The 54,365-nt window shown below is 73.6% G+C and carries 55 protein-coding genes and 4 pseudogenes (1 of these 59 only partly in view); 33 read left to right on the top strand and 26 right to left on the bottom strand.

The window, feature by feature from the left end; all coding sequences use genetic code 11:
• Positions 1–48: 48 nt before the first annotated feature.
• The 3 genes and pseudogenes from GEV43_RS55090 to GEV43_RS56255 form a co-directional block, all read right to left on the bottom strand.
• Positions 49–114 (bottom strand): annotated as a pseudogene (locus GEV43_RS55090) (hypothetical protein); the annotation flags it as partial.
• A gap of 198 nt (positions 115–312) precedes the next feature.
• The gene (locus GEV43_RS24550; protein ID WP_160822709.1) at positions 313–498 is read right to left on the bottom strand and encodes a DUF397 domain-containing protein; all 186 of its coding nucleotides are present in this window, start codon (positions 496–498) and stop codon (positions 313–315) included.
• Positions 467–1,269 (bottom strand): annotated as a pseudogene (locus GEV43_RS56255) (helix-turn-helix domain-containing protein). Before GEV43_RS56255 ends, GEV43_RS24550 begins: the two are co-directional and overlap by 32 nt.
• A 139-nt stretch (positions 1,270–1,408) precedes the next feature.
• Here GEV43_RS56255 and GEV43_RS24540 point away from each other — a divergent pair.
• From GEV43_RS24540 to GEV43_RS50920, 3 genes are all read left to right on the top strand, one after another.
• Complete coding sequence (locus GEV43_RS24540; protein WP_160822707.1) at positions 1,409–1,837, top strand: ATP-binding protein; 429 nt, start codon at positions 1,409–1,411, stop codon at positions 1,835–1,837.
• Between the two features lie 209 nt (positions 1,838–2,046).
• The gene (locus tag GEV43_RS24535; protein ID WP_160822706.1) at positions 2,047–2,448 is read left to right on the top strand and encodes a hypothetical protein; all 402 of its coding nucleotides are present in this window, start codon (positions 2,047–2,049) and stop codon (positions 2,446–2,448) included.
• Between the two features lie 254 nt (positions 2,449–2,702).
• Complete coding sequence (locus GEV43_RS50920; RefSeq protein WP_160822705.1) at positions 2,703–3,293, top strand: restriction endonuclease; 591 nt, start codon at positions 2,703–2,705, stop codon at positions 3,291–3,293.
• Positions 3,294–3,353: 60 nt separating this feature from the next.
• Here the strand turns inward: GEV43_RS50920 and GEV43_RS24525 are convergent, their stop codons facing one another.
• The 4 genes from GEV43_RS24525 to GEV43_RS24510 all read right to left on the bottom strand — a co-directional run bounded on the left by GEV43_RS24525 (position 3,354) and on the right by GEV43_RS24510 (position 6,055).
• On the bottom strand, positions 3,354–4,844 hold the full coding sequence (locus GEV43_RS24525; protein WP_160822704.1) for an alpha/beta fold hydrolase: 1,491 nt from the start codon (positions 4,842–4,844) through the stop codon (positions 3,354–3,356).
• A 117-nt stretch (positions 4,845–4,961) separates the two neighbouring features.
• Positions 4,962–5,132 (bottom strand): hypothetical protein, encoded by a 171-nt coding sequence (locus GEV43_RS24520; RefSeq protein ID WP_160822703.1) that lies wholly within the window; start codon positions 5,130–5,132, stop codon positions 4,962–4,964.
• Positions 5,122–5,646: an RNA polymerase sigma factor gene (locus GEV43_RS24515; protein WP_160822702.1), complete on the bottom strand. Its 525-nt coding sequence runs from the start codon at positions 5,644–5,646 to the stop codon at positions 5,122–5,124. The genes GEV43_RS24520 and GEV43_RS24515 overlap by 11 nt, the downstream gene beginning before the upstream one ends.
• Before the next feature lie 217 nt (positions 5,647–5,863).
• Positions 5,864–6,055 (bottom strand): hypothetical protein, encoded by a 192-nt coding sequence (locus GEV43_RS24510; protein WP_160822701.1) that lies wholly within the window; start codon positions 6,053–6,055, stop codon positions 5,864–5,866.
• Between the two features lie 251 nt (positions 6,056–6,306).
• Here GEV43_RS24510 and GEV43_RS24505 point away from each other — a divergent pair, with 251 nt between their 5' ends.
• The gene (locus GEV43_RS24505) at positions 6,307–7,923 is read left to right on the top strand and encodes an MFS transporter (protein WP_160822700.1); all 1,617 of its coding nucleotides are present in this window, start codon (positions 6,307–6,309) and stop codon (positions 7,921–7,923) included.
• Between the two features lie 113 nt (positions 7,924–8,036).
• Positions 8,037–9,542: a DUF885 family protein gene (locus GEV43_RS24500; protein WP_160822699.1), complete on the top strand. Its 1,506-nt coding sequence runs from the start codon at positions 8,037–8,039 to the stop codon at positions 9,540–9,542.
• A 39-nt stretch (positions 9,543–9,581) separates the two neighbouring features.
• On the opposite strand, the gene GEV43_RS24495 is transcribed toward GEV43_RS24500, so the two are convergent.
• The gene (locus GEV43_RS24495) at positions 9,582–10,610 is read right to left on the bottom strand and encodes a hypothetical protein (protein WP_160822698.1); all 1,029 of its coding nucleotides are present in this window, start codon (positions 10,608–10,610) and stop codon (positions 9,582–9,584) included.
• On the bottom strand, positions 10,607–11,254 hold the full coding sequence (locus GEV43_RS24490) for a hypothetical protein (RefSeq protein ID WP_160822697.1): 648 nt from the start codon (positions 11,252–11,254) through the stop codon (positions 10,607–10,609). The genes GEV43_RS24495 and GEV43_RS24490 overlap by 4 nt, the downstream gene beginning before the upstream one ends.
• A 254-nt stretch (positions 11,255–11,508) precedes the next feature.
• On the opposite strand from GEV43_RS24490, the gene GEV43_RS24485 reads away from it, so the two are divergent.
• The 4 genes and pseudogenes from GEV43_RS24485 (at position 11,509) to GEV43_RS50910 (ending at position 13,636) form a co-directional block, all read left to right on the top strand.
• Positions 11,509–11,961 carry a hypothetical protein gene (locus tag GEV43_RS24485; protein WP_160822696.1) on the top strand — a complete coding sequence of 151 codons (453 nt, stop codon included), beginning with the start codon at positions 11,509–11,511 and terminating at the stop codon, positions 11,959–11,961.
• A 6-nt stretch (positions 11,962–11,967) separates the two neighbouring features.
• Positions 11,968–12,465, top strand: a pseudogene (locus GEV43_RS56250) (serine/threonine-protein kinase); the annotation flags it as partial.
• Positions 12,466–12,515: 50 nt separating this feature from the next.
• Complete coding sequence (locus GEV43_RS50915; RefSeq protein WP_241683025.1) at positions 12,516–13,229, top strand: hypothetical protein; 714 nt, start codon at positions 12,516–12,518, stop codon at positions 13,227–13,229.
• A complete protein-coding gene (locus GEV43_RS50910) occupies positions 13,226–13,636 on the top strand; it encodes a hypothetical protein (protein ID WP_241683024.1) in 411 nt (136 codons plus the stop codon). Before GEV43_RS50915 ends, GEV43_RS50910 begins: the two co-directional genes overlap by 4 nt.
• Before the next feature lie 58 nt (positions 13,637–13,694).
• Here the strand turns inward: GEV43_RS50910 and GEV43_RS55085 are convergent, their stop codons facing one another.
• The 5 genes from GEV43_RS55085 to GEV43_RS24455 all read right to left on the bottom strand — a co-directional run bounded on the left by GEV43_RS55085 (position 13,695) and on the right by GEV43_RS24455 (position 20,068).
• A complete protein-coding gene (locus tag GEV43_RS55085; protein WP_309239817.1) occupies positions 13,695–16,646 on the bottom strand; it encodes an amino acid adenylation domain-containing protein in 2,952 nt (983 codons plus the stop codon).
• A 213-nt stretch (positions 16,647–16,859) separates the two neighbouring features.
• On the bottom strand, positions 16,860–17,537 hold the full coding sequence (locus GEV43_RS24470; protein ID WP_160822694.1) for a hypothetical protein: 678 nt from the start codon (positions 17,535–17,537) through the stop codon (positions 16,860–16,862).
• Positions 17,534–18,211, bottom strand: coding sequence for a hypothetical protein (locus GEV43_RS24465; protein ID WP_160822693.1), 678 nt, complete (start codon positions 18,209–18,211; stop codon positions 17,534–17,536). The genes GEV43_RS24470 and GEV43_RS24465 overlap by 4 nt, the downstream gene beginning before the upstream one ends.
• Before the next feature lie 173 nt (positions 18,212–18,384).
• On the bottom strand, positions 18,385–19,353 hold the full coding sequence (locus GEV43_RS24460) for a zinc-dependent alcohol dehydrogenase family protein (protein ID WP_160822692.1): 969 nt from the start codon (positions 19,351–19,353) through the stop codon (positions 18,385–18,387).
• A gap of 46 nt (positions 19,354–19,399) precedes the next feature.
• Positions 19,400–20,068 (bottom strand): hypothetical protein, encoded by a 669-nt coding sequence (locus tag GEV43_RS24455; protein ID WP_160822691.1) that lies wholly within the window; start codon positions 20,066–20,068, stop codon positions 19,400–19,402.
• Between the two features lie 198 nt (positions 20,069–20,266).
• On the opposite strand from GEV43_RS24455, the gene GEV43_RS55080 reads away from it, so the two are divergent.
• On the top strand, positions 20,267–21,520 hold the full coding sequence (locus GEV43_RS55080; RefSeq protein ID WP_160822690.1) for an FAD-dependent oxidoreductase: 1,254 nt from the start codon (positions 20,267–20,269) through the stop codon (positions 21,518–21,520).
• Between the two features lie 11 nt (positions 21,521–21,531).
• Here GEV43_RS55080 and GEV43_RS24445 read toward each other — a convergent pair whose 3' ends face one another.
• The gene (locus GEV43_RS24445) at positions 21,532–22,314 is read right to left on the bottom strand and encodes an AfsR/SARP family transcriptional regulator (protein ID WP_160822689.1); all 783 of its coding nucleotides are present in this window, start codon (positions 22,312–22,314) and stop codon (positions 21,532–21,534) included.
• Positions 22,315–22,638: 324 nt separating this feature from the next.
• On the opposite strand from GEV43_RS24445, the gene GEV43_RS24440 reads away from it, so the two are divergent.
• Complete coding sequence (locus tag GEV43_RS24440) at positions 22,639–23,415, top strand: HisA/HisF-related TIM barrel protein (protein WP_160822688.1); 777 nt, start codon at positions 22,639–22,641, stop codon at positions 23,413–23,415.
• Positions 23,416–23,432: 17 nt separating this feature from the next.
• Complete coding sequence (locus GEV43_RS56245; RefSeq protein WP_160822687.1) at positions 23,433–23,861, top strand: LuxR C-terminal-related transcriptional regulator; 429 nt, start codon at positions 23,433–23,435, stop codon at positions 23,859–23,861.
• Between the two features lie 275 nt (positions 23,862–24,136).
• Here GEV43_RS56245 and GEV43_RS56240 read toward each other — a convergent pair.
• Positions 24,137–24,742, bottom strand: a pseudogene (locus GEV43_RS56240) (histidine kinase dimerization/phospho-acceptor domain-containing protein); the annotation flags it as partial.
• A gap of 353 nt (positions 24,743–25,095) precedes the next feature.
• Positions 25,096–25,761, bottom strand: coding sequence for a response regulator transcription factor (locus GEV43_RS24425; RefSeq protein ID WP_160822686.1), 666 nt, complete (start codon positions 25,759–25,761; stop codon positions 25,096–25,098).
• 142 nt (positions 25,762–25,903) lie between these two features.
• Between GEV43_RS24425 and GEV43_RS24420 the strand changes: the two genes are divergently transcribed.
• From GEV43_RS24420 to GEV43_RS24405, 4 genes are read left to right on the top strand one after another with little or no spacing between them, the layout of a single operon-like run.
• On the top strand, positions 25,904–26,431 hold the full coding sequence (locus tag GEV43_RS24420) for a hypothetical protein (RefSeq protein ID WP_160822685.1): 528 nt from the start codon (positions 25,904–25,906) through the stop codon (positions 26,429–26,431).
• Positions 26,428–27,501 (top strand): efflux RND transporter periplasmic adaptor subunit, encoded by a 1,074-nt coding sequence (locus GEV43_RS24415; protein WP_160822684.1) that lies wholly within the window; start codon positions 26,428–26,430, stop codon positions 27,499–27,501. The genes GEV43_RS24420 and GEV43_RS24415 overlap by 4 nt, the downstream gene beginning before the upstream one ends.
• Positions 27,498–28,205: an ABC transporter ATP-binding protein gene (locus tag GEV43_RS24410; protein WP_160822683.1), complete on the top strand. Its 708-nt coding sequence runs from the start codon at positions 27,498–27,500 to the stop codon at positions 28,203–28,205. The genes GEV43_RS24415 and GEV43_RS24410 overlap by 4 nt, the downstream gene beginning before the upstream one ends.
• Positions 28,202–29,401 (top strand): ABC transporter permease, encoded by a 1,200-nt coding sequence (locus tag GEV43_RS24405; RefSeq protein WP_160822682.1) that lies wholly within the window; start codon positions 28,202–28,204, stop codon positions 29,399–29,401. The genes GEV43_RS24410 and GEV43_RS24405 overlap by 4 nt, the downstream gene beginning before the upstream one ends.
• Before the next feature lie 20 nt (positions 29,402–29,421).
• Here GEV43_RS24405 and GEV43_RS24400 read toward each other — a convergent pair whose 3' ends face one another.
• The 4 genes from GEV43_RS24400 to GEV43_RS24385 form a co-directional block, all read right to left on the bottom strand.
• A complete protein-coding gene (locus tag GEV43_RS24400; RefSeq protein WP_160822681.1) occupies positions 29,422–30,093 on the bottom strand; it encodes a TetR/AcrR family transcriptional regulator in 672 nt (223 codons plus the stop codon).
• Positions 30,094–30,215: 122 nt separating this feature from the next.
• Positions 30,216–30,776 (bottom strand): hypothetical protein, encoded by a 561-nt coding sequence (locus GEV43_RS24395; protein ID WP_160822680.1) that lies wholly within the window; start codon positions 30,774–30,776, stop codon positions 30,216–30,218.
• Positions 30,773–32,290: a sensor histidine kinase gene (locus GEV43_RS24390; RefSeq protein ID WP_160822679.1), complete on the bottom strand. Its 1,518-nt coding sequence runs from the start codon at positions 32,288–32,290 to the stop codon at positions 30,773–30,775. The genes GEV43_RS24395 and GEV43_RS24390 overlap by 4 nt, the downstream gene beginning before the upstream one ends.
• Positions 32,287–32,991, bottom strand: coding sequence for a response regulator transcription factor (locus GEV43_RS24385; RefSeq protein WP_160822678.1), 705 nt, complete (start codon positions 32,989–32,991; stop codon positions 32,287–32,289). The genes GEV43_RS24390 and GEV43_RS24385 overlap by 4 nt, the downstream gene beginning before the upstream one ends.
• Positions 32,992–33,271: 280 nt before the next feature.
• Here GEV43_RS24385 and GEV43_RS24380 point away from each other — a divergent pair, with 280 nt between their 5' ends.
• The 7 genes from GEV43_RS24380 to speB all read left to right on the top strand — a co-directional run bounded on the left by GEV43_RS24380 (position 33,272) and on the right by speB (position 40,170).
• Complete coding sequence (locus GEV43_RS24380; protein ID WP_160822677.1) at positions 33,272–34,084, top strand: SGNH/GDSL hydrolase family protein; 813 nt, start codon at positions 33,272–33,274, stop codon at positions 34,082–34,084.
• A gap of 75 nt (positions 34,085–34,159) precedes the next feature.
• Positions 34,160–35,410: an acyltransferase gene (locus GEV43_RS24375; RefSeq protein WP_160822676.1), complete on the top strand. Its 1,251-nt coding sequence runs from the start codon at positions 34,160–34,162 to the stop codon at positions 35,408–35,410.
• Between the two features lie 82 nt (positions 35,411–35,492).
• Complete coding sequence (locus GEV43_RS24370) at positions 35,493–36,689, top strand: low temperature requirement protein A (protein ID WP_160822675.1); 1,197 nt, start codon at positions 35,493–35,495, stop codon at positions 36,687–36,689.
• A gap of 132 nt (positions 36,690–36,821) precedes the next feature.
• Complete coding sequence (locus GEV43_RS46960) at positions 36,822–37,187, top strand: hypothetical protein (RefSeq protein WP_164717148.1); 366 nt, start codon at positions 36,822–36,824, stop codon at positions 37,185–37,187.
• A gap of 212 nt (positions 37,188–37,399) precedes the next feature.
• Positions 37,400–38,029 carry an RNA polymerase sigma factor gene (locus GEV43_RS24365; RefSeq protein WP_160822674.1) on the top strand — a complete coding sequence of 210 codons (630 nt, stop codon included), beginning with the start codon at positions 37,400–37,402 and terminating at the stop codon, positions 38,027–38,029.
• Complete coding sequence (locus tag GEV43_RS24360) at positions 38,022–39,020, top strand: CU044_5270 family protein (protein ID WP_160822673.1); 999 nt, start codon at positions 38,022–38,024, stop codon at positions 39,018–39,020. The genes GEV43_RS24365 and GEV43_RS24360 overlap by 8 nt, the downstream gene beginning before the upstream one ends.
• 124 nt (positions 39,021–39,144) lie before the next feature.
• Entirely contained in the window at positions 39,145–40,170 is a 1,026-nt protein-coding gene (speB, locus tag GEV43_RS24355; protein ID WP_160822672.1) for an agmatinase, read from the top strand.
• Positions 40,171–40,180: 10 nt separating this feature from the next.
• On the opposite strand, the gene GEV43_RS24350 is transcribed toward speB, so the two are convergent.
• Entirely contained in the window at positions 40,181–40,732 is a 552-nt protein-coding gene (locus GEV43_RS24350) for an RNA polymerase sigma factor (protein ID WP_160822671.1), read from the bottom strand.
• A gap of 46 nt (positions 40,733–40,778) precedes the next feature.
• Here GEV43_RS24350 and GEV43_RS24345 point away from each other — a divergent pair, with 46 nt between their 5' ends.
• The 7 genes from GEV43_RS24345 (at position 40,779) to GEV43_RS24315 (ending at position 47,148) form a co-directional block, all read left to right on the top strand.
• Positions 40,779–42,125, top strand: a complete 1,347-nt coding sequence (locus tag GEV43_RS24345) for a serine/threonine-protein kinase (RefSeq protein WP_175250126.1) — start codon at positions 40,779–40,781, stop codon at positions 42,123–42,125.
• 85 nt (positions 42,126–42,210) lie between these two features.
• Positions 42,211–42,891: a DUF4232 domain-containing protein gene (locus GEV43_RS24340; RefSeq protein ID WP_160822670.1), complete on the top strand. Its 681-nt coding sequence runs from the start codon at positions 42,211–42,213 to the stop codon at positions 42,889–42,891.
• 97 nt (positions 42,892–42,988) lie between these two features.
• Complete coding sequence (locus GEV43_RS24335; protein ID WP_160822669.1) at positions 42,989–43,648, top strand: hypothetical protein; 660 nt, start codon at positions 42,989–42,991, stop codon at positions 43,646–43,648.
• Positions 43,649–43,731: 83 nt separating this feature from the next.
• Positions 43,732–44,007: a hypothetical protein gene (locus GEV43_RS55075; protein WP_160822668.1), complete on the top strand. Its 276-nt coding sequence runs from the start codon at positions 43,732–43,734 to the stop codon at positions 44,005–44,007.
• Between the two features lie 206 nt (positions 44,008–44,213).
• Positions 44,214–44,606 carry a nuclear transport factor 2 family protein gene (locus GEV43_RS55070; protein WP_160822667.1) on the top strand — a complete coding sequence of 131 codons (393 nt, stop codon included), beginning with the start codon at positions 44,214–44,216 and terminating at the stop codon, positions 44,604–44,606.
• A gap of 9 nt (positions 44,607–44,615) precedes the next feature.
• Positions 44,616–45,575: a helix-turn-helix domain-containing protein gene (locus GEV43_RS24320; protein WP_160822666.1), complete on the top strand. Its 960-nt coding sequence runs from the start codon at positions 44,616–44,618 to the stop codon at positions 45,573–45,575.
• A gap of 124 nt (positions 45,576–45,699) precedes the next feature.
• Positions 45,700–47,148: an aldehyde dehydrogenase gene (locus GEV43_RS24315; protein WP_160822665.1), complete on the top strand. Its 1,449-nt coding sequence runs from the start codon at positions 45,700–45,702 to the stop codon at positions 47,146–47,148.
• A 61-nt stretch (positions 47,149–47,209) separates the two neighbouring features.
• On the opposite strand, the gene GEV43_RS24310 is transcribed toward GEV43_RS24315, so the two are convergent.
• Positions 47,210–48,511: a hypothetical protein gene (locus GEV43_RS24310; RefSeq protein WP_160822664.1), complete on the bottom strand. Its 1,302-nt coding sequence runs from the start codon at positions 48,509–48,511 to the stop codon at positions 47,210–47,212.
• A 116-nt stretch (positions 48,512–48,627) separates the two neighbouring features.
• On the opposite strand from GEV43_RS24310, the gene GEV43_RS24305 reads away from it, so the two are divergent.
• Positions 48,628–49,221 (top strand): hypothetical protein, encoded by a 594-nt coding sequence (locus GEV43_RS24305; RefSeq protein WP_160822663.1) that lies wholly within the window; start codon positions 48,628–48,630, stop codon positions 49,219–49,221.
• Between the two features lie 40 nt (positions 49,222–49,261).
• On the opposite strand, the gene GEV43_RS50905 is transcribed toward GEV43_RS24305, so the two are convergent.
• Entirely contained in the window at positions 49,262–49,915 is a 654-nt protein-coding gene (locus GEV43_RS50905) for a TetR/AcrR family transcriptional regulator (RefSeq protein ID WP_160822662.1), read from the bottom strand.
• Between the two features lie 71 nt (positions 49,916–49,986).
• Between GEV43_RS50905 and GEV43_RS24295 the strand changes: the two genes are divergently transcribed.
• Positions 49,987–50,646: a CatB-related O-acetyltransferase gene (locus GEV43_RS24295; RefSeq protein ID WP_375539054.1), complete on the top strand. Its 660-nt coding sequence runs from the start codon at positions 49,987–49,989 to the stop codon at positions 50,644–50,646.
• Positions 50,647–50,857: 211 nt separating this feature from the next.
• Positions 50,858–51,802 (top strand): triacylglycerol lipase, encoded by a 945-nt coding sequence (locus tag GEV43_RS24290; protein WP_160822660.1) that lies wholly within the window; start codon positions 50,858–50,860, stop codon positions 51,800–51,802.
• Between the two features lie 24 nt (positions 51,803–51,826).
• Here GEV43_RS24290 and GEV43_RS24285 read toward each other — a convergent pair whose 3' ends face one another.
• Positions 51,827–52,798, bottom strand: a complete 972-nt coding sequence (locus tag GEV43_RS24285) for a nitronate monooxygenase family protein (protein WP_160822659.1) — start codon at positions 52,796–52,798, stop codon at positions 51,827–51,829.
• Positions 52,795–54,365, bottom strand: the 3' portion of a protein-coding gene (locus tag GEV43_RS24280) for an AMP-binding protein (protein WP_160822658.1). Its footprint extends 43 nt past the window's final position; only the last 1,571 of its 1,614 coding nucleotides appear in the window; its start codon lies off the right edge, out of view — the gene reads right to left on this strand; the stop codon is at positions 52,795–52,797. The genes GEV43_RS24285 and GEV43_RS24280 overlap by 4 nt, the downstream gene beginning before the upstream one ends.

The following is a 54,365-nucleotide window of genomic DNA, read 5'->3' as shown; positions in this document are numbered from 1 at the left end:
CGCGAGAGCCGTCAACGGACGCGGCGTTCACACCTTCCGTTAGGACGGCTACCGCTGCCCGTCCTTGATCTGCCTAAGGAGCGCACCGAGCTGCGCGACGCTCAAAGCAAGGTGCCCACCCTCCGGATCCTTGGAATCCCGAACCCCAACCCCCGCGCAAGACGCCCCAGCTCAACACAGTGCTCGTCGTCCGCGCCACCGCTAAGAGAGCTTTTGCGCCACTGCATGATCATGAGAACCTCGCCACGTACTGCTTGATGATCTCGCGAGAAGCCTCGGGAGAGGCGGCGTTCACACCTTCCGTTAGGACGGCTACCGCTGCCCGTCCTTGATCTGCCCAAGGAGCACACCGAGCTGAGCGACGGTCAAAGCGAGGTGGCCGCCATCCGGATCCTTGGAATCCCGAACCCCGACCCCCCGCGCAAGACGCCCCAGCTCAACGCAGTGTTCGTCGTTCACTCCGCCGCTAAAAGAACTCTTGCGCCACTGCACGGTCATGCCAGTCTCTCCAAGTACGCCTTGATGATCTCCCGCGAGGCTTCCTCGGGGCGGCCTTCACGCCGATACGATCGAACATAACCGACAGCTCGCGGACCTCGCCAGGCGATTCGATCAAGCGTCCTCCGTTCTGCGCCCCGGAGTAAGCGATATCCCGGTCCTCCAAGCCGATGATCTGGAGCGAGCCGTCAGCCCCCATGTGCGCCCCAGACGAGAACGGGACCACACGGAGGCTCACATGCGGGAGCTCCGACATCACGAGCAGGTGCTCCAACTGCCCCTTCATCACCTCGGGCCCCCGACCAGGCGAGCCAGTACGGCCTCATCGATCACCGCCCAGGTCAACACCGCGTCTCCCCTATCTAGGTACGCCGTCTTTCGTGCCGTTCGCCGAGCCATCGTGCCGTCCAGGTCCTTGAACTTGCTCGCTCGGACGCAGGCTCGGGTGTAGTCCTCGGTCTGCAAGGCGAGCGGCACGACCTGGGCATGGAAGGACTTGGTCGAAATTGCCTCCTCTTCGTATTTGAGAAGTTGACGCCCCCAGTCGGGATCATGGGCCATGCGAGCGAACCAGAGCAACACTTGCAAAAGTTGGCCCGTATCATACTTTTTGTCCAACTTCACCATCCAGTCATCATGCGGTCGCTGCCGTCCGGCCTCCATATTGGAAACAGTCGACCGCGCTATGCCGATGACCGACCCGCATTGGGTCAATGACAACCCCGCGCGCTCACGAAGAAACCGCAGGTAGAAGGCCAGGAAGTACCACATCGAGGTCTTGGGGTCCAAGGGGTCGCGGACGGTCGGCATGAGGCACTCCTGTTTCGGGTTGTTCTGAGAACTCCCAAACCATAAGGCGAGCGCGTGATCCTTGGCGCAGGAAAACGGAAACCGAGCCGAGGACGGGACGATGGTGACGACGATGACGGGAGAGCTGATCATTCCCATGTTGGGAACGCCGGCCGCCGTCGGCCTGGCGCGCACACTCTCCGACGCACGGCTGCACAAGTGGGACTATCTACATATCCGGGACGATGCGCTGCTCGTCGTGGCCGAACTGGTCGGCAACGCGGCCGAAGAGACTCCCAACAAGCAGATCGTCTTTCAGTTCACTCGTGACTCAAGCGAGATCACGATCGCGGTCTGGGATTCCAGTCCCCGGCTACCCGAACGCAAGCCCACGGTCGAACTCACCCTCGATGACCTCGACCTGTCCGAGGAGAACTTCGACAACAACGGCGGTTGGGGCCTCTCACTCGTTCATTCACTTTCCGCCGCGTGCGGCGTCACCTGCCTCCCCGGCGGCGGTAAATGGGTCTGGGCACGGATGCGTCCGTAGACCCTTGGCCTCAGCCGCGCCTCGTCCGTCCGTAACGCGGCAGGGCCCAACTCCCATTGGTTGATAGCTGTCGGCGTCTTTGTGCTTCTTTCCACAGGGCGGTGAGGGGCGTGATGGGAGGTGGGGGGTGGGGCGGTCTGGACGGTGGGGGGTGGTTGTTGGCAGCGTCAGAGGGGCACGATCATCGTTCGACAGAAGGTGGGACGACCTTGCTGCCCGTCACCTTGGACACCGTTCGCGTCTTCCTGCATGTTCTGGCCGCCACCGTGTGGGTGGGCGGGCAGATCACGCTCGCCGCGCTGGTTCCCGTGCTGCGCGCTACCGCGCCGGATGCGATCGGGCCTTCGGCGCGTCGTTTCAATCAGGTGGCTTGGGGGGCCTTCGCCGTCCTGGTGGCCACGGGGATCTGGAACGTCGTCGATGTCGGGGACGCCTTTCAGGGCAGTTACGGGACGACTCTCGTTGTGAAGCTCGTGGTGGTCGCGGTGTCGGGGGTCAGTGCTCTGGCGCACGCGAGGGCGAAGTCGACGGTGGGGCTGGCCGTTTTCGGGGCGCTCACCGCGCTTTCCGCGCTGGCGGCTCTGCTCCTGGGGGTCGTTCTGCGGGGATGACGGACACGGCCGTGGCCCGATGCGGACGTTTCGTCTGTTCTGTGTCTTGGGGCGGCTGAAAGTGTCACAGGGTCGTGTTTCCATCACCGTGTGAGAGCCCCCTCGGAGCGGGGGCGAGCGCGGATCGGAGGTTCGATGGCTCACGATCGGCCGGAGCCCTACGACGCTGACCGGCACCGGTGGATACTCCCCGACTGGGTCTACAGGCTCGATCCGCCTCGGGGGCTCAGGGGTGGTTCATCACGTTCCTCGGTGTGGTGGTGGCCGTCGCCGTCGCGGCGACCGCCTGGAGGTTCGCGGTCGCGTACTGGTACGTCGCGTTGCCCGTTCTCGGGACGGTCTGGTGGCTCGCCGACCGGTGGTGGCGCAGGCGGTGGGCGGTCGAGAAGCAGCGGCGCGAACGGCTCGCGGAGCTGTGGTTCCCGATCGAGACGCTGGACGAGATGACGTGGCTGGAGTTCGAGTTCGCCGTCCGCGACCTGATGCGCCGTGACGGCGTCGCCGCCGAGCACGTCGGCAAGCCGGGCGACTTCTCTGGCGACGTCATCGGTTATGACGCCGTTCTGGACGGGACGTGGATGGTTCAGGCCAAGCATTACGGCCCGAAGACCAAGGTCAAATCCGAAGACGTGCAGAAGGTCGCCGGGGCCGCGAAGCCCGTCTACCAGGCCGAACTGACGCTCGTGGTCACCACCAACACCTACACCAGGCCCGCACGGGACTTCGCCGCGCTGTGCGGGATGCACCTCATCGACCGCGACGACCTGATCGAGTGGGCCGGTCGCGGCGTCCATCTTCATGACGTTCTCGGCATCGCCAGGGAGGCTCGGAGAGCCGCCTCCTGAAACTGTCGGTGCCTGGCGGAAGGCTCGGGTACGTGGGGCCATCCCTGGACCGCGCGGTGGTCAGGGGTGGACGGGGGTGGGTGGGATCTTGGTGAGGCAGGAGGTGTCGGGGGCTCGCAGGTCGCGGATGAAGGCGGTCTGGATGGCGGCCACGCAGCCGCTGGGTTCGTGTTCGGGGACGTGGCCGACGTTGGGCACCTCGACCACCGTGGCGCGGCGGAACTGCCGGGCGGCCCGGCGGCCCGACTCGGTCGGGGTGTTGGCGTCCAGGTCGCCGGACGTCACGAGGACGGGGACGTCGGGGACCGGTCCGCCGGACGGTCGGCGCGGGCCGTGGCGGTCGGGCCAGCGGACGCACGCGTTGCCCTTGTCGTAGTTCACGCTGGTCCAGGCCCGCTTGCCGAACGGCCAGTACGCCCGCTCGGGCACGGCCGCGCGTCCGGCCGCGAACTGCCGGAGCCGGGCGGCGACCGGCGCTCGGCGGTTCCACGCCGTCGGGTAGTCGTTGCAGGCCACGGCCGCGGCCTGCTCGGGGTTGAAGGGCTGCGACTCGTCCTGGCGGAGCGCCGACCCGCTCAGCGGGGCCACCTGCCGGGCGGCTTCGATCAGCGACGCGTTGTCGGCATGTAGGGCTCCGCGCACCATCGCGGGCAGGTCGCCGATCCCGGCGGGGGCCGTCTTGGCCAGGTTGTAGGTGATCGCGGCGAGCGCGGTGTCGTCCAGCTTCCGCTGCCGGCCGTTCAGGGTGTACGGGATCGGTTGCTTGCGCAGCCGCTGGGCTAGGCGCGAGATATCGCGCAGGACGCGGTCGCCGTCGCAGGCTCCGGCGCTGCGCTGGCACACGAGCCGTAGCGTTCGGCGGGCGGCGCGTGCATTGGGGCGTTCCCACACGTCGAAGTCGAGCGGGTAGGCGCTGGAGAGCACCGCTGAACGCACCCGGCCGGGATGCCGCTGGGCGTAGACGGTCATGAGGTAGGTGCCGTACGACTCTCCGAGCAGGTCCAGCCGCTCGATCCGCAGCCTGGCGCGGACCGCGTCGATGTCGTCGGCGATCTCGGCGGAGGTGTAGCCGCGGGCACGGGCGCCCAGCGTCCGGCCGCATTCGCCGAGGGCCCGTACGAAGTCGTCACGGACCGCGGGCAGCGAGCCGAGCGCCCCGCAGGCCACCGGGTCGGAACGGTTCACCCCGCGCGGATCGACCAGCAGCAGATCGTGGTCCTCCAGCAGGCCGCGGAACATCCGCGCGTACTGGGACGCGGACGCGATCGCCGAGTTGCCCGGCCCTCCGGGGTTGATCGTCACCGTTCCCCTGGCGGGCCGGGAGGTGTCGCGGTGCCCGATCAGCGCGTACGCCACGGTGGTGCCGCCGAGTTCGGGACGCGTCCGGACGAGGGGCACCCGCACCGTTCCGCACATCGCGCCGGACACCGGCACGCAGTCGGCCGGCCCGTTCCGCGGCGTCCGGGTCCCCGCCGACGCGGCGGCCGCGCCGCCGGTCGCGACCACGGTGAGCGCGGTCGCCAGGCCCACCGTTCTGGAGATCATCTTCATGCTCGGAGCATGGACGGCGCGCGGTCGGCCGCGCATCGCCCTGCGTGAGTAACCCGCCGCCGCTACCTGGGAGTGAGGCCGATCCGGTTCAGCCCGCGCAGGACGCCCCGCGCGTCGTCATCGGGTGGGGCTCTCGTTCTGGCGGGTGAGGGCGGGGTCGAGCCCCATCCGCCGGTAGAGGTCGTGCAGGTGCTGCTCGACGTCGACGGTGGCGTCCAGGTCCCTTCGCGTGGCCGCGGACGCCTGCCGGAGCAGCCGGTCCAGATCACGGCCTTCGTCACGGTCCATCGCTCGCCTCCTTCCGTGCCTTGAGTTCCCGCTGGAGCCGCCGCCGGGCGTGCCGCAGGTGGGAACGGACCGTCGCGGGCTTGTGGCCGGTGATCTCGGCGATCTCGGCGCAGGAGTAGCCGTCGATCGTCCAGGCCATGACGGCGCGCTGCTCGGAGGGGAGCAGGGTGAGCAGTTCCAGGGCGAACCGTTCGCCGGTCTGCCGGACGGCGACGTCAGGGGCGGTGGCGGCGCGGCGGCCGACGTCGTTGAGCACCGCCTCGCGGACGCGCCGGGCCTTCTGGACGTCGCGCAGGTAGACGCGTTCGGCGGCCTTGCGGGTGAAGGCGCGCGGGTACTCGATCTCGGGCCAGCGGCGCATCGCGGCCTGCATGGCCTCCTGCGCCACATCGCGCGCCTCCTCGGGCTTGGCGCCCAGGTTCATCACGAATCCGATCAGGGGGGTGAAGTCGGCCCGGTAGTAGGAGGGGAAGCCCGCCAGGGACGACGGGGCGATGTCCACCTTCTTCGGCATGCGCTGGATCTCCATTCCATGGCGTTGGGAAATTTCCCTAGGCAGCGCATCACGGTGTCCTTCCTTCCTGTCCGGAACATAGGAGTCAGGTGATGCGACCGGCTAGCCCCCGGTGCCGTCCAGTCGCGTTTTCCATACCTCACTCATTGAGTGCGGCGGGAACGCCGAACGTGCAACCCGTCCCCAGAAATTTCCCGGGGACGGGTCCGCGCGTGCTTCAACGAGGCCGACGTGCCGCGTAGACGATGGCGAACACGGTCGCGGTCACCGCGGCGAGCGCGGTGACCGCGATCGAGCCGGACGTGGTGTAGGCGGCCGGAACGCCGACCAGCGCCGCGTTGGCGACGACCACGATCTTGGCGGGGTCGTCCCGCCGGGGAGGGGTGTTCCCTTCGGTCTCCTGTGGCACGTCTTCCTCCTGACGTTGAACGAACGCCGTCGTCATGGAAGTGCGGCTGTGCCTCCGGGCGTGCAGCGCCGACTGCCGCTCAACGGGAATGCGTCTCGTTGCGCGTGGTGGCCCGGCGGACCCGTCGTGGCGTGCGTGAGCCGCCCGGTACGCGATCGTGCCCTCCACGCGTCGAGCATTCTCGAATAAGTGATCAATTGTTCTTCTTCCTATGATGCGCGGGACGGCCGGACGGCAGCGAGGGGCGGACCTTGAACGCATCACCGGAGAAGGAACTCGGAGGCCGCCGGCCCGCGCTGTTCTGGGGCGGCACCGCGCTGCTGACCGTCGGGGTCGTGCTGCATCTGCCCATGTACCTCGACGCCCGGAGCATGGACTACCACATGGCCGGAATGAAGATGGACGCGGCGATGTCCATCGGCATGGCGCTGATCGTGGTCGGGCTGGTGGCCGCCGGGTTCGGCCTGATGCCCCGCCGCGCCGACTACTCGGCCAGTGCCCGGCTGCGGGTGCGGGCCCTCGACGACGCGAGGATCAGCCCGACCCATGTCGGGCTGCTGCTGGTGCTGGCCGCGGCCGTGACCATCGACGTGATGAAGCCGACGTCCCTCGCGTTCGTGGTGCCGGGGTTCGCCAAGGAGTACGGGCTGAAGACCGCCCTCAACCCGCACGGCGGGCATCCCGCGGCGCTGCTCCCGCTGTTCGGGATCACCGGGACCGTGCTCGGCTCGCTGATCTGGGGCTGGCTGGGCGACCGGATGGGACGGCGCGCGGCCATGCTGCTGGCCGGGGTGCTGTTCGTCGGCACGTCCATCTGCGGGGCGATGCCGAGCTACGAGCTGAACCTGCTGATGTGCCTGATCATGGGCATCGGCGCGGGCGGGATGCTGCCCGTCGCGTTCACGCTGCTGTCGGAGACCATCCCCGCCCGCCACCGGGGCTGGCTCATGGTGCTGGTCGGCGGTGACATCGCGGGCGCGTACGTGCTGACGAGCTGGGCGTCGGAGTCGCTGACGCCGACCTACAGCTGGCGGATCCTGTGGCTCATCGGGCTGCCGACCGGGCTGCTGTTCATCCTGCTGACCCGGTGGATCCCCGAGTCGCCCCGGTACCTGCTGGCCGTCGGCGAGGAGGCGGAGGCGCGCCGGGTGCTGCGCCGCTACGGGGCCGAGATCGTCCCGATCGAGGAGTCCGAGCTCGCGGCGGAGAAGGACGTGCGCGGCAGCTACCTCCAGGTGCTGCGGCCGCCGTTCGCCGGGCTGACGCTGGTGCTGGCGCTCGTCGGCGCGGGCATCGGGCTCGTGGTGTACGGGTTCCAGCTCTGGCTGCCGACCAACCTGCGCCACCTCGGCTACACCGACGTGTCGGCCGACCGCGTCCTGCGCGACTCGTCCCTGATCGGGTTCCCGCTGAACTTCGCGGTCGCCTACCTCTACCACCGGTCCAGCCGGTGGACGCTGATCGGGCTGACCACCGTGGTGGTGGCGGCGCTGCTGGGCTTCGTGCTGCTCGGCGACGCGATCGCCGACGACACCGCCCTGCTGCGGACGCTGCTGGTCGTCCCCATCTGGGGGTCCAGCTCCGTCGTGGCGGTGCTGTCGGCCTACGGCGCGGAGGTGTACCCGACCCGGATCCGTTCGCGGGGCAGCGGCCTGGCCGCCGGGATGTCCAAGGCGGGCGGCATCCTGGTGATCGGCATCGTCGTGGCCGGGGTCGCGCTGCCGTCGGTGCGGATGACCGCGGCGTTCGGCGCGGTCCCGCTCGCGGCGGCGGCGCTGCTGGCGGTCTTCGTGACGATCGAGACCCGCAACCGCCGCCTGGAGGACATCACCGCCGCCGAACTCGGCCGCGGGGCCAAGGCCGCCTGACCCCCGTTCCGGTACGAGCCCGTTCGGCCGCCGCGCCGGCGCCGCAATGGTCCATGTTCGGCGGGCGCGAGTGGACCTGTGCATCGGACCTTTCGTTGGCCAGGGTCGTCTGCATGAACCTTGACTCACGCTTGCGGGCCGTCTGCGCGCTGACCGTACCGACGTCCCGCCAGGACGCGGGCCTGCACGAATACGACGGCGCCGTGCAGGACCTGTCGCTGGACGCCGTCCGGCGCGGCCTGGCCGTGCTCGGAGCGGGCCCGCGCCGCACCGACCCGTTCGAGGAGGCGTACCTCGCCGCGGCCGAGGAGGCGCTGCGCGTCCGGTTCGGCGAGCTGGAGCTGCACCGCGTCGACCCGAGCCTGCACATCGACGTGCTGGACCCGTCCTGCTACGAACGGGACTACGCGCCCGAGCGGGAGCGGGCGGAGGCGCGTCGGACGCACGTGCGGGCCTGGCCGGACGCGGTGGACGCCGCGATCGCCACCCTGGACCGCGTCCCCCCGCCGCGGGCGCGGGCCGCCCTCGCCTCGGCCCGCGGGCTGGCCCGGTACGCCGAGGACGAGCCCGCCGCGCAGGCCGCGCTGCGCCGGTTCGTCCAGCACCTGGAGCAGGCGGCCCGGCCGGGCGGGGACGTCCCGCCGGCGGTGCTCGGCGCGCGGGGGCTGACCCGGCTGCTGTCGGCGCACGAGGCGACCGAGGTCGATCTGACCGCCCTGGCCGAACGCGCCGACGCCGAACGCGACCAGTGGCACGCCCGGCTCGCCGACGCCTGCGAACGCATCGCGCCGGGCGAGCCGGTCGCGGCGACCATGGCGCTCGTGCTCCGCGACCATCCGGGCGCCGACGGGGTGGTGCCGCTGGCCGCGCGGCTCGTCGAGGAGGCGCTGGCCTGGACGTCCGAGCACGACCTGGTCCCGTACGCGGACGGCGGCTGCCGCGTCGGGCCCACCCCGCCGACGCGGCGCTGGGAGGTCGCGATGATGACCGCCGCCGCGCCGTACGAGGCGGACGGGCCGGGGTTCTTCGGCATCTCGCCGCCCGACCCGTCCTGGCCGGCGGCCGAACGCGACCAGTGGCTGACCCACTACCACCGGTCCGGGCTGGCCAACATCGTCCTGCACGAGACCTTCCCCGGCCACCTCGCCCACGGCCGCGCCCGGCGCCGCGCCGCCGGCGACGTCCGCCGGACGCTGGTCTCGGAGACGTTCAGCGAGGGCTGGGCGCACTACACCGAGCAGCTCGCGCTGGAGGAGGGCTTCCGGGCCGGGGACCCGCGCTTCACCGTGGGCGTGGCCCGCGACGCGCTGCTGCGGCTGACCCGGCTGACCTGCGCCATCGGCCTGCACACCGAGAGCATGGGCACGGACGAGGTGGCCCGGCGGCACCGCGCGGACGCGTTCGTCCCGGGCCGCGCCGCCGACGTCGCCACCGACCGCCTCATCCGGGACCCGATGGTCGTCTCCTACTCCTGGGGCCGGATGGCGATCCTGGACCTGCGCGAACGGGCCCGCAAGCAGTGGGGCCCCGGGTTCTCCCTGCCGCGGTTCCACCGCGCCCTCCTGGCCCTGGGCGCGCCCCCGATCGGCCTGATCGGCGCCGCCCTCCAGGAGATCTGACCCGCCGCCCGGACGGCCGGGACGGGGACGGGCGCCAGGTCAGGGGTTGTGCGGTTCCGGGGTTTCGCTCGGGGACGCTCGGCGCGGGGCCGGGAGCGAGGGGCCTTTGGACGGGGCTTCCGCGGACGCTCGTTCGCGGGGCCTCGGGCCTCTCCTCAGGTGGTTCCGCCAGCCGCCGCGGCGGAGGGAGCGGTAGTCGCCGTCGCGCGGAACGAGCAGGTCGCAGGCGATCATCACGAGGCAGAAGTTGAGCAGGGGCGTGCTCACCGCGATGGCGACGTGCAGGGACACCGCGGCCGACAGCAGGGCCAGCCGGACCCGGCGGCGCCTGCTGGCGGCCAGGAACGGGAAGCCGATCTCCAGCGCCACGGTCCCGTACGTCAGCGGCGTGGTGACGGGCCACAGCGCCGCCAGGGCCGCGACCGGCCCCGTGTCGGACAGGCCCGAGTGGACGACGTAGTAGGCCGCCGTGCCGTTCCGCCAGTCCGGGTCGAGGACCTTCCACAGGCCCGCCATGAGGTAGACCGCGCTGGTCTGGAAGACCATCAGGAAGAGCGCGCAGTTGTGCGCCATCGCGCTCACCGAGGGCGGCCGGGCCTCGGCCCGCCGGAGCCTGGCGCGCCTCCGCCGGGCGAACGGGCTCAGGTAGGCGTCGGTGACCGTCGCGACCGAGAACGGCAGCATGATCCGGGCGAGCACGTGGGCGTGGTCGAGCGCCTGGGGCGAGCGCATGTACAGCGAGGCCAGCAGCACGAAGTGGGCCGCGGTCAGGAGGCGTCCGCCGATCACGGTGTAGGCCGCCGCGACGGCCAGCCCGAGGTGGAAGAGGACCTCGAAGTACGGGGTGGAGCCGTTCAGCCCGTACAGCGACCAGTCCGGCTCCACCAGCCGGTGGAACGCCTCGTGCGGCAGGTAGCCGCGGGGTCCCCACAGCAGCCGCCGGTCGGGGTACGACGACAGGTAGAACTCCAGGCCCGACACGCCCAGGACGATGCGGAACAGCGCGGCCCCGATCAGCCGCCGGTGCCTGTGCTCGGCCCGCCGCAGGAACACCGGCAGGGCGGTCACCGCGCGACCCCCGGGACGATCGGCCGCCATCCCGAGTCGATCGCCAGCCTCCTGACCCGCGGGCGCTCGGCCGCGTCCGGCGGCCGGACGCGGGTCTCGTACACGCGGACGCGGAAGTGGGTCAGGGACCGGCCGGGGAACCGCTCGCGGGCCAGGGCGGTGAACAGGCGGTCGTAGAACGGCTGGAGGCCCTGCAAGCCGGGCGTGGTGAGCAGCTCGTCGCGGCAGCTGCTCCTGGCGATACGGCGCGAGAGGTCGGTGTCGCGGGGCGGCTCGCCCGACTCGGCGGCCAGGGCGTGCAGCACGTAGCACTTGCCCAGTTGCCAGGTCTTGGAGTGGCTGAACAGCCTCGCCGGCAGCGGGTGTTCGAGCCGTTCTCTCAGGTCGCCTTCGGCGGTCTCCCCCGCAGGCCCGCGGACCGTGACGCTGCCGCTCCAGCTCGACTTGATCGGGCTGGCGAACAGCTTCCAGGTCTGGCCGAAGGCCGGTGAGAACGCCCGGTCGGCCGCCGGGAGCAGGGCGGCGCGCGCCGGGGAGCGCGGGGCGTTGAACACCGCGACGGCCGCGCAGTAGGCCGCGGCGAACGCCAGCAGCGGGATCCACAGCAGGGACCGCCTGCCGGACGGCGGGGCGTGGGCGGGCATCGGGCCGTTCGCCTCCTTCGGGGGTACGGCCTGCCGGCCGTGGGCGGGGGTGACGGATCGCGCGGCATGGTGACGCACCGCAAAAACCCCGTCACTTAGAGTAGTCGATGGGTAGGTCGGGGAGGTCGCGCGGCCGGGAACCCGCCCCCGGTGGCGGCCCGGTCCGACGCGGGCCGCGACCGCAAGCGGTCACCCGGACCATCGCGATCGCGGCAGGGAGTAAATAGGCAGGACCGCGACGAAAGGACCCCATCGTGGCCACGCCTTCCCGTCCCGCCCTCACCACCCTGTCGGTCCGCTACAACCCGCCGGTCGCGTGGGGAGCCCTCGCGCTCGGCGTGCTCAACCTCCTGCTCGGGCTGCTGGCGCCCGGCCCGCTGATCAACGTGATCCTGGGCGTGCTCTTCATCGTGCTCGGCGTGATCTTCTTCGTCCGCACGTACTTCACCTACAGCGCCGCCGGCCGGACGCTGGAGGTGACCGCCCGATCGGCGCCCGCCGCTCGTTCCGGGCGAGCGGCGGCGACACGCTCGTGGTCGAGGGCGGTCGCATCGTCCTGGTACGGGCGGACGGCAGGCGCAAGAAGCTCCCGGTCGCCCGGTGGATGTCGCGCAGGCGGGAATGGGACGCCGTCGTGGAGGCGATCGGCTCGTGACGAGGCGTGCCAGGCGTACGAGGCGCACGGGGTCGGGCGCACCGGCGGCTGAGCGTCCGTGAGCCAGTGGCGGATCTCCGGGTTCGACGAGGTCCGGGAGCTGGGCTCGGGCGCGCAGGGGCGCGTGGTGCTGGCCCGGCACGCCCGGACGGGGTCCCCGGTGGCGATCAAGTACGTGCACCGGCGGCCGGGCGACGAGGCGGCCATCGAACGGCTCCGCGCGGAGGCGGTGGTGCTCGGCCGGATCACCGACCCGCACGTGAGCCGCCTCTACCGGTTCGTCAGCGGCGAGCACGGCGCGGCCATCGTGATGGAGGCCGTCAACGGGGTGTCGCTCAAGGCCATCCTCGCCGAGCACGGCGAACTCGCGCCGGAAGCCGCCCTGGTCGTGCTGAAGGGCTCGCTGCTGGGGCTCAAGGCCGCGCACGCGCTCGGCGTCGTCCACCGCGACTACAAGCCCGCGAACGTGGTCGTCCAGGAGGACGGCCTCAGCAAGCTCATCGACTTCGGCGTGGCCACGGTGACGGGCGACGGGTCCAGGACGGGCACGCCCGCCTACATGTCCCCGAGCAGTGGGAGGGGCGTCCCGCGTCGCCGTCCACCGACGTGTACGCGGCCACCTGCGTGTTCTTCGAGTGCGTCACCGGGCGCCGCCCGTTCCCGGCGTCCGACGTGCCCGCGCTCCGGCGGCGGCACCTCAGCGAACCCGTTCCGGCGGGCGAACTCCCCGAACCGCTGCGTCCCCTCGTCACGGCGGGCATGGCCAAGGACCCGCGCGACCGTCCGCCGTCCGCCGACGCCTTCCTCACGACGCTGGAGGCCGTCGCGTCCAACGCGTACGGCAACGACTGGGAGCATCGCGGCGTGCGGGTGCTGGCGGCGAGCGCGGCGGGCCTCGCGGCGCTGTTCCCCCTCGGCGGCCTCATCGCCCAGGGGCTCGCGGGCGGGAACGCCGTCGCGGCGTCGAGCGGGCTGCTGGCCACCACCGGAGCCAAGATCACCGCAGCGGCCATCGGCACGGCGATCGTGGCCGGGGCCGGGACGGCCGGGACCTACGCCGTCCAGCGGGAGACGGCGGGACCGGCGCGCGAGCCCAGCGCCACCAGGGCGGCCGTCGCCGTCTCGGCGCGGTCCTGCGGGTTCAACGAGGCGCGGCCGTCGCCGCCGTCCCGGGTCCGGCTGCCGCCGGAGGTACGGCTTCCGGCGGGCGCGGGCGTCTACCAGGTGCCGTTCCGGGAGGTCCGGTTCGTCGGGCCCGCCGGGCGGAAGTGCACCGCCGGGGCGGAAGCGGAGTCGGCACCGCGGAGGCCGGGGGCGTGACGGTGCTGCTCTACCGGAGAGGCTACGAATGCGGCTACTTCCCCCGCGGCGGCGAAGCGGCCCGCCTCAGGCGCACCGACCCCCTGAACTGCGGCGACGCCACACCGATCTCCGCGCGGGAGGACGTCCCGACCGGCAAGCCGGACCACCTCGCCTACCTGATGACCGGCGGCGCGTACCCCGGCGACCGCGGGGTGTCGCTGGTCACGCACACCCCCTGGCGTTCAGGGCTCTCCGATCCCGGACCGCTCATCACCTGCGCCCTGCCCCGCAGCGCCGCGAGCATCTGCGCCGCCGCGCTGACGTACCGCCTGGACGAGCTCATGCGTCCCCGAGGCGTCACCCAGCAGGCACTGGACCGGGCGGCCCGGCAGATCGCCCGCTACGTCGACGAGCACCTGCCCTAGAGAACGGCACCCGTTCCCAGGAGGCCGTTCGGGAGCGTTGTCGCCGCGGCGACGGCTGTCAGTGGGGTGGGGGGAGGAAGCCGGTCGACTGGAGGTAGCGGAGGTACAGGTCGATCAGGTCGGCGTCCACGGGCGGGATCGTGAGGCCGCTGCCGCGCAGGGCCCGGGTGATGTTGGAACGGTCGAGGTCGGGCACGTTCGGGGCGAAGGACGCCTCGAACACCGACAGGCCCGTCCGTTCCGAGCGTTCGGTGAACATGGGCATGTAGTCGGAGATCGGCGCCTCGGGGTGCGCGGACGCGTGCCGGGCCGTCTCCGCGAGCCACTCGTCATGGCCGGCCGTGCGGATCTCGTAGCCGTGGGCGCGGGCCCGTTCGGCGAGGAGGGACAGCGGCGCGGGGGCCGGGTTGACCAGGTGGTAGGCGTGGCCGCGCGGCGGCTCGTTGAGGACGAGGTGCACCAGGGCCTCGGCCGCCGCGTCCACGGGGACGAGGTCGAGAAGCAGCGGAACGTCCGGGATGACGCCGTTCTCGATGACGGCCTTGAACAGGGCGCTCATCATGGTCTTCGTGGACTGGACGCCGCGGACGCGCGTCCCCATGAGCTCGGACGGGCGGTAGACGCTCACGGGGAGCCCGCGGGCGGCGGCCTCGCGCAGGAGGTGCTCGGCCACCCATTTCGTCTCGGCGTACCCCTGGTTCAGCAGTTCCGGGTCACCGAGGGGGTCGTCCTCACGCAGGCGCCGTGTGCCGGCCTTGCCGAGCCCGGCCGCGACGGCGACGGAGGAGAGGTGGTGGACGGGCTTGAGGCGTTCGGTCCCGGCGAGCCGGAGCAGCTCGCGGACGCTCGCGACGTTCGCGGCGGCGAGCTGGGAGTACGGGTAGAGGAAGTTGACGTGCGCGCCGTTGTGGAGGATCACGTCGATCTCGCCCGCCAGCCGCGCGAACCGTTCGGCGGTGAGGCCCAGGCGGGGTGCGGACAGGTCGGAGGCCAGCGTGGTCACCCGGTCGTCCAGGCCGGTGGGCGGGAGCCCGTAGCGGCGTAGCGCCGCCTCCACGCGGCGGTGCCCCTCCTCGGCGTCCTCTGCCCGGACGAGGCAGACGATCCGCAGGTCCGTCGCGTCGATGAGCCGCCGGGTCAGGAACGCGCCGAGGAAGCCGGTCGCGCCCGTGAGCAGGAGCGTGCGAGGGCGCTCGGCCCTGTCCGGGTCGGCGGGGGCCTCGAAGCGGACGGCCGGGTCGAGCACGGCTTCCTTGCGCAGGTCCACGTCGCCGTCGCCGGTCGCGGCGCGGCCTTCGCGGACGTCGTCGAGACGGGTGGCGAGTTCGTGCAGGACGGGTGTGTCGAGCACCATGCGGACGAGCGAACGGTCCGCGGGCCCGTGCAGGTCCAGCGCGCCGCGGAGCGCGGGCACCATCCGGACGACTTGCAGCGACTGGCCGCCGAGGGCGACGAAGTCGTCGGTCCGGCGGACGTGGTCGATGCCGAGGAGTTCGCCCCAGAGGCGGGCGAGGGCCTGCTCGGTGTCGCCGCGCGGTGGTTCGGCCGCTTCCTTGTGGTCGGTCTCTTCCTCCGACAGCGCCTTCACCGCGTTCGCGTCCACCTTGCCGGTGCGGCCGAGCGGCAGCTTGCGGGCGACCGCGAGCCGCGCGGGCAGCATGAACGCGGGGAGCCGGTCTCGCAGGAAGCCGCGGAGCCGCCGGGCGAGCAGCCGCCGGTCGTCGCGTTCCACCTCGCCGCGCGGCGCGGCCCACAGGACGAGGGACTTGTCCTCGGCCCCGTCCTCGTCCACGACCGCCTTGGCCTCCTGCACCTGCGGGTGGGCGAGCGCGGCCGACTCCACCTCCTCCGGCTCGACCCGGAAGCCGCGGATCTTCACCTGGCGGTCCACGCGCCCGGTGAACTCCAGGACGCCGTCGGGCCGCCACAGCCCCAGGTCGCCGGTCCTGTACATGCGCGCGCCGCGGCGGCGGGCGAACGGGTCGGGCAGGAAGGACTCCGCCGTGCGCTCCTCGTCGCCGAGGTAGCCGATCGCGACGCCGTCCCCTCCGACGTACAGCTCGCCCTCCTCCTCGGGGTCGCAGGGCGAGCGGTCCTCGCGCAGGACGTAGCACGTCGAGTTGGCGATCGGCCTGCCGATCGGGACGGTCCGCGCCTCGTCCGGCAGGGCGGTCACCGGGTGGGTGGTGGAGAACGTGGAGTTCTCGCTCGGGCCGTAGCCGTTCAGGAGGACGCGGGGCGGGTCCGCCGCGAGGATGCCGCGCACGCACTCGGGGTTGAGCGCGTCGCCGCCCGCGATCAGGTAGCGCAGCGTGCCGAACATGCCGGGGCGGGCGAACCCCATCTGGTGGAACAGGCCGGCGGTCAGCCACATGACGGTCGCGCCCGTCCCGGTGATCGCGCGGGCGAGGTCGGGCGGGGACAGCAGCACCTCGCGGTCCGGCAGGACGAGGTGCGCGCCGTTCAGATGCGCGCCGAAGACCTCGAAGCAGGAGACGTCGAACGCGGGGTTGGTGGTGCCGAGGAACACGTCGTCCGGCCCGATGTCGGCGTAGTCGATGCTGGTGGCGAGGCGGACCGCGCCCCTGTGCGGCACGACCACCGCCTTCGGCTTCCCCGTGGTCCCGGAGGTGAACATCAGGTAGGCCGGGTCGGTGGCGCGGACGGACACCGGCCGCGGGGCGCGGACGGACACCGGCCGCGGGGCGGGGACGGCGGGACCGCTCGCCGCCGGGACGTCGTCCACCGCCAGGACGGAGGCCGCGGTCAGCCGGTCGCGCCAGCGGTCCCGGGTGAGCAGGCACGCGGCGCCGATCCGGTCGGCCATCTCCTGGAGCCGTCCGGTCGGCTGGTCGGGGTCCAGCGGGACGTACGCGCCGCCCGCCTTGAGGACGGCCCAGAGCGCCACCACCGACTCCAGCGAACGGTCCAGCAGGAGGCCCACCGGCTCGCCCCCGTCCACACCGTGGCCGTCGTGGAGGGGCGGGCCAGCGCCGCGGCGCGTTCGCACAGCTCCCGGTAGGTCAGCGTCGTCCCGCCGGCGGTGAGGGCCGGGGCGTCGGGGGTGCGGCGGACCTGGGCGTCGAACAGGTTCGGCAGCACCGCGTCGCGCGGGTACGGCCGCGCGGTCCGGTTCCACCGCCTCACATGCTCCGGGACCGCCTGCGCCATCGTCCCTTCCTCTCCTGTGCCGAGGTACGTGGCGTCGCCGCCGGGGGGTGCGTCAGCCGTCGCTGCCCGCGGCGGCGGCCCAGAACCTGCCGATGTGCTCGTCCACCGTCCGTGCGGACGCCAGGGCCCTCGCCGGGTCGTCGCCGTGGACGATGCCGTGCTCGACGACGTCCAGGGTGTTGTCGTTCATCTCTTCGGATTCGCCGCCTTCGTAGTAGGCGGCGAACTCCTCCGGCACTTTCAGGTCGAGCGCTCCGACCTGCGTGAGCAGTTCGGAGCAGCCGGGGAAGTAGGCCGTCAGGTCGGCGTACAGGCCGAACGCCGCGTCCGCCAGGGACCCGTGCAGGGCCGTCCAGGAGATCAGTCCGGGAAAGGCGTGCGCGGCCGGGCCGGTCGGCCACCTGTAGAACCGTTCCTCCGGAATGTCCAGCGCGAAAGCGCAGGCGCGGAGTTTCGGGTGGGCGTCGTAGACCAGGCGGCCGACGTCCAGGAAGAGGCCCGCCGCCGGACGGTGCGGAAAGCGCCCGATGAGAGTCCCGTACGCGGTCAGTTCCGCGATGTGGCACTGGAGTTCGACGCCGACCAGCCGGCGCAGATGTTCGACCTCCAGCCGTCCCGCGCGCGCCAGGTCGAGCAGCGCGTTGCCAACGGGTTCGCCGGCGCGGAGCCGGGCCAGTTCGTCCACGAGCGTCGCGGTGTGCGGGCCCGGCTTATAGGACGCGGACGTCATCGCGGATCCCCTTCGCTTGCGTTTCCTTCGGGCGCGTTCCGTTCGGGCGCGTTCCGTTCGGGTGCGACGGCGGCCTGCCAGTACCGCCCCACGCATTCCTCCATGACGCGGGCCAGCCGTACGGCGCGGGACACGTCGTCGCCCCTGTCGATGCCTTCCTGCACGAGACCGAGGACCTTGCTGGAAAGGCCGTCGGGCACCCCGTCCGCGTAGTACCGGACGATCTGCTCGGGGACCTCGGTCGAGGCCACCTGCATGGCGTCGGCGATCTCACGGCTGCCGCCGCCGTAGCTCTCCAGGTCGGCGTACATGACCAGGCCGAGCTCCGCCCGGTTGCAATGCAGGACGGCCCAGCTCAGGAAACCCGGGCAGGCGAAACCGTCGGGGCCCACCGCGCCGTTCTCCGCGCTCTCGTCGTCGATGCCGACCAGCGGCCGTATCGAGGACAGGTGCGAACGGGCGTCCACCGCCATGGTGTTGAGGTCCTGGAAGACCTCGTGCCGGTGCAGGGCCGTGCCGAGCGCGTAGACGGTCATCTCCGCCTCGGCGGTCCGGATCTCGCCGCGTATGAGGGCGCGCAGATCCTCACGGCCGAAGCGGTCCGATTTCACGCGTTCGAGAAAGAGATTGGGAATCGGGTTTCTGCGGCGCAGCTCGACCAGTTTGCCGGTCAAAGATTCCACGTTTCTCTCTGCGGAGTTCACATCCATCCCCTTTCCGAGGCGTAGTCACCGCCGCCTTTTCCGGTACGTCGTGCGCCCTCTTACTACCCGTCCGGACAATCGGTACCTGGTATTTTCGTCCTAGTACAGTTCTTCCGCGCGTCACGGGAAAGGGCGCGTGCGGATCAGGGGGTGAGGAGGATCTTGCCGGTGCGGCCGGGCGCGGCGGCGTGGCGCACCGCGTCGGCGAACCCGGCGAGCGGATACCGGGCCTCGACCTCCGACCTCAGGACGCCCGTCCGCAGGCCGTCCACGACGGCGGCGGCGAGGCCGGCGCGTTCGTCCCGGTCGAGGGTCCGCAGGCGTTCGGGCAGCCAGAAGCCCTCGACGCCGACGGACCGGAAGATGAGGTCCTCCGTGCGCACGGTGGCCGGCTGCCCCGACATCAGGCCGTAGACGACCAGCCGTCCGCCGTCGGCGAGGCAGCGGACCGCCTGGTCGCTGGCCTGCCCGCCGACCGCGTCGAACGCCACGGCGGCGCCCCTGCCCGCGGTGAGGTCCGCGCAGCGGTCGCCGACCGGCTCGGACGAGGCGTCGATGACGGTCGCCCCGAGCTCGCGGAGCGCGGCGGAGTGCCGGCCGCTGCGCACGATGCTGACGCAGCGCGCTCCGGCGCGGACGGCCAGCCGGGTCACCATCCGCGCGACGGCCGACGCGCCCGCGTTCTGCACCAGCCACTGCCCCGTGCGGAGGCCGGCCAGGCGGACGAGCAGGAGCGCCGTCGGCGGGTTGATCGACATCTGGCAGGCGTCGTCGTCGCCGATGTCGTCCGGCAGCACGGTGAGGTCGGCGGGGTCGGCGACGACCAGGTCCTGCCAGGTGCCGGCGGCGTCGAGCGCCACCCGCGTGCCCGGCGCCGGTCCGGCTCCGGCGCCGCACGCGTCCACGACACCGGCGGCCTCGAAGCCCACCGGCGAGGGCGAGGGCGGCGGGCGGCCGTAGCGTCCGCGCACGTAGAGCAGGTCGGACGGGTTGACCGGGCGGGCGCTGATCCGGACGCGCACCCGGCCCGGCGGCGGCTCGGGGTCCGGCGCCTGGACGCATTCCAGCACGTCGAGGGGGGAACCGGGCCGTTCGAAACGGATCATCCGCATGTCCGTGCCATCTCCTGCGTTGTCGGGGTGCCGGGGCGCGGGCCGTTCAGCGCGGCGCGCCGGCCGCCGCCTGCCAGAGCAGCGCCATGTAGTCGTCGCACAGCCGCGCCGCCTCCAGCGCCGCGGCGGGAGAGTCGCCCCGGTCCAGTCCTTGCTGCGCCACCCGGAGCGCGTGGTCGTTCTGCCGCTCGGAAGGCGTGCCCGCGTAGTAGTCGAGGAACTCGCCGGGAACCGCCGCGTCCCGCTTGCGCAGTTGCTCCACCAGCGCGGCGGAGCCTCCGTAGTAGACGCCGTCCTCACCGGAGTAGAGGGCGAGCGCCGCGGCGGCCTGGCTGCCGTTCAACGCGAGCCAGGAGACGTAACCGCAGAATCCGTGCTCGGCGACACCGAATCCCGGCAGTGAGAAAGCGCCGCTCTCTTCGTCGGGGTCGCCTCCCAGGCCGCGGATCACGGAATCGAGCCTCAGCCGGGCCTCCTGAACGACTCCCGCGACGTCGATGAAGAGAGCGGCGGCATCGGGACGGGGAAAACGGGCCAGCAGCGTTCCGTACGCCGCGAGTTCGGCATCGTGGTACATCCGCTCGACCCGCGTCAGGCGCAGCAGGTGCGCGGTCGTGACGCGTCCCTCCCGCGCCAGGTCCAGCAACGGATTGGGGACCGGAGCGCGAGCGCGGGCACGAGCCATCTCGTCCACCAGATCGCGCGCCGCAGACATCTCCCGCTCCTTTTCTCCGCCTTCTCTACCTCTCTGCCTTCTCCGCCACTACCCGTGGGCGCGGCGGGCTAGCTGGGAAAAATGACACAGGACGAATCTACTATGCGGCGCGCAACATCCGAGACGTAAACTTGCGCACATATAGGCACTGCGAACGCGCCGCTAATTCACGCACGAAAACATTCGAAAGGCCGCCTCGTGAGAATTGGGATCGCGGGAGCCGGGATCGCCGGTCTGGCGGTCGCCTGGCTGCTGGAAGACGACCACGAGTGCGTCGTTCTCGAATCCCGCGACCGGATCGGCGGGCACGCGCGTTCCGTCCCGATCTGGCTCAACGGGAAACAGGTGTCGATCGAGCTCGGCTCGCAGGACATCTCCGCCGACGTCTTTCCGCTCCACCGCAGGCTCCTGGAGCTTCTCGGCTACCCCGGCGAGCAGATCAGGCCGATCCCGGCGTCGCTGTCGGTACGCCGTTCCGGCGCGGTCGAGCCGTTCCTGGTCACTCCCGCCGACGGCCCGACCGAGCATCCGCGCAGCACCGTCCTCGGACCGGCCTGGGAAGCGCTCGGCTGCTTCCTCGAACACGCCCTCGACCGGTACGAGTCGGGAGACGACTGGGACGTCCCGCTCGCCGACCTGGTCGAGCCGCTGCCGGTGCCGGACGACCTCAAGCGCGACCTGCTGTACGCCCGGCCCGCCTCGCTGTTCTGCTGCGACATCGAGCAGGTCAAGGAACTGTCGGCGCGCGTCGCGACCCACTTCTACGTCGCCGCGTCGGGCGAGGCCCGCTGGCAGCAGTTGGCGTCCGGCCTCGAAAGCTCGGCGTGGGCGCTCGCGGCCGGGTCGCCGAGGGCGCGGATCAAGACCGGCGCGGCGTTGAGGGAGGCGCGCCGCGCCGGCGAACGGTTCGAACTGGCCGACGCGGCGGGCGAACGGCACACGGTCGACCGCCTGGTCCTGGCCGTTCCGCCGCCGGCGGCGGGCGACCTCCTCGCGCCGCTGGCGGGCACCGGCGACCTGCGCGCGGCGATGGCCTCGTTCCGGCCCGTCAGGGCGGCCTACGCGCTCCACCTCGATCCGCTCTACATGCCGCCGGATCCGGCGCACTGGGCGTCCAGCAACCTGGTGACCGACGGCGTGTCGTGCGAGACGTCCGACTGGCTCGGCCCCGTTCACGGCGTGGACGTCTTCAAGAGCCAGATCGTCAAGCGCGACAGGCTTCCGCGGCGGCTGCTGCACCGCGCCGACTTCCAGCATTTCCTCATCACTCCCGCGACGGTCAGGGCACGCCGCCGGCTGGAATCCGCCCAAGGAGCGGGCGGGCTCTATTTCGCGGGCAATCACACCAACGGAGTGACGAGTCAGGAATCGGCTCTCCTTTCCGCGGTGGAGGTCGCGCGCCGAATCTCACCGGACAGCGCGCGTCTCCGTTCTCTGCTGGCCGGGCAGTGAGGCAGGGGACGTCAGGCGCTCCCGCTCCCGTCCTCCTCCGCGGTGTCCCCGTCGCCGCGCAGAATGATGTGCATGCGTCTTTCCAGGGCGGGGGACGGCGACAGGCCGGCGCCTTCGGCCAGCCGTAGGCGCGCTCGCGAATAGACCTCCAGCGCGTCGCTGACGCGCCCGGCCCGCGCCAGCGCGACCATGAGCTGGGCGTACGGGCGCTCCTCCAGCGGGTGCTCGGCGACCAGCCTTTCCAGGCCGGGGATGACCTCCAGGTGCCGTCCCAGTTCGAGGTGGACCTCGACCATGCGCGTCGTCGCGACGAGCCGCTCGCGCGTCAGCTGGGCCGCCTCGGCGTCGCGGACGGGCCCGTTCGGCACGTCCTGCAAGGCGGGCCCGCGCCACAGGTCGAGCGCCGAACGGTACAGCCTGGCGGCCTGCTCGGGATCGATCTTCTTCACCGCGTGCGCCCGCGCGCACTTGCGGCGGAAGCGGCTGGCGTCGACGCACCGTTCCGGCACTTCCAGAATATAGCCGGGATAGCGCGTGGTGAGGGTGACGATTTCCCCCTCGCGCCACCGCCGGATATCGGCGCGTATCCTGGAGATGTGCGCCTGGAGGGCGTTCTCCACCCGGGGCGGGGCGTCGTACGGCCAGGCTTGGCGGATCAGCTCCTCGGCGGAGACGATCCGGTTCCTGTAAATGAGCAGTGCGGCGACGAGGCTGCGCTTCTTCGGCCCTTCGACGGCGTTCTCGGCACCGCTGGAGCGCACGCGCAACGGCCCCAGTAGGCGAATGTCGAGCATCGGCGCAGGATTCCCGCGGTATTCGGGTGGGGGGTGATGACCACTCACCTACCCGGCACGGGTGATCGTAACACGCGAATGGAAACGTCCAGAAAATGGACGGCCCGGGCAGCCGATATCCCGGTTTCGGTCTCATCGGCCGCATTCACGCCCGCCGGAGAATCCGGGAAAGCGGCGCGCGTGGGGAGATGTCAGCGCCGTGCAAGCGCGGCGTCAGAACCGGGGGAAGAGGGAGCGGCAGGCAGCGCCCGGCCACCGGGTCCGCTGCGGAGACCCGACGGGTCCCCATGGACGAACCCCGACCTCTCGCAACCGGAGGACCGCATGCCCGCCACCAGCGACCGCACCCGCCACGACTCCCCCGTCGTCCCCACGATCGACATCGCGCAGGGGCGCACCCTGGAGCCGTCGGCCATTCCGGGCCTGCTCGACCCGTCCGACCCCGTGGAGCTCATCCAGATGTACGAGCAGCAGGGCGCCGGACGGGTGTTCGTCGACGTCCAGGAGCCCTGGGAGCGCAGCGCCGCCAGCCTGGCGGTCGTCGGGCGCGCCAGGGACTCCGGCGTCGACCTGTGGGTCTCCGTGGCGAACGGGGTCGCGCGGTCGTTCGACGACATCGGCTCGCTGTTCGCCCTCGGGGTGGACGCGGTGGGCATCAGCACGACCTCCGTCGAACGGCCGTCGATCCTGCACACGGCGGCGGAGCGGTTCGGCGGCGACCGGGTGCTGGGCGTGATGAACGTCCGGCGCTCCGGCGAGGACCGCTGGGAGGTCGCCATCGAGGGCGGCGAGACCGACACGCCGCTGGACGCGGTGATGTGGGCGCGCATGCTCACCGACCTCGGCGCGAGCCGGATCCTGCCCAACAGCCTCGACCAGGAGGGCACCGGGAAGGGGTACGACCTCGCGCTGGTCCGCGCGATGGCCGGGGCCGTCCCCGTGCCCGTCGTCGCGTCCGGCGGCTGCGGGACGCTGCCGCACCTGCTGGACGGCATGCGGGCCGGCGCCAGCTATGTGATCACCCAGAAGATGCTGCACGACGGGAGCCACTCCGTCGGCGAGGCCGATCGCTACATCCGCGAGAGCCGTCCCGGCCACTGATCCGGGCGGGAGAGGACATGGCCGCCCCCGCGGTCGGCGAGCGCGCGGAACCGTCCCCGGTCTGCTGCCCCGCCCACGAGAGGTCCCTGGCACGCCTCGACCGCGCGATCGAGCACGCGGAGCAGATCATGAACGAGCAGCGGATCCTGCTCGACACCCTGCGGCGCTCGCGCGCCGCCGTCTCGGGCGCCTGCGAGCAGGACGGCGAGAACGCGCGGCCACCCCCCGCCGCCGGCGCGACCGTCCTGCGGCGCCTGACCGCCAAGGAGCAGCGCATCCTGGCCCTGATCGCCAGCGGCATGACCAACCGCGGCATCGCCCGCAGCCTCCACATCTCCGAGCGGACGGTCCGCAACCACGCCCACGCGATCTTCGGCAAGCTCGACGTCGGCAACCGCACCGAAGCGGCCCTCGTCGGACTCCGCGAGGGCCTCCACCACCCCTGACCCAAAAGCGCCGCGCGCCTCGGGTCAGGGCCCGGCGCGGCGGGCGGGCTCGCCTTCCGGCGGGTGGGCGAGGCGAGCGAAGGCGACTCGTACGGTAAGGCCGCCGTCGGGGTTGGCTTCGGCGGTCGCCTCGGCGCCGTGCGCACGCGCGATCGACGCGACGATGGACAGGCCCAGGCCGACGCCTTCGCCGGGGCGTGGCGGCGCGGGTGCATGCGGCGGAACGGTTCGAAGAGGTGGGACGCGACGTCGGGCGGCACCTTCGGGCCCGTGTTGGCGACGGCGAGTTCGCCGGCGCCGAGACGGACGAGGATCCGGCCGCCGGGCGCGTTGTAGCGCAGGGCGTTCTCCATCAGGTTGCGGACGAGGTGCCGGAAGAGGGTGGGGTCGCCCTGGAGCCGTACGGGCTCGACGTGCGGCTCGATGGAGACCCCGCGGTCGCGCGCGTCGGCCCGGTGCTCGCCGAGGACGGCCGTGACGATCCCGGCGGCGTCGATCGGCTCGGGCCGGTCGAGTCCCCGGTCGCCGGCCGAGAGCAGCAGCAGCCCTTCGATGAGCCGTTCGCTGCGGTCGGCGACCTCCAGCAGCTTGGCGCGCACCCGGGCGACCTTGGCGGGGTCGGGCTCGGCGAGGCCGATCTCCAGCGCGGCGCGCTGCACCGCGAGGGGCGTGCGCAGCTCGTGCGCGGCGTTCGCGACGAACCTCCGCTGCGCCGACACCAGGCTCTGCAACCGGCCGAGCATGGCGTCGAAGGTGTCGGCGAGGTCCTTGAGCTCGCCCGGCGGGGCCTGGAGGGAGATCCGCTCGCTCAGGTCCTCGCCGGACAGGCGGCGCGCGGTCGCGGTGATGGTGTGGACGGGGCGCAGCACGCGGCCGGCCATCCACCAGGCCAGCAGCACCGACACCACCGCGAAGATCGCCAGGGCGACCAGCGAGACGACCAGGAGCTGCCGGTAGGTGGTGTCCTCGGCGGCGGTCGTGGCGGCGCGGGTGATCGCGAGATGCCGCCCCGGGACGACCTGGGCGGGCACCGCCGTGTCGTCCGCCGGGGCGGAGGGCAGCGGCGTCGCGGGCCGCCAGCCGGCCGACGGCGGGATCGCCGTGGTCATGGCGACGGGCAGCCGTCCGGCGAGGGTGTGCCGCATCAGCAGGTAGACCGACGCGACCAGGCCGCCGCCCGCGACGAGCAGCAGCCCGCCGTACAGGGCGGTCAGCCGGGCCCTCGCGGTGATCCTCACGAGCCGGCGCCCATCCGGTAGCCGGACCCGGAGACGGTCTCGACCACGGCCGGCGGGCCGAGCTTGGCCCGCAGCTTGCTGACGGTCACCCGTACCGCGTTGGAGTTGTAGGTGATGTGCTCCTCCCAGATCTGCTCGATCAGCTCGTCGGTGCCGAGCACCGCGCCGTCCGCCCGCATCAGCGCCTCCAGCACGGCGAACTCCTTGCGCGACAGGTCCAGGCGGCGGCCGTCGCGGGACGCCCGGCGGCGCGCGACGTCCACCGCGACCCCGGCCCGTTCCAGGACGGGCGGCAGCGCGGGCCGGGCGCGCCGCCCGAGCGCCAGCACCCGGGCGACGAGCTCCTCGAAGGAGAACGGCTTGGGCAGGTAGTCGTCGGCGCCGAGCCCGAGCCCCTCGACCCGGTCGCGCACCGTCCCGGACGCGGTCAGCATCAGGATCCGCGTCAGCCGCCCGCTGCCCGCGACGCGCCGGCAGACCTCGTCGCCGTGCACCTCCGGCAGGTCCCGGTCCAGCACCAGGACGTCGTAGTCCATCGCCTCGAACCGGCGCAGCGCCTCCGCGCCGTCGTGGGCGACGTCCGTAGCGATCGCCTGTCCTCGGAGCCCGTCGGCGACCAGTTCCGCCAGATAGCTCTCGTCCTCCACCAGCAGCACGCGCATACGCCAGGTCTATCCGAGCGGCGCTTTCGAAAAGATAAAGCGGCCGTCGCCGCTCCGGTTAAGGAAACGAAACACCGGACTCGGTGACGCTGTGGGCGTCGCCGGGCCGATGGGGCCCGGCCGCGACCGGGAGGACCCTCCGATGACCGTCCATCAGCGCCGCCCGCGCGTCCCCGCCGCCGCCCTCGGGCTCGCCGCCCTGGCGTTCCTCACCGCCGGGTGCGGCGGCTCCGGCGGCGGGGAGAACGAGTCGAACGGCTCCGCGACGGGCGCGTCCGCGGGCGGCGGGCCTTCGGCGGACCAGCAGCTCAAGCTGGCCAAGTGCATGCGCGAGCACGGCGTCGACATGCCCGACCCGAAGGCCGGGGAGGACGCCGGCGGGATCACCCTCGGCGGCGGGGGCATGAGCGCGAAGAAGATCGAGGAGGCCGTGAAGGCGTGCCGTACGGTCGCCGGGATCCCGGAGCCGAAGCCGGTCTCGCAGGCGGAGAAGGACAAGCAGCTCAGGTTCGCGCGCTGCATGCGCGAGCACGGCGTCAACATGCCGGACCCGAAGTTCGACGGTGGGGCGACGGCCGCGCTGCCGCTGCCGAGCACCGCGGCGAAGAAGCAGGAGTTCGACAAGGCCAACAAGGCGTGCGGCTCCCAGATCGGATCGACCGGCCGATGAGGCGGAGCAGGGCCATCGGCGCCGGCGCGGCGGCGGTGGTGGCCGTTGCCGTGGGAGCCGCGGTCGCGGTGAACGCGGGCGACAGCGGGGAAACGCGCCGCGATCCGGACGCGTCCACCGCGACCGCCGCTGTCCGGCGGGGCGACCTGAGCGACTCCACCTCGGTGGAGGGCACCCTCGGCTACGGCGGCGACCGCGGGCTGAAGGCCGGCGCGGCGGGCGTGGTCACGTGGATCGCGAGGCCCGGCTCCCGTGCCGGCGCGGGCGACAGGCTGTACGAGCTGGACGGACGGCCCGTACGGCTGATGTACGGCGCGCGCCCGATGTACCGGAACCTCAAGGCCGGCGACGAAGGACCGGACGTGCTGCAACTGGAGAAGAACCTCGGCGTCCTCGGCTACGGCCAGGGGCTCACCGTCGACAGGAAGTACACCGGGGCCACCGCCGCCGCGGTCGAGCGCTGGCAGAAGGACCACCGCGCCAAGGCCACCGGAACGGTCGGGCCCGACGCGATCGTCTTCGCGCCCGGCCCCGTCCGCGTCAGCGACCGGAACGCCTCGGTCGGCGACCGGGTCGCCCCCGGCGGCCCGATCGTGACGGCCTCCGGCACCGAACGGGTCGTCACCCTGAAACTCGGCGTCGAGCAGGCCGGCACGCTCAGGAAGGGCACCAGGGTCACCGTGGAGCTGCCGGGCGGCGGCACCGCCGAGGGCGCGGTCAGGAGCGTCGGCACGACGGCCTCCAAGGACCGCGGGAACGGCTCGGACGGCGACGGCGACGGCGCGGCCAAGGTCAAGGTCGTCGTCGGCCTCGCGGACCCCGGGCGGGTGACCGGCCTCGACCAGGCGCCCGTCACCGTGAACATCACGACGCGGACCAGGAAGGACGTGCTGTCGGTGCCCGTTCAGGCCCTGCTGGCGCTGCCGGGCGGCGGCTACGGCGTCCGGACGGTGAACGGCGCCGGCCGCCGTACGGTCGAGGTCGAGCTGGGCGTGTTCGGCGAGGGCCGCGTCGAGGTGGCCGGGGACGGTCTCAGCGAAGGCGTGAAGGTCGAGGTGCCGTCCGCATGAGCCCCGCGACGAGCCCGTCCGGCGAACCCGTCGTCGAGCTCACCGCAGTGCGCAAGGAGTACCCCGGCGGAGTCGCGGCGCTCGCCGGCGTCGATCTGACGGTCCGGCGCGGGGAGATGACGGCGATCGTCGGGCCGTCCGGCTCGGGCAAGTCCACGCTCCTGCACATCGTCGGCACCCTCGACCGCCCGTCCAGCGGCTCGGTCCGGATCGCCGGGCACGAGGTGGCGGACCTGCGCGACCGCGAGCTGTCGGCGCTGCGCGCCCAGAGCCTCGGGTTCGTCTTCCAGTCGTTCCACCTGGCCCCCGGGGTCTCCGCGCTGGACAACGTGGCGGACGGCCTGCTCTACAGCGGCCGGCCGCTCCGGACGCGCCGCCGCGAGGCCGCGGAGGTGCTCGAACGGGTCGGGCTCGCCGACCGGATGGCGCACCGTCCGCACGAGCTGTCCGGCGGCCAGAAGCAGCGCGCCGCGATCGCCCGCGCCATCGCCGGGGACCCCGTCCTGCTCCTCGCCGACGAGCCGACCGGCGCGCTGGACACCGCGTCCGGCGACGCGGTGATGGCGCTGCTGCACGACCTGAACGCGGGAGGGACCACGATCGCCGTGATCACCCACGACCACGAGATCGCCGCGACGCTGCCCCGGCGGGTGCGGCTCCGCGACGGGCTGATCGTCTCCGACACCGCGAGGGCCGCCGCGTGAGGGCCGCGAGGCCGCGGCCCGCCAGGCTCTCGGCCGCCGACGTGCTGCGCACCGGCGCGGCGGGGCTGCGCACCCGTCCCGCGCGGGTCGTCCTGTCCGCGCTCGGCATCGCGATCGGCATCGCGACGATGATCTCGGTGGTGGGGATCTCGGCGTCCGGCAAGGCCGACGTCCAGCGGCGGCTCGACAGGCTGGGCACCGACCTGCTGGTGGCGAGCCCGGGCGTCTCGTTGCTGACCGGCGAGAAGGCGGCGTTCACCCCGGGCGCCGAGAAGACGGCGCGGCGCATCGAGGGCGTGGAGCACTCCGCGGCCACCGGGACGCTGACCGGCACCGTACGGCGCTCCGACAAGATCCCCGAAGAGGACACGGGCGGGATCACCGCGCAGGCCGCCACCGAGACCCTGCTCGCGACCCTGCGCGGCGAACTCCGCCGCGGCACCTGGCTGAACGCGGGAAACGGCCGCTTCCCCTCCGTCGTCCTCGGCTCCGTCGCGGCCCGCCGCCTCGGCGTCGACGAGATCGGCCGGCAGGTCTTCATCGCCGACCGCTACTTCACCGTCATCGGCATCCTCGCCCCCCTGCCCCTGGCCCCGGAGATCGAACGGTCCGCGCTGACCGGCTGGGACGCGGCGCGCGAGTACCTGCGCTTCGACGGCCGTCCCACCTCGGTCTACGCACGCTCCGCCGACGGCGCGGTCTCCCGCGTGCGCGGCCTGCTGCCCCGCACGATCGACCCGCGCAACCCGCAGGACGTCAAGGTCACCGACCCCTCCGCGGCGCTCCAGGCCAAGGCCGCGGCCACCGGCGCGTTCACCGACCTGCTGCTCGGCCTCGGCGCGGTCGCCCTGCTCGTCGGCGGCGTCGGAGTCGCCAACACCATGGTCGTCTCCGTGCTGGAGCGGCGGCACGAGATCGGCCTGCGCCGCTCCCTCGGCGCCACCCGGGGCCACGTCCGCCTCCAGTTCGTCACCGAGTCGCTCCTGCTCTCGGTGCTCGGCGGCGCGGCGGGCATGGTCCTCGGCTCCCTGGCCACCGCCGCGTACGCGGCGTCCGCCGGACTGCCCCCGGTCGTCCCCGTCTGGTCGATCTCCGCAGGGTTCGCCGCCACCCTCGCGATCGGCACCCTCGCCGGCCTCTACCCCGCCGTCCGCGCCGCCCGCCTCTCCCCCACCACCGCCCTCCAAACGCCCTAGGGGACGGCGGTGGAGAGGTGTCAGGGCGCCAGCAGGCGGTCCAGCTCGTCCGCGAAGAGCAGGGCGGGGTCGAACCCCATCCCGGCGAAGTGCCCGGCGAGTTCCAGGGACAGGACGCCGTGGATCCGGGTCCAGAAGGTCAGGGCCCGGTGCAGGACGGTGGACGGGGCGGGGTGGCCGTCCGCCCATTCCCGGTGGTCGTCCAGATGCGCGTCGAACGGGGCGGCGGGGCTGTCCGCGGCCAGCGGCGCGCAGGCGTCGAGCAGGAGCGCCATGATCTCGCCGGAGATGAGCGTGGTGTCGTCGGGCGCGTGGTAGCCGGGGACGGGCGTGCCGTAGATGAGGAAGTACCGCTGGGGGTCTTCGAGGGCCCAGGCGCGCATGGCGTTCGCCAGCACGGCCAGGTCGGGGCCCCCGGCCGAGGCCGCGAGGAGGGAGTCGGCGAGGCTGCGGTAGGCGTCCCGGATGAGGTCGGTGATGAGGGCGTCGCGGCCGGCGTAGTAGCGGTAGAGCGCGGGCCCGCTCATGCCCATCTGCTTGGCGATCGCGTTGATGGACAGCGCGGACGCGCCGGTCGAGGCGATCTGCTCCCACGCGCGTTCCTTGATCTCCGCGCGTACCTGCGTGCGGTACCGCTCGCGCGGGGACGTCGCGCCCGCCTTCGCACCGGCCTTCGCGCCCGCCTCCGCCATGGTCCCGCCCGCCTTCCCCAGCCGTCAGCTACACACCCAAAATATAGTTAGAGGCTATCACAAACCCTACGGCCCGCGACGGCAGGAGCGCGGCGGGGACGGCGGGGGCGCGGCGCGGGCGGCTAGCTCATCACCGGTGACACGGTGCCGTTGGGGCCGCAGCGGACGGTCCAGGGGCTCTCGGAGCGGGTGTCGTTCTCGTGGATGCGGATGTCGACCCGCGTGGCGGGCCGGCCGCCGGGCACCTCGGCGTGGGCGGCGGTGCACGCGAGCTGGCCGACCGCGGTGACGTCGAGCTCGCCGGTCGCGACCGAGACGGGGACGAGGACGTCCACGGCTCCGGTGGTCGCGGTCGCGGTGACCTCCCCGGCCATCGGCGGTACCTGGCTCACCAGGCCGCGCTGGCGCTCGGCGTCGGTCGGGCCCTTCAGGAGGAGGTCCAAAGCGTTCTGCGGGCCGAGCCGCCGGCCCGTCGGACGGAACACGGCGTGCAGGCCGTACGGGCCCGCGAAGTACAGCTGGGTGGACTGCGCCCGCGCGCCGGGCCGCGGGATGCCGGACGCCGGCGGGCCCGCGCGCACGGGACCGGTGGTGTCGATCCCGCACGCGGCCGCCGTGGCGGCGAGCAGGACGGCGAGCGCGGCGACGGGAAGGGCGCGGCGGGACGGCGGACGGCGGGTCATGGCTGCTCCTGCGGGTGTGCGGCCAGGGGCAGGGTCAGGGTGAAGACCGCTCCGCCTTCCGGCGAGTTGCCCGCGGTCAGGGTGCCGTCGTGGAGGAGGGCGTTCTCGTACGCGATGGACAGGCCGAGGCCGCTGCTCTCGGAACGGGTGCGCGCGGTGTCGCCCTTGTAGAAGCGCTCGAAGACGTGCGGCAGGACGTCGTCCGGGATGCCGGGTCCGTGGTCGGTGACGGTGACCACGGCCCGGCCGTCGCGTGCGCCGACGGCGACGGCGACCGGAGGGCGGCCGTGCCGCAGCGCGTTGCCGACCAGGTTGGCCAGGATGACGTCGAGGCGGCGGGGGTCGGCGTGCACGTACACCTCTTCGGGGAGGTCGGCGCGGACGCGTTCGTCGCCCGCCCAGCCGCGGAGCTGGAGCGTCTTGGCCACGATGGTGCGCAGGTCGGCGTCCTGCGCGTGGACGGGCGCGGTCCTCGCGTCGAAGCGGGAGACCTCCATCAGGTCCTCGACCATGCGGACGAGGCCGCGGGTCTCCTCGCTGATGAGCCGTACGGCGTCGGCGGTGTCGGCGGGCAGGACGCCGGAGGCCGCGTCCTCGTCGAGGACCTCGGTGACGGCCGCCATGGCCGCCAGGGGCGTGCGCAGCTCGTGGGCGACGTCGGCGGCGAAGCGGCGCGCGCCGGCCTCCATGCGGCGCAGCTCGGCGTCGTCCCTCTCCAGGGTGTCGGCCATGGCGTTGAACGAGCGGATCAGGGCGGCGAGCTCGTCGTGCCCCTCGGCGTGCAGGCGAGTGCCGAGGTCGCCCGCGGCGATGCGTTCGGCGCCGTGCCGAAGGCGCCGTACGGGGCGCAGGACGCCGCGGGCGGCGAACAGGGCCGGGACCACGGCGAGGGCGAGGGCCGGGACCGCCCCGGCCTCGGCGGCGGTGACCAGGGCCCGGACGTCGGCCTCGTCCTTCTTGAGGGGGAGGACGGCGTAGACCGTCAGCCCGGAGAGCGCGCCGGGGCGGCCGGGGTCGTCCGCGTAGGCGACGGGCGTGCCCAGGGCCAGCCAGGAGCCGCCCCGGCGTTCGATGTACTGGTAGGTCGCCGTTCCGCCGTCCTGAACGGCGCGGCGCAGCTCGTCCGGAACGGGCGGGGCGCCGGGGGACGCCGACAGCAGCGGGCCGTCCTTGTACGCGGCGGCCGCGTGCCAGGCGCGGGCGCCTCCGGCCTGGTCGAGCCTGCGGGCCAGGCCGCGCAGGTCCCGCGTGCCGGGCGGGACGACCAGGTCCGGGGCGAGGGAGGCGAGCTGCGCCCGCAGTTCGGCCAGGGCGGTGCCGCGCGTGCGCTCCAGGATCGCCGAACGGGCCCGGTGGAACGTGATGCCCGCCGTGAGCACGGCGCCGAACGCGGTGGCCAGCAGGAACGCGACGACGAGGCGAGCCCGCAGCCCCCGCGGCGCGACCCGTACCCGTACGCCCCGCGGCACGGCGCGGGCCCGCGCGCCCCGCGGAACGCGGCGCCGGACCGTCATGCGAGGGGCCCGAACCGGTAGCCGAAACCGCGCACCGTCTGCACGTACACCGGTCTGCGGGGATCGTCCTCGATCTTGGCGCGCAGGCGCATGACGCAGGCGTCGACGAGGCGGGCGTCGCCGTAGAACGAGTGCTCCCACACCTGTTCGAGGAGTTGCGGGCGGCTGTAGACCTGGCCGGGCGCGGCGGTGAGGAAGAGCAGCAGCTTGAGCTCGGAGGGCGCGAGGGCCAGTTCGGCGCCGTGCTTGGCCACGACCAGGGTGGTGCGGTCGACGGTGAGGTCGCCGTGGACCTCCGCTCCCGAAGCGGGCGGCGGGTCCGCGCCGGGGCCCTGGACGGGCGCGACCCGGCGCAGGACCGCCCGCATCCGCGCCGCGATGATCTCCGCGCTGGCGGGCTTGATGATGTAGTCGTCCGCGCCCGCCTCCAGCCCGACGACCATGTCGATCTCGTCGTCGCGGGCGGACAGGATGATGATGGGGATCTGCTTGCTCTCGCGGAGCCTGCGGCACACCTCCAGCCCGCTCATCCCGGGCAGCATCAGGTCGAGCAGGACCAGGTCCGGGCGGTGCCGCTCCACGGCCGGGAGCCCCGTCTCGCCGCTGCCCGCGACCTCCACGTCGTGGCCGCGGCGTTTCAGCGCGAGGGTGACGCCCCTCTGCACGGCGGGGTCGTCTTCGATCAGCAGGACTCGTGCCATGGGCGGTGCGTTCTCCTCCTCCGGACGGGCGGCGGCCTTCGACCAGGGTGCGCGAAGCGTGTGACGCCCGGTCTCGCGTTTCATGATGAACCCGTGACGGCCCGCGGCCCGCGGCATCGCCCGGGGTGTCGCGGTGGGCGTTCACTCACGGCACCGGCTCCGGGGGCGGACGCCCGGCTGATGACCATGCTGCTCGTCCGGTGTGACGGGCCTTCTCCCGGTACGTGATGAAACGATGACCGGCCGTCCGAGCGGCGTCCGCGTGGGCTGTGCTGGCGGCATGCACATCACGACCACGCCTCTTCTCCGGCTGCCCGGATCCGTTCACCGGATCGCCGGCCTCGCCCTCGCCGCCGCGGCGGCCACGCTCTCGCTCACCGCCTGCCAGGGAACGGGCGGCGACGGCAAGGCCGACGGCGGGCCCGCGCCGTCCGGCGGCACGAAGCAGGACGCCAAGCCGCGCAGGCTGCTGTGGATGGGCGACTCCATCGCCGAGGCGGAGGCCCCCGCGCTCGAAGCGGCGATGAAGGCCGGCCGCGCGGAGTTCAGGTCGATGGCGGCCGCCGGGGGCGGCGGCGTCACCGGGCCCATCGCGCAGCCGACCTGGAAGGCGCTCGCCAAGGAGCTGCGGACGTTCAAGCCGGACGTCGTCGCGTACCAGATCACGACCTACGACTGGGGTACCCCCGCCGAGCAGCGCGCGGGCTACGAGCGTCTGGCCAGGACCGTCAAGGCCGCGAACGCCGAACTGCTCATCCTGCCGTCGCCCCCGTTCAAGATGGACGACTTCTACAAGCCGCACGCGAACGAGATCAGGACCGCGCCGAAGGCCGCCGTGCAGGTCGCGCGCAGGCACCCGGAGACGGTCCACTTCCTCAACTCCTCCGCCCTGTGGGGGACCGACCGCGCCGCGCCCAAGGCGCAGCGCAGCAAGGACGGCATCCACTCCTGCCAGCAGGGCTCGGCCGCGTTCGCCAAGTGGTTCGGCGACCGGCAGCACGAGCTGTACTCCTTCGCCCCGGCCCCGCCGGAGCGGTGGGCCACCGGGCCGTGGACCGGCTCCAAGGTCTACAGCCGGCTCGGCTGCAAGTAAACCCGCCCGCCGCCGGGGCGCGACCACGCCCGCGGGCCGGACGGCCCGGCCCGCGGGCGCGCCCCGCCGATCCCGATGGAGCCCCATGCCTCCGCACACCTCGCTTCCCGACGCCCCGCACGGCCCGCGCACCACGCCTCCCCGGCGCCGCCGGGCGACCGGCGGCGCGTCGCGCCGCTGGAGGGGCTGCGCGGCCTGGCCATCCTGGGCGTGCTGCTGTTCCACACCGGTCACTTCGGCGGGGGCTTCCTCGGCGTCGACCTGTTCTTCGTCCTGTCCGGCTTCCTGATCACCGGGCTGCTGCTGGACGAGACGCGGGCGCGCGGCGGACGCCTCGACCTCGTCGCGTTCTGGGGACGGCGCGCGCGCCGCCTCCTGCCCGCGCTCGCCGTCACGATCGCGGGCACGCTGCTCCTGTGCTGGGCGTCCGGCCCGCCTGCCCTGCTGCGGTTCGCCCTCGACGACGCCCCGTGGGTCGCGGCGAACCTCGCCAACTGGCACTTCGTCGCCGAACGGGTCGGGTACTGGGACGCGGCCGACACCAGGGGCTTCGCGCACCTGTGGAGCATCGCCGTCGAGGAGCAGTTCTACCTGCTCTGGCCGCTCGTCCTCGCCCTGGTCGCCCGCGGCCCCCGGGCGCACCGGCGCGTCGCCGCCGTGGCCGCGGCCGGAGCCGCCCTGTCGCTGGTCCTCATGATCGTGCTCGCCGACCCGGCCGACACCACGCGCGTCTACGAGGGCACCGACACCCGCGCGTTCTCGCTCCTGCTCGGCGCGCTCATGGCCACCGCGCCCGTGTCCCGCCTCCTGGCCCGCGCCGGACGGCCCGCGTGCGCGTGGACGGGCCTCGCCCTGGCCTGCGGCATCGGAACGTACTGGGCCGCGGTCGGCGGCCAGGACTCCCCCATGCTGTTCCGGGGCGGCCTCTTCCTCCACGCCCTCGCCTGCGCCGTGCTCATCGCCTGCGCCGCCCACGCGCCGAACGCCCCGTTCGGCCGCGTCCTCGCCGTCCGCCCGCTGCGCTGGCTCGGCCAGATCTCCTACAGCCTCTACCTCTGGCACTGGCCCCTGACCCTGCTGCTGAGCGAGGAACGCCTCGGCATCGCGGGCTGGAGCCGTACGGCCGTCGTCGTCGCCGCCTCCGTCGCGGCGGCGTGGCTGTCCAAGGTGCTCGTGGAGGACCCGATCCGGTTCCGGGCGCGCTGGGCGAGGGGCCGCACCGGGGCCCTCGTGCTCCTCGCCGCGTTCGCCGCGCTGGCCGTCCTGTGGGCCCTCATCCCCCGGCCGCAGACCGGGGCCGGCACCGTCGACCTCACCCGCCTCTAGAACCCGGCCCGCGGCGCCGGAGAACGCCCGTCCGGGCGGGCCTCCTCCCCCGTCCGGGCCCGGTCTGGGATCATCGCTGTCCGTGTCGGACAACGAGGCGGTGGCCGAACGCCACGCGAGCTGGCTGGAGCTGTTCTTCGACCTGGTCGTCGTGGCCGCCGTGGCGCAGCTCGCCCACCGCGTGCACGACGCGCCCTCCGCCGCCGGCGTCGCCGCGTTCGCCCTGCTCTACTACGCGGTCTGGAACGTGTGGACGTCGTTCACCCTCTACGCGAACGTCGCCGGGCGGCTGACCCGGCAGCGCGCGATGCTGATCGCCATGTTCGGCATCGCCGTCATGGCCGCCGCCGTCCCCACCGCGGTCCCCGAGGCGCTGCACGACGCGCCGGACGTCGACCACAGCAGGACGTTCGTCATCGCCTACATCGTCTGCCGGATGCTGGCGTCCAGCACGTGGCAGCGGACCGGGAAGATCCTCACGTCCTGGCCGTCCGCGCAGGCCGGCGCGGGCCTGCTGCCCTGGTTCGCCTCCATCTGGGTGGACGCCCCGGCGCGCTACTGGCTGTGGGCCCTCGGCGCGGCCCTCGACCTCACGTTCTCGATCAGGCAGTCCAGGGACCCGGACCGGCTGCTGGAGGCGGTGGCCCGGCAGAGCGAGCAGCGCCGCCGGCGGCACGGCCCCGGCGTGCCGCCCGCGCCGACCCGCGCCATCCTGGACCTGTCCCACCTGGGCGAACGGCTCGGCCTCTTCGTCATCATCGTGCTCGGCGAGGCCGTCATCCAGCTGGTCGACGCGGCCGGGAACCCGCTGTCGCACTGGGACGCCCGCCTCGTCGTCGCCGCGCTGTCGGGCTTCGCGCTCCTGGTCGGCCTCTGGTGGCTGACCCTCCAGCACGGCGTGAACGGCGTCCCGTACTTCGAGGCCGAGGGCCCCACGCCCACCGCCGCGCTCCCGGGCCACTTCGCCGCCACGGTCAGCATCACCTCGGTCGCCGCGGGCCTCGGCGCGGTCGCCGCCCACGCGAGCGGCCACCTCCCGGACGGCACCCGCTGGCTCCTGTGCGGCGGCCTGGCCCTGTACTTCCTGGCCACCACGGTCCTCGGCGCCATGGCCAGACTCCCGTTGCGGTGGCTCCTCGGCTGGGCCCTCCCCTGCGTCGCGGCGCCCGTCCTCGCGGCCGCGCTGGGCGCGGACCTCCCGGCCTGGTCACTGGCGCTGCTCATGGCCGCCGTCGTGGCGTGGCAGGTCGCCTACCCCCGCGTGACCGGCGGCCGCTAGGAGCGGCGCGCCCGGCGAAGATCTACCGTCCGCGCGGTGTAGTGACCATCCGAACGCAGCAGGTAGTAGGCGGAGATCGCCGAGGCCGCGATCGCGCGGCCCGCGCCACGCCACGATCAAGGGAGATCCCGGATGCGTCGTCTCGCCCTGCTCGCCGCCGCCCTCACCGCCGGCCTGCCCGCCCTCGCCGCGCCCGCCCACGCCGCCCCGGCCAAGCCCGATCCACCAGCGGCGGAGCCGACCTACGCGTGCGTCGGCGGGGCGACCAGCGGCATCGGGTCGGCTCCGCTGCGCGTCACCGGCGACTCCTGCCTGCCCGGCCCCGGCGCGCCCGCCCGGGGCCAGCTCTTCCGGCCGTTCCGCATCACCACCGAGTCCCGGGGCGACTACGTCTGCCACGGCGCGAGCCTCGCCCCCAACGAGAGCGACCCCACCGGCCGCCACATCCACGTCTTCGCCTTCGGCTGCGCCTCCGCCAAGCCGAAGACCGGCCGGTAGACTCCCGCCGCCGCGGAACGCACCCGCTCCGTCCACCGAACGGACCGCGCCCCCGGCGGCAGACCCCGCACATGCCCGAGCCCGGCCCCCCGGACTCGGGCATGCGCACGCAAGGGCACCGAGCCGGGCGACGGCCGCGGGTGGCGGTGGGACCCGGGATCGGGGGTGCGGGCAAGTACAGGTGTCATGGCCGCGAGCGAGAGGTCGACTCCATGCCCCACACCGCCCGGAAGGTGCCGCCGCGCGATCCGCCGGCTCCGCCGCACGACCTGGACGACGCGTCCGTCATCGTCTGGTCCCTGCGGGAGCCCGAGCGGTTCGCGGCGCTGTTCCGCCGGCACGCTCCGGCGATCATGCGGTACGTCGTCCGGCGGCTGGGGCCCGGCCCGGCCGACGACATCGTGGCCGAGACGTTCCTGGTCGCGTTCCGGGCGCGCGCGTCGTACGACACGGCGCGCGGGGACGCGCGGGCGTGGCTGTACGGGATCGCGACCAACCTCGTGCGGCGGCACCGGCGCGACGAGGTCAGGCAGTTGCGGGCGCTCGCGCGGACCGGGGCCGACCCGGTGACCGAGTCGTTCTCCGACGCGGCCGACACCCGGCTCAGCGCGGGCGCCGCGCGCCGCGCGCTCGCGGCGGCGCTCGCGCGGCTGCCCGCCGCGCAGCGCGACGTGCTGCTGCTGGTGGCCTGGGAGGGGCTCACCTACGACGAGGCGGGCCGGGCGCTCGGCGTCCCGGCCGGAACGGTCCGGTCACGGATGAACAGGGCGCGCGGCAAGCTGCGCGGCGCGCTCGGCGGAATCGATCCCACCGCGGTGACGGAGGAGCAGGCCGATGAATGAGCTGTCCGAGACGCGGCGTCTGCGCGCGGAGGTCCCGGCGGACCTCGACCTGGCCGGGGCCGAGGCCCGCTTCCTCGCGGGCCTGGAGGCGGACGCGCCGCGCCGCCGGGCCGTCATGCGGTTCGTCCGGCCGCTGCCGCTGGCCGCGGCGGGGGCCGTCGCGGTGGCGGGCGCGGTCGCGGTGTCGTACCTGGGCGCGGACGGCGGCGGGGAGCCGACCGCGGTGGAGGTCGCGAACGTGTCGGCGCTCATGGACCGCGCCGCGGCGGCGGCCCTGAAGGACCCGCTGCCCGTTCCCCGGCCCGACCAGTACCTCTACCAGGAGATGCAGGAGACGCAGCCCGCGAGCGCGTCCGACGACGCGCGCTGGCTCGGGCGGCAGCACGTGCGGACGTGGCAGTCGGTGGACGGCTCGCGGCCCGACCTGAGCCGCCACCGGACGCTCCCGCCGCTGCCCATCCCGGGCCGCCCGCTGCCCTCGACCGCGACCGAGGCCGCGCACGCGCCCGAGGAGATGGTGTCCGAGCCGTGCGGGACGCGCGCGCCGATCGACCGCCCGTACCTCGGCGCCGTGCCCGCTGACCCGGACGCGCTGCTGCGCCTGCTCGACGAGAGCGGCGGCGACGGCGACCGCGGCGACCGGCTCTGGGAGAGCGCGTCGGACGTGCTGGTCTCCTCCGCCGCGCCGCCGAAGGTGCGGGCGGCGCTCTACCGCGCGATCGCGCGGATCCCCGGCGTCCGGGTGGTGGACGACTCGCAGGACGCGGCGGGACGGCACGGCGTCGCGGTCGCCCGGGTGGTGGACGGCGTGCGCGAGGAGCTGATCTTCGACCGCGCCACGTTCCGCTTCCTCGGCGAGCGCGGCGTGGTCGTCGAGAGCGGCGACCAGGGTCCGGCGGGCGCGCTGGTGGCGTCCAGCGCGATCCTCCGGGTGTCGGTGGTGGACGCCCCGCCGAAGCCGGGCCCGAAGGCCGAGCGGGCCGACTGCTGACGCCGCGCCCGGTGAACGGCATCCGGCCCGTCCGAATCCGCGCGCCGGTGGTCGTCCCGTCGAATCGGGAGCATCGTGGCAAAAGCGACGCATGTGCCCGGCACGACGACCCTGGAGTTGGCAGATGGCCCCGGCAGAACGGTACGGACCGCAGTACGGCCCCGACATCACCTTCCTCGGCGTTCCGCGCTGCACGTGGCCGGACCCGTCCACCTACGGGGACGCCGACGTGGTCATCCTGGGCGCGCCGTTCGACGGCGGGACCTCCAACCGGCCCGGCACGCGGTTCGGGCCGCAGTACATCCGCAAGTCGTGCTCCCTGCCGCACGACGGGTCGCGGCCCTCGCTGGCGCTGCGGGTGGACGGCCTCCAGGGGGACCTGACCGTCTACGACGCCGGGGACGTGGAGATGTACTCCGGGGACGCCGAGCGTTCGGTCCGGGACCTGCGGGAGGCCGTCCACGCCATCACGCGGGGCGGCGCGATCCCGCTGGTGCTGGGCGGCGACCACACCATCGCCTGGCCGGACGCCGCCGGGGTCGCCGACCACCTCGGCGCCGGCCGGGTCTCGATGATCCACTTCGACGCGCACGCCGACACCGGCGACGTCGAGTTCGGGTCGCTGATCGGGCACGGCCAGCCGATGCGCCGGCTGATCGAGTCCGGGGCCGTCCGCGGCGACCGGTTCCTCCAGATCGGCCTGCGCGGCTACTGGCCCGGCCCCGAGACGCTGGCGTGGATGGCGCGGCAGGGGATGCGCTCGTACGAGATGACCGAGATCACCGCCCGCGGCCTGGACGCGTGCCTGGACGAGGCGTTCCGGACCGCCGTCGACGGCTGCGACGCGGTGTTCCTGTCGGTCGACATCGACGTGTGCGACCCCGGCCACGCCCCCGGCACCGGCACGCCCGAGCCCGGCGGCCTGACCGGGCGGCAGCTCCTGGACGCCGTCCGGCGCGTCGCCTACGAGCTGCCCGTCGCGGGCGTCGACATCGTGGAGGTCTCGCCGCCGTACGACCACGCCGACATCACGTCGTCCCTGGCCAACCGGGTCGTCCTGGAGGCCCTGTCCGGCCTCGCCCGCCGCCGCCACGACGAACGCCACGGCACCACCTGGGACCCCCGCCGCCCCCTCCTCGACGACCGCTGACCGCGGCCCGTCAGGGCGTCTCCCGCAGCCACTGCTGGAGGTACTGGCGGCCGCGGTGCAGGCGGGACTTGACGGTCCCGAGGTTGAGGCCGAGCAGCTCGACGATCTCGGCGTACTCCATCTGGCAAACGTCGCGGTAGACCACGGGGGCGACCAGGCCGGGGTGGGCGCGTTCGAGCCGTTCGAGGGAGTCGAGCAGGTCGATGCGCGATCCGGCGATGACGCTGGTCGTGCGCGGGTCGGGGCGCGTGTTGGTGTGCGCCTCGGTGAGGGGGTCGGCCTGGCGGCGCTTCAGGTCGGCGTAGGTCTTGCGGGCGCAGTTGGTGACCACCGTGTGCAGCCAGGTGCCGAAGCGGCTGCGCCCCTCGAACGTGGTGATCTTGCGGGCGACCAGGAGCAGCGCGTCCTGGGCGGCCTCCTCGGCGTCCTGCTCGCAGGGCAGGAACCGGACGCACCGCCGCAGGACCTCCGGGCGGATCTCGCGGAGCAGCTCCTCCAGCGCCGCGGGGTCGCCCGCGGCGGCCTGGGTCGCGAGTTCCTCCGCACGCGCGGGCAGCGCCACACGTCCCCCGTTTCTCGACAACTCGCAGCTACGGCACCATAGCAGGATGATGTCGCCTGAGATGATCGGCCGCTACCGGCTGGAGGAGGAGCTCGGCGCCGGGGCGTTCGCGGTGGTCTGGCTCGCCCGCGACGACGCGCTGGAGACCGCCGTGGCGATCAAGGTGATGGCCGGTCACTGGGCGCGGCGCGCCGACGTCCGCGAGCGCTTCCTGGCCGAGGCGCGGCTGCTGCGCCAGGCGTCCTCGCCGCAGGTGGCGCAGGTGTTCGACATCGGGGAGCTGCCCGACGGGCGCCCCTACTTCGTGATGGAGCACGCCGACCGGGGCACGCTCGCCGACCGGCTGGCCGAGGGGACGCTGCCCGTCGCCGAGGCCGTCCGGCTGACCGCCGAGGTCGCCCGGGGCGCCGCCGACCTGCACGAGGCGGGGATCCTGCACCGCGACCTCAAGCCGTCCAACGTGCTCGTGCGCTCGGTCCCCGGCGGCCGGGAGCGGCTCCTGATCGCCGACCTCGGGCTGGCCAAGAGCCTCGCGCACGCCTCGGGCCTGACGATGGGCGCGGGCTCGGCCGGCTACATGCCGCCCGAGCAGATGGGGCCCACGGCCGGGCTGGACGAACGGGCCGACGTCTACAGCCTCGGGGCGATCGGCTACCACCTGCTGACCGGCACGGTGCCGGGGCCGCCCGGCCAGATCGTCGCGCCGCGGGCGCTGCGGCCCGAGATCCCCGCGCGCGTGGAGCAGGTGCTGCTGCGGGCGATGCGGCCCGAACGGGACGACAGGTGGCCGAGCGCCCGGGCGTTCGCCGCCGAGCTGGGGCGTCCGGGCCGTTCCGTGCCGGGCGTCCGCCGGAGATGGCGGTGGCTGGCGGTCCCGGCGGCCGTCGCCGTCCTGGCGGGCGGCGGGTACTACGCCCTCACGACGCCGTGGCACGGGTCCGGGACGGTCTCCGTCCAGGACGGCTCCGGCCGGATCCACCTGAAGGTGCCCGACCCCTGGGGCGGGCAGCTCGCCGACTCCGGCTGGGACCCGAGCACGGTCGGAGGGAAGGGCGGCCGGCAGCCGGGCCTGCTCGTCGCCGCCTCGGTCGCGGACTGGCCCGACCTGCGCGCCGAGGACGAGGGGGTGTTCGCCGGGCTCAGCCCGCAGGACCTCGGCCGCCGGGTGGACGGCATCACCCATCCCGGCTGCCGCGACGGCGGCCGCCACACGGTCCGGGCGGGGCGCTGGCAGGGCGTGGACCGGCGGTTCGACTGCCCCGGCACGGGCACGGTCGAGGAGATCACGCTCTCGGCCCCCGGCGCGTCCGCGCACGCGTACGTGCAGGTACGGCAGTCCGCCGGGAGCGACGAGACCCGCCGGGTCCTGTCCGACCTGCGGATATCGGCCTGAGAACTTTTTTGGAACCTTTTCCGCCCGCCCCGGATCTCCCTTGGTGAAGGCCCACACAGACGCACTCGCAACGGAGGACCCCACCATGAACACTCGTCGCCTGCTCAACGTCATCGGCGCCGGCGTGGCCGCCGGCGTCCTGAGCGGCGGGCTGGCCGCCTGCGGTTCGGACACGCCGACCCCCGTGAAGGGCGCCGCCGCGCCCGCGCCCGGCGGCTCCTCCCCGGCCGGGAGCGAATCCCCGGGCGGGGGCGAATCGGGCACGCCGGGCACCGGTTCCAAGCCGGGCGCCGCCTCGCCGGGCGGAACGGCCGGAGCGGGCAGGCCCACCAGGACGGGCTCGTCCACCGACCGGTGCCACTCCTCGCAGCTGCGCGCCTCGATCGGCCGCGGCAGCCCCGGCGCCGGGCAGCGCAACTTCCCGCTCGTGCTGACCAACATCTCGTCCCAGACCTGCACGCTCCACGGCTTCCCCGGCGCCGGGTTCTTCGCCGCCGAGGGCGGGCAGATCGGCGCGGACCCGGTGCGCACGGGCGGCGCGGGGAGCCTGTTCAGGCTGGCGCCGGGCCGCAGCGCCTGGGCCGGGCTGAGCTTCCCCTCCCCGGACATCACCGGCGCGAACGCGGTCCAGCCCGCGACGGTCGTGGTGACCCCGCCCGACGAGCGCGACAGCATCAGCGCCCGCTGGACCGGCGGCAAGGTCCCGGCCAGCGGCACCTCCTCCAGCATCAAGATCACCTCCCTCTCCCCCGGCACCGGCGCCTGACCCGCGCGCCGCTCGCACGTGCCCGCCAAGTCACAGAATCGCCAAATCCACAGCGATATAGACCGCCGGTCATGGTTTCTGGTTAATCTCCGGGTCCGTGACCGTCCCACCGCCCGCTGACGGCGTTCCTCCCGCACCGCGCCCGCCGCGCCGCGCCCTGTTCGCCGTCCTCGGCGCGGGGGTCCTCGCCCTCGTCCTCGCCCTCGGCGCCGCCGCGCTGGCCGCGACCGGCGCGTTCGGCGGGGAGGACGGCGCGAAGGCCGGTCCGGACCCCGCGGCCCCGCCGCGGCTGGGCGACTGCTTCGAGTTCCCGAGCGGACGCCAGCAGTTGGAGACCCGGCTGATCCCCTGCGAGCGCCCGCACGAGGCCGAGATCGTCGCCGCGTACGCGCCGGCCGCCACTCCCCGCCTCAAGGACGTCCCGGACGCCGGGCAGAAGGAGGCGATATGCGACCGGCTGGTCGCCAAGCGGTTCGGGACCCGGCTGCCCATCGACCGCGGCGAGGTCATCGCCCTGGTCCGCCCACGAGCGCGGAACCAAGCGAGGAACCGGGCGGGGAAGGCGGGGGACCCCGCGGGGAAGCGGGCGAGCCGTACGCGCCGCCGAACGTGCCGCCGCCCGCGACGGCGCCCGCCGACGCCACGGCCGAAGCCCCCGAGGCGCGCGTCCGCTGCGCGGCGACGGGCCCGTTCGGCAGTACGACGACGGGCCGCCTGGACCCGCGTTCGATCAGGCTGCGCGCCTGGGACGAGCTGAGGCCCGGCGACTGCTTCTCACCGCTCGGCAACGACTCCACCAGCGTCCGCTACCCGGGCTGCACGGCCCCGCACGCGGGCCAGGTGTACGCGGGTGTCATCGTCCCCCAGGCACCGCCGATCGCGACGCTGCCGCCCCACGCCGGAGTCGACCGCACGCAACGGCTGGCCCGGAAGGGCTGCGCCCGTGCTTGGCGGCCGCTCGCGCGCAAGTACCGGCCGTCCGTCCCGGTCGGGTTGCGCTTCAAGGACCTGGAGCCGGGCAGCGCCTCCCAGGACCACCTGGTGCTCTGCTACGTCGCCCCGGCCAAGGGCGGCACGTTCGCCCAGGCCGTCCTGCCGAACGCGGTCCCGATCTGACGCGGGTCGTTCCGTTACGGACAAGGACTGTTCCGGCAGGGGCAAGAGCCGCGGCGGGGCGGGGCGGTGGACTGGCGCGGAGCGCCCGGCCGGACGGGTCGGAGGGCGTCGCGGTCTTCCATCGGGGCGCGATCGCCGGAAGGCTGGCGGGCGACGGGAACGGCCGGCGTCCGGCCGTCCGGATCTCCAACACGGGAGGGGCATCAGTGAGCGAGGCGTACGACATCGTCAAGGCCCACTACGCGGCGTCGGACCGCGGCGACCTGGACGGCATGGTCGAGCCGTTCGCCGCGGACATCCGGTGGACGGAGATGGCCGGGTTCCCGTACGCGGGCACCTACGTGGGCCCCGACGAGGTCCGTTCGGGCGTGTTCGAACGGCTCGGCCGCGAGTGGAAGGGCTTCCGCGCCGATCCCGACCGGCTCGTCGACGGCGGCGACGGCACGGTCGTGGGGATCGGCGTCTACTCGGGCACGTACCGGCGGACGGGACGGTCCATGCGCGTCAGGTTCGTCCACGTGTGGCAGGTGAAGGACGGGCGGATCACGGGGTTCGAGCAGTTCACCGACACCCACCTCGTCCGCGCCGCCATGGAGTAGGGGCCGCGCATGACGCTGCTCATCCGCACCTCGGACCTCGTCCCGTCCGAGCGGTTCGAGTTCTGGCGCAGCGCGGTGTCGGAGATGTTCGTCCCGCTGCGCACCGACGCCGCGCGGCCCGAACGCTTCGACGGCAGCATGCGCGGTTTCGAGCTGGGCGCGCTGAAGGTCGCCGAGGTCGCCGCGGGCCCGCACGTCGTGCGCCGCACGGGCGCGCTGATCGCCCGGTCCGATCCCGGCCACTACAAGCTCGGGGTGCAGCTCAGGGGCTACTGCGTGCTGACGCAGGACGGCCGCGAGGCCCCGCTCGTCCCGAGGGACCTGGCGGTCTACGACACGACGCGGCCGTACACACTGGCGTTCGACGACGCGTACCGGCAGCTCGTGCTGATGTTCCCGCGCCGCCTGCTGCGGCTGCCGGACGAGGCCGTCGCGGGGATCACCGCGACGCGGATCTCCGGGCGGCGGGGCCTCGGGGCGGTGCTGTCGCCGTTCCTGGCCGGGCTCGCCGGGCACCTCGACGAGCTGGACGGCCGGGCCGCCGTACGGCTCGCCGACAACGTCCTGGACCTGCTGGTGACGCTGCTCGCCGAACGGCTCGACGTCGCGGCCCCCGCGGCCGGGACCCGCGGCGCGCTGCTGGTCCGCGCGCGCGCCTACATCGAACGCCACCTCGGCGACCCGGACCTCGGCCCGGACCGCGTCGCCGCCGCGCACCACGTCTCGACCCGCTACCTCTACAAGATCTTCCAGGACGAGGGCACGACCGTCTCGGCGTGGATCAGGCAGCGGCGGCTGGAGCACTGCCGGCGCGACCTGCGCGACCCGCTCCAGCTCGGCCGGCCGGTCAGCGCGATCGCGGCGGGCTGGGGCTTCGTGGACGCGGCGCGGTTCAGCCGGCTGTTCAAGGCCGCGTACGGCGCGAGCCCGCGCGAGTACCGGCGGGGCGGCGGACCCGGGGCGCGGTGACCGGCCGGGCGGCGGGCCCGCCGTTCCGGCGCGGTCAAGGGCCGTACGGGCACGGACAAGACTCCCGCGCCCGCCGCGGCGGAGGCTGGGCACGCCGCGGCGCGTACGGGAGGACATCGTGGACATGCACGGCAGGCTTCACATCAACGGCGAATGGTGCGACGCGGCCGGGGGCGCCGTGTTCACCACCTACGACCCCGCGACCGGGCGCCCGCTCGGGACCTGCGCCGACGCCGGGCCGGACGACGTGGACCGGGCGGTCGCGGCGGCCCGCGCCGCGCTGGCGGACCCGGAGTGGGCGGCGATGCCGCCGAACGCCCGCGCCCGCCTGCTCTGGCGCCTCGCCGACCTGGTCGAGGAGAGCGCGGCCGAGCTCGCGGAGCTCGAAACCCGCGACCAGGGGCAGCCGCTCGGCGTCGCGCGGTCGGTGAGCGTCGCGGGCGCCGCGGAGCACTTCCGCTACTTCGCGGGCTGGTGCACCAAGATCGAGGGCGCGGTGTCGCCGGTGTCGTTCCCGGACACGCTGCACTACGTGCGCCGCGAGCCGGTCGGGGTCTGCGCGCTGATCACGCCGTGGAACTTCCCGCTGATGATCGCCGCCTGGAAGCTCGCGCCCGCCCTGGCCTGCGGCAACACGGTGATCCTCAAGCCCGCCGAGCAGACCCCGCTGACGAGCGTCCGCCTCGCCGGGCTGTGCGAGCGCGCCGGCTTCCCGCCGGGCGCGGTCAACCTGCTCACCGGCGGCCCCGCCACCGGCCGCGCCCTCGTCGCGCACCCGGACGTGGACAAGGTGTCGTTCACCGGGTCCGGCGAGGTCGGGCGCGAGATCGTCCGGGGGTCGGCGGGCAACCTGAAGCGGGTCACCCTCGAACTCGGCGGCAAGGCCCCGAGCGTCGTCGCCCGCGACGCCGACATCGACGCGGCCGTGGCGGGCAACCTCCAGGGCGCGCTGCTGAACAGTGGCCAGGTCTGCGCCGCGTACAGCCGCATGTACGTCGACCGGCGCCGCGCCGACGAGTTCACCGGCAAGCTCGCGGCCGCCGCCGCCGGCCTGCGCCTCGGCCCCGGCCTGGACCCCGCGACGCAGCTCGGGCCGCTCGTCTCCCTGGAGCACCTGGAACGCGTCGACTCGTACGTGCGCGCCGGACGGGCCGAGGGCGCGCAGCTCGTCACCGGAGGCGAACGCGCCGGCGGCCCGCTGGAGGACGGCTTCTTCTACCGCCCCACCGTGTTCGGCGCCGTGACCGACGGCATGGCCGTGGCCCGCGAGGAGATCTTCGGCCCCGTGCTGCCCGTCCTCGCCTACGACGACCCCGAGGAGCTGGCGCACCGCGCGAACGGGACGGAGTTCGGCCTGGCCGCGTCCCTGTGGACCCGGGACCTGGCGACCGCGCACCGCCTCGCCGCCGACATCAAGGCCGGGGCCGTCTTCGTCAACATGCTCCCCGTCCCCGACGCCGCCGCGCCCTGGGGAGGCTTCAAGTCCAGCGGCTGGGGCCGCGAGATGGGCCCGTACGCCATCGACGCCTACACCGAGGTCAAGGGCGTCTGGCTCCACCTCCCCACCCCCTGAGTCCTGGCCCCGGGTCCGGAGCGGTCCGGGCGCCACCGCGTCCGGGGCGCCCGGACGACGGTCACGGGTTCGGCATCAGGGAGAAGATGACCCGCTTGCCGTTGGCCCGGTCGATGCGCTCGTTCAGGCCCCACAGCCTGCGGGTCTGCGGCGCCCACGACAGGTTCTGCGTGTAGACGGGGGCCGTGGTGAGGACGTGCGGCTCCGCGCCCGGCTTGGCGTAGTGGAGGCAGGACAGCGCGTCCTCCGCGTCCGGGTCGGGGACCCAGCCCTTCGGGCACTTCCCGGCCATGTAGTAGGTCTGGCCGTCGGTCGCCACGCCCTGCATCTGGAAGACGGGCGAGACGTACGAGGCGTCCGCGGTCGCGCCGGCGACGGGGCGGATCGGGTCGTCGGAGCGCGGCAGCGCCGTCCGCGCGTCCAGGTCCCAGCGGATGACGCGCCCGCCCGCGGCGGACCTGTGCTCGCCGGACACCAGGGCGTCGGTACCGCTGCGGTCCAGGCTCAGCGAGCTGAGGCACACCAGCTCGTCCCCTCCGGGATGGCACGCGCGCGGGTCGGCGTCGCGGGGCCCGGTGGTGTAGCGGGCGACCATCGGCAGCGCCCAGTCGTGCCAGCGCGCGGACGCCTTGCCGCCGGAGACGCCGACGCGCTCCTCGCGGCTGTCCATCTTCCACAGGTGCCGCAGGTCGTAGACCTGGAGCTCGGCGCCGTTGGCGACGAAGAGCTTGTTGCCGTACCAGGTCACGCCGTCGCCGTGGAAGCGCTGCACCGGCTCGAACCCCGGAGGGCCGTCCACCGGGCGGACGAGCATCACGTGCCCGTAGGTGACCCTGCTCCCGGTGGACTCGACGACGCTGATCCGGCCGTAGTTGCCCGCCTGCTGCTCGCTCTTGCCCATGTACCAGGAGGCGATGTAGAGGTGGTGGCCGTCCACGGTGCCGCTCGGGTCGGCGTCGTGGGAGCCGGTCAGGCCCTGCGGCGTCCAGCCCCCGGACAGGTTGCTGCTCTTGTCGTCGGTCGGGTCCCAGCAGAAGCCGTCGTACCTGAGCCTGCCGTCCAGGCCGGTGTCGTGGCAGAGCGCGGGACGCCCGACGTGCTGCGCCGACCGCGCCACGCTCAGCGCCGAGACGGGCTGGACGGCGCCCGCGCCCTCCAGCTCGGCGACCCGGTTCCCGAGCCGCGTGTAGTCCCGGTCGAGGTCGATGTGGAGTGCGTAGGTCCTGGTCTTGGCGCCGTCCTCCTGGAGGAGCGTGGCCGCCGCGGAGGCCGGCGGCGCGACGGCGAGGCCGCCGGCGAGGAGCGTCAGCGCGGCGACGGCCGCGCGGACGCCGAACCTCCGCGCCCGGTTCGAAGATCTCATGACCGGCCATTTAAACGATCTTGAACGGGCCGTTCAACCGGTTACCGCGCCGCCCGCGCGGGCCCGGCTCCCGTGATGCGGGAGGGGGCCCGAGTGGTCCGTGACACACTCGTCGCGTGGCGTTGCCATCGGCCGGTGTGTCCGCGGGGGTCATGGAGAGGGACGGAATGGGTGGATACGGCGATCAGAACGCGGCTGCCAGCGCATCGACGCGCACGACCTCCAGCGAGCGGGCCCGTGGCGGGGCGCTGCTCGCACTGGCGGGACTGCTGGTCCTGTCCGGCTGCGGGACGGGCGACGACGATTCATCGGACGCCTCGTCGCCGGGCGGCTCCTCGTCCGCGAAACCGCCTGCGAAATCGTCCGCTCCGCCGAAACCGGCTGACGGCACCGATCTGGCCGCCTGCGCCGATGGCCGGTGCGAAGTGCAGGTCAGCGCGTCGGCGAAGCTTCCCGTACCGCGCAAGCTGAAGGTCGCCTCGGTACGGGTCGAGTCGGTCGGCTCCGGCTCCGTCACCGTTGTCGGACGTTATCTGGGCAACTCCCAGGGCGGCTTCTGTACCGGCAGGAGCTGCAACTCGTCCGGGTCGGGAGGCGGGTTCAAACTCACCCTCGGCCCTGACAGCACCGGCAGCCAGAACGGTCTGAGCATCACGGCGCTGACCGTCAGCGGCGGGACCGCCGTGCTGCGCCTCGCCCCCGTCGACTGACCGGCCCGCGCCCGCCGGTCGCGATCGGCCTCGCCGCGGCTCAGGCGCCGTCGTCCGCTGACGGCGGGGCGAAGGCTCCGGCGGACGCGGCGAGGACGGCGCTCCTCGCCGCATGGTCCGGCAGGCGCGGGTCGGGCGGCGCGCCGAGCAGGACGATCTGGTGGTAGAGCGGCGCGGTGGCGGCGATCAGCAGGCCGCGCGCGTCCGTCCCCGGCGGGAGCTCCCCGCGGTGGACGGCCCGGCCGACCGCGGCCTCGCAGCGGACGTACCGGTCCTCCCAGAGCCGCCGCAGCGCGCGGGCGGCCTCCTCGGAACGGAACGACGCGGCGATCAGGGCCGTGCTGAGCGGGGGCCGTTCGGTCAGGGACGCGAGGATCTCCTCGTTCAGCGCGAGGAGGTCGCCGTGCAGCGAGCCGGTGTCCGGCGGCTGCCAGCCGTCGTCGCCCGCCGCGTCGAGGACGTCGGCGAGCAGCCCGCCGACGTCGCGCCAGCGCCGGTACACGGTCGTCCGGTGCACGCCCGCGCGGGCGGCCACGCCCTCGACGGTGAGCCCGTCGTAGCCGCGCTCGCCGAGCTCCGCGCGGACCGCCTCGATCACGCGCGCGCGGGTGCGGCCGGTCCGGCCGCCAGGGCGGCGCCGGACCTCGGGGCCCGAGGGGGAGCCGCCGGGCTGCGACTGTGCGGGGTTCGTCACCGGCCAATCCGTTTGCCTGGGGGAACGGCGTCGTGCCACGATCCTAATGCATCACTTGTCGCACTAGTGGATTGGACGCCATGCCGCTCGTTCCCGCCGACCCGGCCGCCGTGCACCCGATGCCGGGGCAGCCGCGCGTCGTGCTGCTGAAACCGCTGGTCACCTCGCCCCTGATCGAGGTCGGGGAGTTCACCTACTACGACGACGCGGACGATCCGACCGCGTTCGAGACCCGCAACGTGCTGTACCACTACGGGCCCGAGAAGCTGGTCATCGGGCGGTTCTGCGCGCTCGGCGAGGGCGTGCGGTTCATCATGAACGGCGCCAACCACCGCATGGACGGCCCCTCCACCTTCCCGTTCCCGATCATGGGCGGGTCGTGGTCCGAGCACTTCGACCTCATCACGGGCCTGCCAGGACGGGGCGACACGGTGGTGGGCCACGACGTGTGGTTCGGCTACCGGTCCACGGTCATGCCGGGCGTCCGCATCGGCAACGGCGCCGTCGTCGCCTCCGGCTCCGTCGTCGTGGACGACGTGCCCGACTACGGGATCGTCGGCGGCAACCCCGCCCGCCTCATCCGCAGCCGGTACGGCGAGCGCGACGTCGCGCGGCTGCTCGCCGCGGCCTGGTGGGACTGGCCATTGGAGCACATCACCGAGCACGTGCGGACGATCATGTCGGGCGGCATCGACGAGCTGGAGGCCGCCGCCCCTGGCGCCCGCCCGTGACGCCGTGCGGGACTCGCGCCCGGAGCCGCGGGAGGCGCGGGAGTCGCGGGGCTCGCGTCCGGAGCCGCGGGAGGCGCGGGCCTGGGTGAGGTCGTCTTCGGGGACGAACGCCGGCGGGGTTTGTCGTCACGGACTGCGTAGTGGGCCGGATCCTCAAATAGATAGCGTTGTCTGTATGAGCCGTCCCAACTCCTGAAGGAACGAGGGAGCCGTGAGCAGACACCGGATCCGGCGCGGGCTCGCCGCCGCCGCCACGGCGGCGTGCGCGGCGATGGCCGTGAGCGCCGCCACGCCGACGCCCGCCTCAGCGGAGACGACCTATCCCGTCGGCGATGTGGGGACGGCGGTCGGCAACTTCTTCTTCAGTCCGGACGCCGTTCCGGGGGCCAACATCTGGTCGTGCAAGCCGTCCGCCGCGCATCCCCGTCCCGTGGTCATCGTGCACGGGACGACGTCCAACTTCGGCTCGGCCGGGGCCATGATCGCGCCCACGCTCGCCAACCACGGGTACTGCGTCTACGGGTTCAACTACGGCGAGACCTATTCCACCCTCGGCCACATCTACGGCCTGGGCGACATCGCCGAGTCGGCCCGTACGATGCGCGCGTTCGTCGACAAGGTGCTGGCCGCCACGGGGGCCGCCGAGGTGGACGTGGTGGGCGGCTCCCAGGGCGGGATGATGCCGAACTACTACATCAAGCGGCTCGGCGGCGCGGCGAAGGTGCGCACGCTGATCGGCCTCGGGCCGACCAACCACGGCACCACCCTGGGCGGCCTGGTCGACCTCGGCCGAGCGCTCAACGTGCTCGGGATCGTCAACGGCTTCTACCACCTCATCGGATCGCCCGCGCACGTCCAGCAGGAGGAGGGATCCGAATTCCAGAAGGCGCTGTTCGCCGATGGCGACACCGTTCCCGGAGTGCGTTACCTGACGGTCGCGACCTCGCATGACACCACGGTCACTCCCCTGACGAACTCGTTCCTCCATGGCGGCGACGCCACCAACATCCTGCTTCAGGATCTGTGTCCGGACGATCCGGTGAGCCATTCGGGAATGTCGTTCGACGGACCGATCATGCAGATCATCCTCAACGCGCTCGGCCCCGACGCGCCGGGGTTCGAGCCGGAGTGCACCGGCTACGGGCCGAACGTCTGAGCCGTGCCGGGCGGCCGGACGCCGTCAGGGGCCCGATCGCCGGTCCAGCGGGGGCAGGCCGGCGAGCGCGGCCGCGTACTCCTCGGCGAGGCCGCGGACGATGTCGGCCGCCGGGAGGACCGCGTCGACCAGTCCGGCCGACTGGCCCGCCTCGACCTTGCCCCAGGTGACGTCGCCGTCGAAGGCGGCCATCCGCAGGCTCGACCCGGTGAACTCGGCGCGCCGCCGCTCCAGGCCGGCGCCGGTGCGCTCCAGCTCCCCCATCCGTTCGGCGAAGTCGTTGGCCAGCAGCCGGACCATCCCGAGCTGGTGGCCGACCGTCCGCGTGTCGCCGACGCCCGCCGCGAGGACCGCCTGCTTGTACGCCGGGTGCGCGTTCGACTCGGCGCTCGCGAGGAACCGCGTGCCGAACTGCGCCGCGCCCGCGCCGAGCGCGAGGGCGGCGGCCAGCCCCGCCCCGTCCGCGAAGCCGCCGGACGCGATGATCGGCGTGCCCGGCGCGCGTCTGGCGACGGCCCGGACCATGACGAGCGTGGAGACCAGCGCGGGCGGCGGGTGGCCGCCCGCCTCCGCCCCGACGACCACGAGGCCGTCCACGCCGGCGTCCACGGCCTTGGCCGCGTGCTCCTCCCCCGCGACGACGTGCAGGCACACGGTCCCGAGGTCCTGGAAGCGGCGCAGGTAGCGGCGCGGGCCGCCCTGCGAGGCGATCAGCACCGGGACCCGGCGGGCGCAGAGCGCGTCCATGACCTCGGCGGCGCCCTTGCGGTTCAGCGGCAGGTTCACCGCGTACGGCCGGTCGGTGCCGGCCTCGACCTCGTCGATGGCGCGCTCCAGGTCGGGCAGCCGCATCGGGCCGGCGGCGATCACGCCGAGCCCCCCGGCCCGGGACACCGCGAGTGGCAGCGCCGATCCCGACGACGCCCACGACATGCCGGCCTGGACGATCGGCAGGTCGACGCCGAGCAGGCGGGTGACGCCGGTGGCGATCCTCACGGGGCCTCCGCCAGGTCGAGCAGCCGCCGCGCGTACGCCGCCAGGTGCCGCTTCTGCACCTTGGAGCTCGCCGTCATGCCGATCTCCTCGAACCCCTCGACCACGCGCAGGTGCCGAGGCGCCTTGAAGCCCGCGAGGCGCTCTCGCGCCCAGCCGAGGATCTCCTCGGGATCGGCGCGGCAGCCCTCGCCGAGCACGACGAACGCGAACGGGACCTCCATCAGCCGCGCGTCGGGAACGCCGACCACCGCCGCCTGCCGGATCTCCGGATGGCGGTGCAGGACGTCCTCGACCTCGGCGGGGGCGACGTTCTCCCCGCCGACCCGGATGATCTCCTTGGCGCGGCCGGCGAACTCCAGGCGGCCGTCGGGGCCGAGCCGGCCGAGGTCGCCGGTGGACAGCCAGCCGTCCGGCGACAGCACCTCTGCCGTCTCGGCCGGCATCGCGTAGTAGCCGCGCATGACGTTCCAGCCGCGGACGAAGATCTCCCCCGTCTCCCCGGCGGGCCGGTCGAGCCCGGTCGCCGGGTCGCGGACGGCGACCTCGACCCCCGGCTGCGGGAGCATCCGCCCGGCGGCCCGCACGTCCTCCGGCTCCCACCAGGCCGACTGCGCCACGTTCGGGGACGCCTCGGACAGCCCGTACCCGGCGACGCACTCCGACGCGCCGAGCTCGCCGATGACCCGCCGGACGATCGTGGGCGACGCGGCCAGCCACGCGCCGCGCAGCCGCAGCCGCCGCCGGGGCAGGTCGGGGTGGTTCAGCAGCATCAGCGCGATCGTGTCGTTCCCCGAGAAGTGCGTGCAGCGCTCGGCCTCCATCAGCCGCAGCGCCTCGCCCGCCTCGAACCGGTCCATGGTCACCAGCGTGGCCGCGTGCTGGAGGCAGGCCAGCACCGACAGCGTGCTGCCCGCCGCGTGGAAGAACGGCCGCGCGCTGTGGAAACGGTCGCCCGCGCGCAGGCCGAGCCGCGCGCCGGAGAAGAACGCGTCGGCGCACATGCTCCGGTGCGTGAGCAGCACGCCCTTCGGGTACGAGGTGGTGCCCGAGGTGTACTGGATCAGCAGCACGTCGTCCGGGGCCGAGCGCGGCGCGACCGGCGGCGCGGGCGCGGCGAGGAACTCCTCCCAGGAACGGGCGGCGGACGGCACGTCCGGGCCGAGCACCACCACGTCCCGCAGGTCGGGCAGGGACGGATCGGGCAGGGACGCGTCCACGCCGGGGCAGACCTCCCGCAGCATGGCGGCGAAGTCGGAGCTGAGGAACCGGTCGGCGGTGAACAGCAGCCTCGCGCGGGACTGCCGCAGCACGTAGGCGACCTCCTCCGCGCGGAACCGGGTGTTGACCGGCACCGTCACCGCGCCGAGCGAGCCGATCGCCACGAGCAGCGCGACCCAGCGCGGACCGTTCCCGAGGCACACCGCCACGTGGTCGCCCCTGCGCACGCCGGCGGCGGCGAGCGCGGCGCGGACGGCGCCGACCTCGGCGTCCAGCTCCGCGTAGGTGGCCGAGCCCTGCGCGGAGACGACGGCCTGGACGTCGGGGGCCAGGGCCGCGGCCCGCCGCA

The organism is Actinomadura sp. J1-007, assembly GCF_009793335.1.
Taxonomy (GTDB): domain Bacteria; phylum Actinomycetota; class Actinomycetes; order Streptosporangiales; family Streptosporangiaceae; genus Spirillospora; species Spirillospora yumaensis.
Note: the sequence above shows the minus strand (reverse complement) of the source record. Positions and strands in the feature narration are given on the sequence as shown.

Excerpts from the sequence above, each read along its gene's own strand:
- GEV43_RS24380 (WP_160822677.1), top strand. The coding sequence starts at position 33,272 with ATGCACATCACGACCACGCCTCTTCTCCGGCTGCCCGGATCCGTTCAC.
- GEV43_RS24320 (WP_160822666.1), top strand. The coding sequence starts at position 44,616 with ATGACGCTGCTCATCCGCACCTCGGACCTCGTCCCGTCCGAGCGGTTC.
- GEV43_RS24490 (WP_160822697.1), bottom strand. The coding sequence starts at position 11,254 with ATGCCCGCCCACGCCCCGCCGTCCGGCAGGCGGTCCCTGCTGTGGATC.
- GEV43_RS24470 (WP_160822694.1), bottom strand. The coding sequence starts at position 17,537 with ATGACGTCCGCGTCCTATAAGCCGGGCCCGCACACCGCGACGCTCGTG.
- GEV43_RS24460 (WP_160822692.1), bottom strand. The coding sequence starts at position 19,353 with ATGCGGATGATCCGTTTCGAACGGCCCGGTTCCCCCCTCGACGTGCTG.
- GEV43_RS24540 (WP_160822707.1), top strand. The coding sequence starts at position 1,409 with ATGGTGACGACGATGACGGGAGAGCTGATCATTCCCATGTTGGGAACG.
- GEV43_RS24390 (WP_160822679.1), bottom strand. The coding sequence starts at position 32,290 with ATGACGGTCCGGCGCCGCGTTCCGCGGGGCGCGCGGGCCCGCGCCGTG.
- GEV43_RS24515 (WP_160822702.1), bottom strand. The coding sequence starts at position 5,646 with ATGCCGAAGAAGGTGGACATCGCCCCGTCGTCCCTGGCGGGCTTCCCC.
- GEV43_RS56245 (WP_160822687.1), top strand. The coding sequence starts at position 23,433 with ATGGCCGCCCCCGCGGTCGGCGAGCGCGCGGAACCGTCCCCGGTCTGC.
- GEV43_RS24310 (WP_160822664.1), bottom strand. The coding sequence starts at position 48,511 with ATGAGATCTTCGAACCGGGCGCGGAGGTTCGGCGTCCGCGCGGCCGTC.
- GEV43_RS24500 (WP_160822699.1), top strand. The coding sequence starts at position 8,037 with ATGAACCTTGACTCACGCTTGCGGGCCGTCTGCGCGCTGACCGTACCG.
- GEV43_RS24455 (WP_160822691.1), bottom strand. The coding sequence starts at position 20,068 with ATGTCTGCGGCGCGCGATCTGGTGGACGAGATGGCTCGTGCCCGCGCT.
- GEV43_RS24425 (WP_160822686.1), bottom strand. The coding sequence starts at position 25,761 with ATGCGCGTGCTGCTGGTGGAGGACGAGAGCTATCTGGCGGAACTGGTC.
- GEV43_RS24440 (WP_160822688.1), top strand. The coding sequence starts at position 22,639 with ATGCCCGCCACCAGCGACCGCACCCGCCACGACTCCCCCGTCGTCCCC.
- GEV43_RS24315 (WP_160822665.1), top strand. The coding sequence starts at position 45,700 with ATGCACGGCAGGCTTCACATCAACGGCGAATGGTGCGACGCGGCCGGG.
- GEV43_RS24445 (WP_160822689.1), bottom strand. The coding sequence starts at position 22,314 with ATGCTCGACATTCGCCTACTGGGGCCGTTGCGCGTGCGCTCCAGCGGT.
- GEV43_RS24385 (WP_160822678.1), bottom strand. The coding sequence starts at position 32,991 with ATGGCACGAGTCCTGCTGATCGAAGACGACCCCGCCGTGCAGAGGGGC.
- GEV43_RS24520 (WP_160822703.1), bottom strand. The coding sequence starts at position 5,132 with ATGGACCGTGACGAAGGCCGTGATCTGGACCGGCTGCTCCGGCAGGCG.
- GEV43_RS24420 (WP_160822685.1), top strand. The coding sequence starts at position 25,904 with ATGACCGTCCATCAGCGCCGCCCGCGCGTCCCCGCCGCCGCCCTCGGG.
- GEV43_RS46960 (WP_164717148.1), top strand. The coding sequence starts at position 36,822 with ATGCGTCGTCTCGCCCTGCTCGCCGCCGCCCTCACCGCCGGCCTGCCC.
- GEV43_RS24395 (WP_160822680.1), bottom strand. The coding sequence starts at position 30,776 with ATGACCCGCCGTCCGCCGTCCCGCCGCGCCCTTCCCGTCGCCGCGCTC.
- speB (WP_160822672.1), top strand. The coding sequence starts at position 39,145 with ATGGCCCCGGCAGAACGGTACGGACCGCAGTACGGCCCCGACATCACC.
- GEV43_RS24550 (WP_160822709.1), bottom strand. The coding sequence starts at position 498 with ATGACCGTGCAGTGGCGCAAGAGTTCTTTTAGCGGCGGAGTGAACGAC.
- GEV43_RS24525 (WP_160822704.1), bottom strand. The coding sequence starts at position 4,844 with ATGAAGATGATCTCCAGAACGGTGGGCCTGGCGACCGCGCTCACCGTG.
- GEV43_RS24400 (WP_160822681.1), bottom strand. The coding sequence starts at position 30,093 with ATGGCGGAGGCGGGCGCGAAGGCCGGTGCGAAGGCGGGCGCGACGTCC.
- GEV43_RS24360 (WP_160822673.1), top strand. The coding sequence starts at position 38,022 with ATGAATGAGCTGTCCGAGACGCGGCGTCTGCGCGCGGAGGTCCCGGCG.
- GEV43_RS24410 (WP_160822683.1), top strand. The coding sequence starts at position 27,498 with ATGAGCCCCGCGACGAGCCCGTCCGGCGAACCCGTCGTCGAGCTCACC.
- GEV43_RS24375 (WP_160822676.1), top strand. The coding sequence starts at position 34,160 with ATGGAGCCCCATGCCTCCGCACACCTCGCTTCCCGACGCCCCGCACGG.
- GEV43_RS24345 (WP_175250126.1), top strand. The coding sequence starts at position 40,779 with ATGATGTCGCCTGAGATGATCGGCCGCTACCGGCTGGAGGAGGAGCTC.
- GEV43_RS24415 (WP_160822684.1), top strand. The coding sequence starts at position 26,428 with ATGAGGCGGAGCAGGGCCATCGGCGCCGGCGCGGCGGCGGTGGTGGCC.
- GEV43_RS24365 (WP_160822674.1), top strand. The coding sequence starts at position 37,400 with ATGCCCCACACCGCCCGGAAGGTGCCGCCGCGCGATCCGCCGGCTCCG.
- GEV43_RS24340 (WP_160822670.1), top strand. The coding sequence starts at position 42,211 with ATGAACACTCGTCGCCTGCTCAACGTCATCGGCGCCGGCGTGGCCGCC.